We start from the raw sequence: 56,273 nt of genomic DNA, 5'->3' as shown, positions 1-56,273 counted from the left end.
GGCGTAACGCTCATCCCGATCGGCGTCTCGATATTGGGAACGAATCCAGCAGTCGGGTGCGGAATCCTGCTGAGGCGATCACGGTCGCGCACTTCCGGCGCATTGAATCCCTGCTCGACCGTGCGCAGATAGCCGACCGGAATATTGGCCTTCTTCATCTTCGCCATCCAGTTTTCGAGCCGGTCGGTGGCAAAGATGCCGGCAATGATCGCGCGCAGCTTCTCTCTGTTTGCGGTCCGGTTCTTGCGGTGCGCGAAATCGGGATGGGTGATGAGATCCGGCCGGTCGAACACTTCGGTGACGAGGCGCCGGTACAGCCGGTCGTTGGCGCAGGCCATGTAGAGCGGACCGTCGGCGGCCTGGTAGAGACCGACCGTTGGCGAACCGTTTGGCGAATTGCCGAAGCGACCAGGATTCTGGCCGCTGATCAGATAGGCCATGCCGTAAAATCCGGTCATCGCTACCGCCATATCGATCAGCGCGACCTCGACATGCTGGCCACGCCCGAGCCGGTCGCGTGCCAGCAATGCAAGCAGGATCGCATTGCAGGCCGACATGCCGGTTGCCATGTCGACGATCGGCGGACCTGTCCGTACGGGCTCGCCATCGGGAAAACCGTTCAGCGACATGAAGCCGCTTTCGGCCTGCGTGATCGGATCGAACCCCGGTCGCAGGGCAAACTCGCCCTTGCGGCCATAGGCCGAGATCGAGCAATAGATCAGTCGCGGATTGCTCGGCGCCACCGAAGCATAGTCGAGGCCGAACTTCTTCATCACGCCGCCGGAGAAATTCTCCACCACGACATCAGCCTTGGCGATGAGCTCGCGCACCACCTCGAGCGCTGCGGGATTGGTGAAGTCGAGCGCAATACCGCGCTTGTTGCGGTTGAGGCTGAGATAGGCCGCGCTCTCGCCGCCGATTTCCGCATGCTCATAGGCGCGCGTGTCGTCGCCACCGTCTGGATTTTCGATCTTGATGACCTCCGCGCCGAAGTCGGCAAGCGTCTGCGTACAGGCGGGACCGGCAACCACGCGGGTGAAATCGATAACCAGCAGACCATCGAGGGCGGTCGGTTCGCCCTTTGCGCGCGGCGCGCGCTCGGGCAATTGTGGTCCAGCGGTCATGGCTCAGCGCTTCCTCTTATTGTCAGTTATTGGGCAAACGCCCACCGTTGCCGGCAAAGGCGACGCCACCACTTTCTAGCGGAAGCACCAAGGTCAGGCCAAACCTGGATTTTGCAGAGCGGGATATCAGGCTGACATGGCTACCAGTTCAGACCGGCGATATTCCGCGGCAAGAAAGAGCATCAGGCCCGACCGAGCCTCACTGCTGCTTTTCCCAGAACTGCAACAGTCCCTGCGAAGCCGAGCCGCCGATCACGCAGGGGATGCCGATCGCGACCTGCCCGAGCGCCGCAGCCGAGACGCACCCAAGCGAAAGCGCACCGACGCCAACCTGGCCCCAGAAGTCCAGATTGCGCCGGCTATCGGAGCCTTTGGCCTTGAGTTCGTCGACCGCAGCAAGGGCATCCTTGCGCAGCGCCGCGATCTCCACCGTATCGGCCGCATCGACGACCTCCGCGAGCGGCGCCTTGATCGGCGGTTTCTGCCGCGCCAGTTCGTTACGCAGGAATTCACGCAGGCTGGCGTCGCGGATCGCATAGCTTGCCAGCGTATAGCGCGCCATGCTGCCGACCGTGAGCTTGTCAACGGTATCACGGCTCCTGCTCCACGGCAGCATTTCGATGATGCGCTGGATCGGAACATGGGAGCCGGTCGCAAAATAATATCCCCATAGCGTGTCAAGGAGATCCTGGTTGGAGGCAAAGGTCAGCTTTGTGTTCAGCTTCCTCTCCTCCTTGGAGAACGGATTGCGCGTAAACGCGACGCGCAGCTTGTCCATCATCCCGGGAGTCGCCTCCTCGAGTGGAATATTGTTGAGTGTCGGCAGCCTGCCCGAAAGGTAGCTGTCAATCATCACGCGGCGCCCTGGCATTCGCGCCGCGACCCTGCGCAGGATATTCCGCCAGTCAACCAGCCCGGAATAGGCGATTGCGCGCACGATCACCCATTCATCTTCCGGCGCGACGGGGAAGAAACTCGCAACCAGTTGCTCGGCCTTTTCCGGATTGGAGCCGATCGCACCGGCGATAAAGCCGAGATAGATGCCGGCATTTTCCGGCTCCTTGAAGCTTTGCGAATGGAAGAGAATGCGCACCGCGGCCGGCACATGGGCGTAGTCCGGCTTGGCGCGATAATTATAGATCCACTGCTGGACCACGGCGAGCGAGGCGCGCGGGTCGATGTCCGGCGTCTTCTCCGCATGCGCCGATTGCATCAGCAGCAGGGAGCTTACGACGAGAGCTGCGTAACGCATCCGGCACTCCTGGCGAGCGTTGATGTATCACCGCACCAACATCTCGGACTTTGTGCTGCAAAGCATGATGCGGCCATTACGACAATTCTGAGAACGGCCAGGTTAAATATGCGCGCTCAAATTATGGCGGGCGGCCAATTCCAGCCTGCAACTCACCCCAGATGCGACATCGTTTTGCCCGGCACCGGCAATTCGATATCGCCGGTCAATGGGAGACCGCAAGGGACGTGAAGCTCGAGCGCATCACGCTGTATCGGCAACCATCGAGGCTGCGCCTGATCGGCTCGGTGCTTGGCGCCGCCGCAGCCCTGTTGAACGCGGCCGCACCGCTTGCCGCCGAGGGCGTGCCGGCGCCAACAGCGACAATTATCATCGAAGGCAATCGCCGGGTCGAGGCCGATACCGTACGCTCCTACTTTCATCCAGGGCCGGACGGCCGGCTCGATGAAGCCGCGCGCGATGAAGCCTTGAAGGCGCTGGTCGCAACGGGCCTGTTCGAGAAAGTCTCGATCGAGCGTACCGGCGATGGTCTGACGGTGCGTGTAGCGGAAGCGCCAATCCTCGACCGTGTCGCCTTCGAGGGTAACAGGAAGATAAAGGATGCCGATCTCGCCGCCGCGATCGCGTCCAAGCCGCACGGCAGCCTGCAGCGCGCAACGGTACAGTCGGACGTCGGCCGTATCATCGAAGCTTACCGCCATGTCGGTCGCGACGACGTCCGCGTCGCGCCCGAGATCATCGACCGCGGCAACGGCCGCGTCGATCTCGTTTATGTGATCACGGAGGGTGCGAAAACGCCCGTACGCCAGATCAAGTTTGTCGGCAATCGGACATTCGGCGCACGCCAGCTCAACGCCGTGATCAAGACGTCGGCCACCAACATGCTCAGTTTTCTGACCGGCGGCGACGTCTACGATCCGGACCGCGTCGCGCAGGATCAGGAGCAGTTGCGTCTCTATTATCGCAGCAAGGGCTATGCGGATGCCGCCGTTCGCTCGGCAACGGCCGAATACGATCCAGCGGCCAAGGGATTTGCAGTCACTTTTGTGATCGATGAAGGCCCACTCTATCACTTCGGCGATGTCAGCATGGCCTGCAACATTCCCGGGCTCGATCCGCAAAAACTGCGCGGGGTCGCGCTCGCTCGCGCCGGCGCGGTGTTTGACGGCAACGCGCTGGACGAGAGCACCGAACTCCTTGCCGTCGAGATGGCCAAGCTCGGTTATCCCTTTGCGCGGGCGGTGACGCGCATCGCACGCGATGCCGCCGCACAGCGGATCGATGTCACGTTCGTGATCGACCAGGGGCCGCGCACCTATGTCGAGCGCATCGAGATCCACGGCAACACCCACACGCGCGACTATGTGATCCGACGCGAGTTCGACATCGCCGAGGACGATCCCTACAACAAGACGCTGATCGATCGCGCGGAGCGGCGATTGAAGAACTTGAACTACTTCAAGACCGTCAAGATCACCAATCGGCCCGGCTCAACGCCTGACCGCGTCGTGCTCGATGTCGAGACCGTGGAGCAGGCAACCGGCGAGTTCAACATCTCCGGCGGCTACTCGAGTACTGACGGCGCGCTGGTCGAGGTCAAGGTGGGCGAGCGCAATTTCTATGGGACCGGAAAGAACGTTCAGGCCTCTGCGAGCTATGGCCAATACGCCCGCGGCATCGACCTCGCGGCATCAGAGCCCTATTTCCTCGGCACCAAGGTGTCGGCGGGAATCGAACTGTTCGGCCGGCAGAGCGAGGTGAGCAGCTATCAGTCCTATGACAGCACGACCTATGGCTCGACCCTGCAATTGGGCACGCCGATCACCGAGCAGATCGGCGTGCAATGGCGTTACTCGATCTACAACCAGGACATCTCGCTCGGCCCGACCAGCTCCGGCTTGCCCCCTTCCCGCGCAGTCCAGCAGGCCGCCGCTAATGGGCCAGCCTGGGTCTCCGCCGTTGGTTCGACCTCGACCTACAGCACGCTCGACAACAACAAGAGCCCTACGAGCGGATTGAGGTCGCAACTGAGCCAGGATCTGGCCGGCCTCGGCGGTGACGTGAAGTTCCTGCGGACCAGCGAAGACGCGCGCTACTATCAATCACTCGCGGGCGACCTCGTCGGCATGGTCCGCGCTCAGGGCGGCTACGTCACCGGCTGGGGCGGTCAGCAGGTGCCGCTGATGAACAGCTTTTTCGGCGGCCCGACCATGGTCCGGGGCTTTGCCACCAACGGCTTCGGCCCACGTGATCTGACGCCCGGCACCACCATGGATAACGTCGGCGGCAGTGCCTATTGGGCGACGACGGCGGAACTACAGAGCGGAATTCCCGGCGTGCCGGACGAATACGGCCTCAAGGCATCGGCTTTCGTCGATGCCGGAAGTGTATTCCGTTATACCGGTCCGACCAGTGTGGGCGGCACCGCGCTGCAAGTTGGCAATAAAAACGTCGTGCGCTCCTCGGTCGGCATGGGCCTCACTTGGGCCTCCCCCTTCGGTGCCCTCACCGTTGACTATGCCTTGCCATTGACCAAAGCCGCCTATGACGTGGTGCAGCCGCTCCGCTTCAGCGCTGGAGGCTTTTGACGGGAACGGGATGCGGCGTCGCAAAGCCGTAGATTAGCGCCAGCCGGTCGAGACATTCCTTGAGGCGCCGCGCAAAGTAATCGTTCCAGCGCTGGGTTCGCAGTCCCCGCCGCTCGCCGACCTGCTCCATGGTCATGCCGAGGATCAGGACTTCGTGCACCAGTGCCGAACCGTCGGCGCCGAGTTCGCGCTCGACCCGGTTGAGCCGCGATACCGCCCTGCGCTGGGCCTCGGTGATCGGCTCGCGCTGCGTGCCGCCATCGACATATTCCCTGGTCGTGTCGACCGCGCGCGGCCCACGCTCGGCCTTCTCCCAATCACTCTGAAACGCGCGGCCACCTCGAAACTGGGTATCATCGATCTGACGGTGCGAATGCAGGCGTCCGAGCGGATCGTTGCGGACCGAGCGCAGCGCAACGACTTTGTCTCCAGGCTCGAGCGCAAGTGGATCGTCGACCTCAACGGTAGCGACTTCGGCGTTGTACGGCAAATCCTGGGCGCGGCGGTCATGTGCTCTTGCGGGATGATATGGTTTCTTGCGTTTGGCGCGCGGCATGGCTTAGCTCCTTCAGGGCAAAATTCAACCGGGACCATCTCGCCGGCGGCAAGACGGATCGCTAGCAAGATGGATGAGGTGGGAGACGCGTACGCCGCTATGCCGGCTCGCTTAGGTGCAGCGGCGCGGTGCTCTGTAGCGGCTCCGTCTCGAGCTCCGGATTGCGGCTCAAGTGGAAATGGGGCGTGCAATAGCTTGAGCCTGGCCGCCTCCGATGACCACAAAACGTGATGGGTTCGCCATCGCTGTCACCGCCATAGGGGTATCGGCAATCTCCGTATTCGAGCTCCACCAGCGAAAGGTGGCGCGGCGCGATCTCGACACAACGGAGCTCGACCTGCGGCGCCTTCTCGAACACGGGCATCGGCCAAGGGAATTCGATCGATCTTGGCTGGCGTTCCCGCGGCTCGCTCGACCTGTTCAACTGCGGCACTGGCGTCGGCCGCGGCGTCACCGGTGGCGAACCGTCCGGCGTCGACGGGCCGAGCCGCCTGGCCCGGCCGATCGCGGCGCTTCTCGTATAGTCGGTGTTGAATCTGGCGTTGATCGTCTTGGCAATCTTCGCAAAGCTCATGCCTTGGGCGAGATATTCCCGCAACGCGTCCGAATGTTCGGGCGCCCAGCCTGTCACTTCCATTGTTGATTCTTGTCCTTCCCTTCGGCGCCCGACGCCTCACCCGCCAATTTCTGATATTCCGAAATGAAAGTCAAGCTTGATTTCTGATTATCAGAATTGCTACGCTTTCTGGGGATTCGAAAGGATACGCCATGCTGGACGCCAGATTGATCGAGCGGGGCCTGCGGAAGCCAGGCAAGACCAAGGGTGGGCTCGCGCAGGCGATGGGTGTTCGCCCCGGCGCTGTTTCCGAAATCCTCTCCGGGATACGCCTGATCAAGGCGTCCGAGATTGCACCGATCATGGAATATCTCGAGCTCAACTCGGTGCCGGTCATGGGGCGTGTCGGTGCCGGCGCGTCGATCGAGCCGGAATATGAGCAGGTGCCGCCCGAGGGGCTCGGTGAAGTCGAGTTACCCTTCCCGATCGCAGAAGAAATCATCGCATTCGAAGTATCGGGCGATTCCATGCTGCCGAAATACGAGAATGGCGACATCATTGTCGTCTATCGCGAGCAGCGACATCCGCTCTCGAGCTTCTATGGGGAAGAGGCTGCCGTTCGCCTGAAGACCGGCGAGCGCTATCTGAAGACGATCGAGCGCGGAAAGTCGCCGACGGTGGTCAACCTCACGAGCTTCAACGCCAAGCCGATCAACGGGGTGAAGCTCGAATGGATCGGCGAAATTTGCGTGACCCTGCCGCGAGGCCAGATCGAGCGACTGCGCAGCAAGGCGGCCGCACGGTCCCGCAAAGCCGCCAAGACCCAGGGGCCTCGGACGCCGGAGAAATAGACGGCCCAATTTCTGATTTTCCGAAATTACACTTGACAAATTTCCGATTTTCGGAAATTATGTCGCCATCGACTCCTGTCGAGAGAGGTGGCCAATTTGGCCGACATGCAGTATTTCGTCGTGATGATCGATTACGGCCGGCGCGGCCGCGAGGCCGTCGTTGATCCCGAAATCACAAGGCGCGAGGTCATCGCGCGGGTTGTATCGGGCGAATACAGGAATATCAGCTTCATCCACGAAATCTCCGATTCGGTTGTCGAGGACGTGACGGCCGATATCCTCGCCGAGGCCACCCTCCCCGACGTCAGCGCGGCCGAAGCCGACCTGCAGGCGAGCACCTTCGACCATCGCCGCGATCTGCGCAAGCACGAGCAAGCATGATCGGCCCTTCACATGAATCGCGATGAATCACATTCCAATTTCGAAAACGTGATCGTCCGCGGCTTTAATTCGTCAGCTGCAGATCAAATATCTTCGGCCAAACGGCTATTCGGAGTAGCGGCGGGGTGCGATGGATTCGCGATTCGCTGCTCCGAATTTGTGAAGTCTTGCTCTCAATGAATCCATATGTGAAGGCTGAGATCGCGGCGCGCGACGGCGATCTACGCATATTCCTTCTGCTCGGCATCGCGACCTGGTCCCTGTTCCTGGATCATATTCCGCACAACGCCGTCAGTGCGTTGACCTTGCGGAACTTTGGATTCAGCGGGGCGACCGAGCTGTTTGTATTTGTGATCGGCTATGCCGCTGCGATCATGTACGGGAAGATCGTTGTGGAACGTGGCTTCGTCGTGGGAGCGACCCGTGTGCTCAAGCGGGTATGGCAGCTCTACGCAGCCTATGTGGTGCTGTTCGTCGTCTACGTCGACCTGATCGGATATGTCGCGGCCCAATCCGCCGCGCCCGATCTCTTCGCCGAATTCAACATCACCGACTTCATCGAGCACCCGATTCGCGTAATCGTCCGCGGGCTGCTGCTGCAGGCCAAACCGCTCAATCTGGACGTATTGCAGCTCTTCATCGTCCTCATGGCATTCCTTCCCGCCGTGCTGTTCGGCATGATGCGCTGGCCGCGCCTGACCATGCTTGGATCCATTGCGCTCTATCTGTTGGCGCGGCACTTCGACTGGAACCTGACCGCCTTTCCAGAGGGAGGCTGGTATCTCAATCCGTTCTGCTGGCAATTGCTGTTCGTGCTGGGCGCCTGGTTCGCGGTCGGCGGCGCAGGAGATGCACACCTGGTTCGCGCGATGCAGAAGCTTCCGGCCTTGCGCGTCACCGCGTTGACCTACCTGCTCGTCGCCCTGACGATCATGTCGGCCGGGAAATCACCTGCGCTGGCGGAAATGATACCCAGTTCGGTGCTCGATGCCTTTCCGCCCAACGACAAGGCGAACCTGGCTCCCTATCGGGTGCTGCACCTGCTCGCAATGGCGTTCTTTTTCACCATGCTGATACCTCGCGACTGGTACGGACTTCAATTGCAGGCGGTACAGCCCCTCATCAAATGCGGCGAGGAATGGCTGGCGGTGTTCTGCTCCGGCATCTTCCTTTCATTTGCCGGGCACCTGGTTCTGATTACAGGCCCCAAGTCGCTGGCGATGCAGGTGCTGGTCAGCGCCGCCGGCATTCTCGGCATGACCTGCGTCGCCTATTACGCGTCCTGGTCCAAGCGGCAGGACCACAAATCCGCGGTCGGCGTGCGATCCTGATGCAGCTTCATGGAGGCGTGCGGCGCTAGCGCTGCATCTGCATGATCTGGTCCATCGGCATCATGTTCTGATTGAGGTTCGCCATGATCCATAGCGAGCCGCCAATCACCAGGAAGACGATGAGCACGCCGAAGGCAAGCGCCATCACGTTGTTGGTGTTGTCGGGACCGGTCGTGAGGTGAAGGAAGAAGACCAGATGCACGCCCATCTGGGCGATCGCCAGCACGATAATGGCGACGGGAATGCTCGGCTGCCAGACCAGATCGGTGCCGGCAACGAAGAACGAGGTCGCCGTCAACAGGAGCGCAAGGCCAAGGCCGGTGACATAGCCGAGTACGCGCAGGCCAACGCCGCCCTCGCCTTCATCGCCCGGTGCCAGATCGATGCGGTGCTGTTCCGAAGCTTGATCGCTCATGGCTTGCTCCCGAGCAGATAGACCACCGAAAATACCGCGACCCAGATGATATCGAGCGCGTGCCAGAACAGCGCAAAGCACATGATGCGTCGCCCGATGTCGGCCCGAAAGCCCTTGGCGACCACCTGCGCCATCATCGTCAGCAGCCAGAGGATGCCGGCAGAGACATGCAGGCCATGGCAGCCGACCAGGCTGAAGAAGGCGGTCAGAAACGCGCTGCGCGTCGGCCCCGCACCGCGTGCGACCAAGTCCGCAAACTCGCGCCCCTCGAGGTACAGGAAGCCGAGGCCGAGAACGCAAGTCGCCGCCATGCCCACCTGGAACCAGAGCCTGTTTCGAATATCGGCCGCGATATTGGCGAGCCCGCAGGTGAAACTTGACAGCAGCAGGAGGACGGTCTCGATCGCGACTCTCCTGAGATCGAACAGTTCGGCTCCCTTCGGACCCCCTGCGGTCTGGTCAACCAGGACCGCATAGGTCGCGAAGAAGCACGAGAACATGACGATGTCGCTGAGCAGGAATATCCAGAAGCCGAAGCCTGTGACGATCCGCTTCGGTGCCGGTCCCGTGTGCGCGACCGCGGCATGCGCGATCCCGCGCAGACGGTGCGGATCGGCTTGAGCATATGCCAGCGTCGTGTCAGCCACGGCTCAGGCCCCCGCCAGGCTGGTCAGGGCGCGCCGCTCTTCGATATTGGCACGGTCGATGCGCGCCACCTCCTTCGCCGGGATGATGTATTCGTCATGGTCCCGCCATGCGAATGCGACGAAGGTGGCGAAGGCGCCGATCGCACCGGCCGCGACCATCCACCAGATGTTCCAGATCAACGCAAAGCCCATGATGGTCGCGAAGAAGGCGCACACGAAGCCGGTCGGGGAATTGCGCGGCATCTCGATATCCTTGTAGTCGAGCTCGCGCTTCTCGAGGCCCTGCTGCTTGGCATGCGCCTTCAATGACCAGTAGGCATCTTCGCCGGTCACATCAGGTGGAATCGCGAAATTGAACACCGGTGGTGGCGAAGCCGTTGCCCATTCCAGCGATCGCCCATCCCAGGGATCGCCGGTGCGGTCGCGCAGCTCTTCGCGATGCCGAATGCTGACGGTGAGCTGCATGATCTGGAAGATGATCCCGATCAGGATAATCACGGCGCCGGCCGCCGCGATCAGAAGCCACGGCCGCCATTCCGCGACGTCGTAGTGCTGCATTCGCCGCGTCATGCCGAGAAAGCCGAGCGCATAGAGCGGCATGAACGCAACGTAGAACCCGATCAGCCAGCACCAGAACGCCGCTTTGCCGAGCCCCTCATGCAGGCTGAAGCCGAACGCCTTCGGAAACCAGTAGGCATAGCCCGCGAAAGCGCCGAACAGCACGCCGCCGATGATCACATTGTGGAAATGCGCGACCAGGAACAGGCTGTTGTGAAGCAGGAAATCGGCCGGCGGCACGGCGACCAGCACGCCGGTGAGGCCACCGAGGATGAACGTCACCATGAAGCCGATCGCCCACAGCATCGGCGTGTCGAACCGCACCCGTCCACCATACATCGTGAACAGCCAGTTGTAGATCTTCACGCCGGTCGGCACCGCGATGATCATACTGGCGATCCCGAAGATCGCATTGACATAGGGACCGGCACCCATGGTGAAGAAATGGTGCAGCCACACCATGAAGGAGATGACGCAGATCGCCATGGTTGCGAGCACCATGGACCGATAGCCGAACAGCGGCTTGCCCGAAAACGTCGAGACCACCTCGGAGAAGATTCCGAACGCGGGCAGTACAAGGATGTAGACCTCGGGGTGACCCCACGCCCAGATCAGGTTCATGAACATCATCACGTTGCCGCCGGCCTCATTGGTGAAGAAATGGAAGCCGAAATAACGGTCGAGAATCAGCATCGCCAGCGTTGCTGTCAGGATCGGAAACGCCGCCACGATCAACAAACTCGAGGCGAGCGTGGTCCAGCAGAACATTGGCATCCGCAGATAGGTCATGCCCCTGGTGCGCAGCTTCAGCACCGTGGTAACGAGATTGATGCCGGCAACCAGCGTGCCGACGCCGGAGATCTGAAGCGCCCAGAGATAATAGTCGACGCCGACACCCGGCGAATAAGTGAGTCCCGACAGCGGCGGATAAGGCAGCCATCCGGTGCGCGCGAACTCGCCCACCACCAGCGAGATGTTGACCAGCAGCGCGCCTGTTGCGGTGAGCCAGAAGCCGACGGAATTCAAGGTCGGAAACGCCACGTCCCGCACGCCGAGCTGCAACGGCACCACCAGATTCATTAGCCCGATCACGAACGGCATCGCCACGAAGAAGATCATGATGGTGCCGTGCGCGGAGAATATCTGGTTGTAGTGCTCTGGCGGCAGATAGCCTTGCGACTGGAAGGCAACTGCCTGCTGCGATCGCATCATGATAGCGTCGGAGAAGCCGCGCAGCAGCATGACCATGGCGAGCAAGGTATACATCACACCGATCCGCTTGTGATCGACGCTGGTGATCCATTCGCGCCAGAGATATGGCAGGTGGCCGGCAAGGACGACCCAGGCGAGGACTCCGAGGATGACGAGTGCGACCACGCCCGAGGCGATCATCGGAATCGGCTGATCGATCGGAATGGCGGACCAGTTCAGCTTACCGAACATCTTGGCCTCCGATATGCGACTGCGCGCTTTCTGACGTCAGCTTCGGTCCCGGCCCCGGGGGGATCTCCTGGGTGACGATGGCGTTGAACAGCCGCGGATCCTCGAGCCGATAGGTCGATGTCACGGTCTCGACTGACTGCTGGGCGAGCTTTCCATAGCTCTCCGCATTCAAGACACGATTGGTCTGGGCGGTGCGTGCCACCCAATCAGGAAACTCGAGTTGCGGTACGACCTGAACGTCGAACATCATATTGGGAAAGCCATCCCCGCTGAAATGAGACGACAGGCCCTGAAGGGTACCCTGATTGTCGGCGCGCAGCTTCAACCGCGTCACCATCCCGTTCATCGTATAGATCATGCTGCCAAGCTGCGGGATGAAGAACGCGTTCATCACGCTGCCGGAGGTCAACTCAAGATCAAGGGGAGAGCCGACCGGGACCGTCAGCGTGTTGACCGTTGCGATGCCCTGGTCCGGATAGATGAAGAGCCACTTCCAATCGAGCGACACGACCTGGATGCGGACCGGCGCGCCGGTCCCATCGATGGGCCGGGCGGGATCGAGCTGATGCGATCCAATCCACGCCACCCCGCCAAGCAGGATGATCGTCAGCGTCGGGATCGACCACACCACGAGCTCGAGGCGGCCGGAATAAGCCCAATGGGGCTGATAGGTCGCCCGTGGATTGGACTCGCGAAACCAGAATGCAAAGGCACAGATTGCCGCGATCGTCGGCAGGACGATCGCCAGCATGATCCCGACCGAGTCGATCAGAATTGTCTTCTGGGCAGCGGCGATCGGACCTTGCGGATCGAAGATGTTCATCGCGAAGCCGTGACCGTGTTGTTGCTACAGCGGGGTCTTGGAACGACACTTCGGCGGACGAGATCGGCTTGGTCGGAATCAAGGCAACGGCGCCGGGGTCCCGACAGGAAGACTGATACACTGACTTTAGAGGTTCATCCCGGGATTGTCCGATCAAATTTCAACGGCCCCGCGGCGATCAGCGGGCTCGATCGTTCATTTTTGAAAAAAGGCGGCGCAGTTTGCGATCGCAGCATCTGGGCTCGTTCCGGGCATCCGCGTCACCCGCGCCCCACGAGCGTCCTCAATCTCCCGGAAATGCGCGTCTCAAGCGCCCCTCGCTTTGGCGCAGCATGGCCGGGTCCAGCTTTCCCTGTCGGGACGCGTCCAGCGCGCAGGCAAAGATGCGATAGAACTGCGCCCCGTCGAATGCAACCAGGAGCATGTCGACGCCGGCATTCAGCGCCTCGACGACGGCATCGCAGACACTGTGCTGGTAGATCGCTACCATCACCAGGTCATCCGTCATCACGATGCCCTGATAATTCCATTTGTTTCGAATGATCCCGTCGACGACGCGCTTTGAGTGCGAGGCTGCATGATCCGGATCGATCGCGGTGAGCGTCACATGGCCGACCATGAGCTGCGCTTTTGAGTTCGCCAGCACCTCCCGGAACGGACGCCAGTCGGACGCTTCCAATTCATCCACTGATGTGCTGAGCTGCGCGCTGAAGTGATGGGTATCGGCGCGGACGCGGCCCAGCCCGGGAAAATGCTTGACGGTTGCCCCGACGCCGAACGCCTCGAGGCCGTGAACATACGCCTGCGCGATCTCGCCGACGATGGCGGGATCGGCTGAGATCGGCCGACGGCCGATCAGCGTATTGAAATCAAATCGATTGCGTCCGGCCTCCGGCCGCAGGTCGAGCACCGGGGCAAAGTTGAGATTGACCCCGAGCGCCGCCAGTTCCTGCCCGTGAATACGCCCTAATTCTTCGGCCTTCGCCTTCCGTAGGTCCGGCGTCATTTCCGCCAATGTGGCCAGCGCCGGCAGCTTGGTCAGTGGCGGCGACAGATGCGAAACGATGCCACCTTCCTGGTCGGCCGCGACGATCAAGGGCGGCAGCCCTGCAGCGCGCCGCTTGTCCTGAAGGGCTGCGATCTCGGCTTTCAACGCCCCCGCCGACTTTCGCCGCAGATTGTGCTTGCTGACATAGATGCCGCCGATCAACCCCTTCTCCGCCAGCACTGTCACCGCTGAGACCGACGAATAGCCGACCATGAAGTGCGGCCCAAAGGCTGCGCACCTGCACAGTATCGACCTGCAACACCTCGCGCTTGCGCAGCTCGAACGTAAGATGCGCGCCCAGCATCAGAAGCGGCGGCAGGCACCACAACAGGACCAGCAATCTTCGCGAAAACCCTTGCCGCCAGGAGCCGCGAAGCAGCAGGACAACGACCACCACACCGCTCGTGACCACGAGCCCGATGTTTCCCGTTCCGCGCAGCACAGCGAGATAGGGCTCGTTCTTGTTGGCGGCGACAAGGGCGAGCACCAGCCCGGCGAACCAGAGCCCGATGATAACGGCACGATTTCGAAATTTCATGGTTGGCGACGCCGCGTGTGAAACAACAGACCCCGCCCCTATCAAATGCACACATGCCGCGCGAGCACTTAACCACGTCTGCACGGAAACTGCACAAAACTCCTGAAGTCGTGCAGACGACCATTTCGAGATTTGCACACCGATCATCCGCGAGACGCAGAAGGTAACGCTTGCCGGATTCAGGATCCTCGATCCGCAGGGCGTCGTGATCGCGGGTCGTCAGGAAGTCGGACAATCGCTCGCCCATATCGAGGAAATCGCCGCGGCGCTCCATGGCGAATATCGCGCCGCGCTGCGAATCCCCGTGCCGGACAAGCCCCCGCCGCCGATCTATTCCATCAGCCGCGGCGTCGGCGTGCACGTGTTTTCCGCGATGCCGGTGATCGTCAACAACCGCGTGGCCGGTGTGATCTATACGACCCGGACGCCCAGCAACATTTTCGACCATCTCTATCAGGAACGCGTCAAGTTCCTGCTTGCCGCCCTCGCCGTAATCCTAGCGACAATGGCGATCGGGCTGTTTTTCTCCCGCACCATCACCCAGCCCATGCACGAACTGATCGGCCGCGCCGCGCGCATCGGCAAAGGCGATCGCAGCGCATTCCGCCCGTTGCGGCACTACGGCACGCGCGAATTCGCACAGCTCTCGCACAGTTTCTTCGGCATGGCCGAACAGTTGGCGCGGCGTTCAGACTACATCGCGACGTTCTCGGCACATCTCACGCACGAGTTGAAGTCGCCGCTCACCTCGATCAAGGGCGCGGCGGAGCTGCTCTTGGATTCTCTGGACGACAAATCGGACGGCCTGACCCGTTCCGAGCAGAAGACCTTCGTGTCGAACATTCTCGGCGATACCGAGCGCCTCGAAGCGATGGCCCAGTGCTTGCGCGAACTGGCGCGCGCCGAAACCGTGCCGCAGAACGAGCGCACCAAACTCGCGTCCGTGATCAGTGATCTCAAGGGCCGGTTCCCGGCTTGCGTTGTCACGGCGGCCGGCAGTCTCGACCGGCCGATCGGGATGTCCGGCGAAAAGGCGCTGATCGTCCTCTCACACCTTGCCGACAACGCGGTACGGCACAACGCCAAGAATATACGGCTCGACGCCGTGGACGAGCATACGGCCGTCAGGCTGGTCGTGGTCAATGATGGTGATCCGATCTCGGAAGCCAACCGCGAACGGATCTTCGACGCCTTCTTCACCATCCGCCGCGATGCCGGCGGCACCGGGATGGGGCTTGCCATCGTGCGCGCCGTGATGACAAGTCACGGCGGCTCGATCCGACTGCTGCCGACCAGTGAAGGCGTGACCTTCGAGCTCAGGTTTCCCGCCGCTTGAACCTCACACCCGCTCGATGATGATCGCAGGCGCCATGCCGCCGGCGGCACACATCGTCACCAGACCACGCTTGAGGTCACGCCGCTCCAATTCATCCAGCACCGTGCCGATCAGGATCGAGCCGGTGGCGCCGATGGGATGACCGAGCGCGATGGCGCCGCCATTGACGTTGACCTTCTCGCGATCCAGCTTGAGATCGCGGATGAACTTCTCCGCGACCACGGCAAAGGCTTCGTTGATCTCGAACAGGTCGATATCGTCAAGCGTCAGCCCGGCCTTGGCCAGCACCTTGCGCGCCGCCGGCACTGGCGCGTTCAGCATCAGGGTCGGCGAGTCCCCCATATTGGCCATCGCGACCACGCGCGCCCGCGGCTTCAGGCCGTGCTTCCTGGCGTAGTCGGGCGAAGCCAGCAGGATCGCGGCAGAGCCATCGACCACGCCGGACGAATTTCCCGCGTGATGGACAAAATCGATATCGAGATCGGGATATTTTTCCAGGATCAGCTTGCGATAGGTCGTCCCCTTGTCGTCGAGCGCGTAGTCGGCGACCGCCGGGAAGGCAGGTTTCAGCGCCGCGAGCCCTTCGAGCGTGGTCTGCGGCCGCGGATATTCCTCCTTGTCGAGCGCGAGCGCGCCATCCTCGCGATAGACAGGAACCAGGCTCTTGTCGAAATGGCCGCCCTTGATTGCGGCCGCCGCCCGCTTCTGGCTCTCCAGCCCGAGCGCATCGACGTCCTGCCGCCTGATGCCCTCGAGCGTCGCCACGGCGTCGGCGCAAACGCCCTGGTGCGATTGCGGATGCCTTGCGCGCAGGCGGAGATTGCCGGCGTCCATCATGAATGGCCCCTCGCCGCGCCGTCCCTCCATCGACATCACCTCGGTGCCGCCGGCGATCACGAGATCCTCGGAGCCGGACATGATCGAAGCAGCTGCCATGTTGACGCTGGTAATGCCGGAACCGCAGAAGCGATCGAGCGTGACGCCGCTCGCCTTCACGTCATAACCGGCATCGAGCGCCGACATGCGGCCGAGATCGCCGCTCTGCGCGCCGCGCTGGGAACTGGTGCCCCAGATGATGTCGTCGACATCAGCGGTATCGATGCCGGTGCGATCGGCCAGCGCGCGCAGCACGGTGGCGCCGAGCTGCTGCGGATGGATGCCTGACAGCGCGCCCTTGCCCGCCTTGCCAATGCCTCGCGGCGTCCTGCATGCATCGATGATCAGCGCGTCAACCATGGTGTGTTCCTCAGACAGTATTACATCGGCGCATTTGCAGCCGATCACCCCGCAAAGTCAATTCGCTGTCGTAGGGTGGGTAAAGCGAAGCGTGCCCACCACTTGCGGTCGATGCCAGAAAGGTGGGCACGCTTCGCTTTACCCACCCCACGCTACCCCCGCCGCAGCGCTAGAATCTTCTCCGCGGCGCGCAGATGCGGCTTGTCTACCATCTTGCCATCCATCTTCACCACACCGGACGGATTTTCCGCGAACGCAGCGACGACGCGCTCCGACCACGCGATCTCCTCGTCCGTCGGCATGAAGGCAGCATTGACGACGTCGACATGCTTTGGATGGATCACCGCCTTTGCCAGGAAACCATCCTGCCGCGCCGTGATGCATTCCTCCCGGAGCGCATCCAGATTGTTGATGTCGGTCGCGATCGTATCGATGGCGACGACGCCGGCGGCAGCCGCGCTGATCAGGCAGAGATCGCGCGCCAGCCAAAACGGGCTGTGAAAACGACTACCGGTGCGGTTGCGCGAGGCCCCGAGCGAGGCGGCGAGATCTTCGGCGCCCCACATCATGCCCCATAGCCGTGGGCTCATATTCTCGAAGTCGAGCAGTTTCAGCACCGCCCGCGCCGTCTCGGTCGCAACCGGCACGATGCGTGTCGTGCCCTGGGCAATGCCGGATGCCGCCTCGAACGCGTCGAGGTAAAGCGCGAGCTTGTTGACGTCGGCGGCCCCTGCACATTTCGGCAGGACGATGCCGTCTGGCTTCCCCGGCATGACGGCTGCGAGATCGCCCAGCGTCATGTCGGTGTCGAGCGCGTTGACGCGGACATACATCTTCTGATCCGGATTGCCCGAATTCAGCATCTCGCGCGTGATGCCGCGCGCCGCCTCTTTCTGCTCCGGCGCAATGGAATCCTCGAGATCGAGGATCAGGGCATCCGCGGCCGTCTTCTTCGCGCTTTCGAATTTCCGGACGCTGTCGCCGGGAACAAACAGGAACGAACGCATCGCCTCACGCCTTCGGTTTGCAGAGCATCAGCCCGGTACGGCGGCAGCTCGCCACCACCTCGCCGCGCTGGTTGGTCATTGTGTGCTCGAATTCCACGAGCCCCTGGGTCGGCCGCGACTTGCTCGGGCGCTTCGAGACGATCTTGGTGTGCGCCCGCAGCGTATCGCCATGAAACACCGGCTTCGGAAACTTCACATCCGTCATGCCCAGATTGCCGACGGTGGTGCCGAGCGTCGTATCATAGACGCTCATGCCGATCATGATGCCGAGCGTATAAAGGCTGTTGAACAGCCGCTGGCCATATTCGGTCTTCTCGGCGAAATGGGCATCGAGATGCAACGGCTGCGGGTTCATGGTCAACAGACTGAACATCGTATTGTCCATCTCGGTCACGGTGCGGCTGAATTCATGATGGAATTCCCGCCCGACCTCGAACTCCTCGAAATATAGTCCTGCCATCAGCGTCCCCGATAGTTTGGCGTCCGCTTCTCGACGAACGCGTTCAACCCTTCCTGACAATCTTCCGTCGTCGCGACAAGCGCAAAACTCTCGGCCGCGTTCTCGATCGCGCGGCGGTAGTCCGCATCCACTGCGCGCATGAGGGCATCGCGGCCGATCTTCATCACGATGGGCGACTTGGCGGCGAGCTTTCGGGCGACCTCGCGGGCGCGATCGAGCGCGGTCCCCTTCGTCACGACTTCGCTCAAAAGGCCCATGCGAAACGCGGTTGCCGCATCGAAGGGCTCGCCGAGAAACAACGGCCCGAAGGCCTGGTGCTTTCCCACCAGCCGCGGCAAATGCACGAAGTGAAGCGCCGGTATCAGCCCGACATCGATCTCCGGATAGCCGAAGGTCGAGGCGTCGCCGGCAATGATCATGTCGCAGGATATGGCAATGGTCATGCCGCCAGCCCGCGCGGCACCATCGATCGCGGCAATCGTCGGCTTGCCCATTCGGTACTGGACATCGTTTAGGGCGAAGTAGAGCCGTTCGAGAAAGCCCTTGATCTCGATCGCCGGCTTGCCGCGCACGATGTCGAGATCGAGCCCGGCACAAAACACCTTGTGGGCACTGCCGATGATCACGGCGCGCACGGCCGCATCGTCCTTGGCCGTCTGCAATGCAGCCAGCAGCGCGTCGATCAAGGACAGGCTCAGCGCGTTGACCGGCGGGCGATCCAGCATGATCTCGGCGATACCGTCGGCAACCGAGTAGCGGACGAGTTTGTGGCTCATGATGCACCACCTCCATTTGGCCGCGACTGACGCACGGCACCGGCCGCGATCAACGCATCGATGACGGCACCGTCGACGCCAGCCTCTGTCAAAACCTCGACGCTGTCCTGTCCGATATCCGGCGCGGGACGCAGATCGTCCTCTGAACGACTTGCGATCCCCGGCGTCCGCGGCGTGTAGACCGGGCCGACGCCGGGCGTATCCTGGCAGACCGCGGCCTTGGTTGCCTCGACGTGAGCATTCCTCAGCCATTCGCCGGGATTGTGGATGCGCTCCGCGATGATATCGGCCGCATGCAGCCGCGTCAGCCACGCCTCGGCCGTTTGGGTCAGGAAGACTTCCCGTAGCTGCGGGATCAGCGTATCAGCCGAATCCGCACGCCGAGCGAAATCGGCAAAACGCGGATCAGTGGCGAGATCTTCGCGCCCGATCGCCGTGCAGAGCCGCCTGTACTGCGCTTCGTTCACCAGCGTCACCATCATCCAGCCGTCCTTGGCCTGGTAGGTGCCGGCCGGCACGTTGAGCGCGCGCGGTGCACCGCCTTCCAGAATGAACTCAGCAACCTTGTGCCCCAGCAGCGCCGCCGTCGACTGGCAGAGATTGACGTCGATCCAGCGTCCCGTGCCCACGGTCGCGCGCGCGAACAGCGTGGTGGCGATGGCCTGGAAGGCATAGACGCCGGTGACGACGTCGGAGATCGTCGTGCCGATCCGGTGCGGTGTACCGTCGGCGCCGACATTGACCGAGACCAGACCCGAAAACGCCTGCGCCACGGAATCCGATCCGGGACGCTTCGCGTAAGGTCCACTTTGCCCGAAGCCGCTGACCGCGAGATAGACCAGGCCGGGATTGTCGCGTGACAGCGATTCATACCCGAGCCCAAGCCGCGCGGCCACGCCGGGCCTGAAGCCTTCGATCAGGACGTCGGCGTCCCTTGCCAGCTTCTGAGCAATCGCGATCCCATCCTTCTGCTTCAGGTCGAGGCACAGGCTGCGCTTGCCGCGGTTGTAGACGGCGGACAGCGTGGTATGGTTGCCATAGGTCGTCCCGAGATAGCGCGACCAGTCACCCTCCGGCGGCTCGACCTTGATGACGTCGGCGCCATAGACCCCAAGCAGCATCGCGCAATAGGGCGACGCAATGCCCTGTCCGAAATCGAGCACCCGAAGGCCGCGATAGGGCGCCTCGTGCGTCGGCGCCAGCCTGCTTTCAACCGCCATTCATCCTCCCCATGGAGGCCGAAGGCTACAGCGCCAGATAGCGCTGCCGAATGTTGTCGTTGGCCTTCAGCTCTTCGATTGGAGATGTGTAGACGATTTGGCCCTTGTCGATAACCGTCGCGTGGCTTGCAAGGCCAAGGCAAAAATGCATGTTTTGCTCGGCGATCAACACCGTGGCGCCGGTTGCGCGAAGCTGCCGCAACAGTTCGCCGATTCGTTGCACGATGATCGGCGCCAATCCCTCGCTCGGCTCGTCCAAGAGCAGCAGCGCTGGGTTGCCCATCAGCGTCCGCGCGATGGCCAGCATCTGCTGCTCGCCGCCGGACAGCCGTCCCGCGATCCGGTAGCGCAATGGCTCGAGCAGCGGGAAAACGTCATAGATGCGCCGAATCGACCATTCGTCCTCGCCATTTGGCCCCTTCTTCTGGCCGATGACGAGATTGTCTTCGACCGTATGCTCCGGGAAGATCTGGCGGTCCTCCGGGACAAAACCCAATCCGGCGCGGGCGATGCGATGCGGCCGCATCCCGGAAACGGTCCTGCCGTTCAGGGTCACCTTGCCGCGACGCGCCGGCGCGAGCCCCATGATCGCCTTCATGGTAGTGGACTTGCCGGCGCCATTGCGCCCGAGCAGCGCCATGGTCTCGCCCTGCCGCACCGAGAGGCCGACGCCAAACAGGATCTGGCTCGTGCCGTAGTAGACGTCGAGGTCCTGGACCTGCACGACTGGCAAAGCGCTCATGTCACGGCCTCGGCATGGTCCTCGGTACCGAGATAAGCCTCGATCACCGCGTCGTTGCGCCTGATGGCATCAGGTGTGCCAGTCGCAAGGATGCGGCCGTAGCAGAGCACGACGATCCTGGGCGCGATCTTGAACACGATGTCCATGTCGTGCTCGATGAACACGACCGTGATCTTCTGCGTCTCCCAGAGCTCCCGGACCTTGTCGATCATCCGCCAGCGCTCTTCGGTGCCCATGCCGGCGGTCGGCTCGTCCAGCAGCAGCACCTTTGGGTCGAGCACCAACGCCAGCGCGATATCGAGCAGCTTCTGATCGCCATGCGACAGCGTCGCGGCGGTGCGGTGGCGCTTGTTGGCAAGGCCGAGCAATTCCATCGCGTGCTCCGCGCGGTCCCGCGTCTCGACGAGCGGGAAACGCCGGTGCAGCACGGTCGAGCGGCGCTGATCCGCGCAGACCGCGGCGAGCATGGTCTCCTGCACGGTGAGCGAAGGAAAGATGCTGGCGACCTGGAACGCCCGTCCGATGCCGTGCCGCACGATCTCGGGCGGCGACTTGCCGGCGAGATCGACGCCGTCGAGCATTACCTCGCCGGAATCCGGTCTGAGCGCGCCGGTGATCAGATTGAAGAAGGTGCTCTTGCCGGCACCGTTCGGACCGATCACGGCCGTCAGCGAGCCATCGGCAAAGTCGAGCGAAACGTTGTCCGTCGCTTTCACCCCGCCGAACGACTTTGAGAGCTCGCGAATATCAAGCATGCCTAGCCGCGCTCCCCTGGCCCGTCGCGCCGCTGCGCATACCACTCGAGCACATAATCCATCAGGCCCTTGCGCAGGCCGATGGCGAAGAACAGGATCACGACGCCGAGCACGATGCCATGATATTCCGTGTAGCGGGTGACGGTATCGTTGAGGATCAGCAGCAGCACCGTGCCGACCATCGGCCCCAGGAACGTGGTGACGCCGCCGAGCATGTTGATGAAGATGCCCTCGCCCGAAATCGTCCAGTAGGCGAATTCGGGATAGGCGCCGGAGACGAACAGCGCCATCACCATGCCGCCGGTGGACGCAAACAGCGCCGCCAGCACGAAGATGGTCAGCTTGGCGCGCCAGACATCGATGCCGATGAAGCTGGCGCGCCGCGCATTGTCGCGGATCATGCGCAGCGTATAGCCGAACGGCGATTGCGCGATCTGGCGCATCAGAAGCAGGCCGAGCACCAGCAGCGCGCAGCTTGTGATGTAGAGATGCACATGATTGGCAAGATCGATGCCGAAAAATACCGGCCGTGGGATGCCGCCGCGCAAGCCCTGGTCGCCGCCGGTCAACGACGCCCAGGTCAGGATCGTCGAGTGGATCAGCATCTGGAATGCCAGCGTGACGAACGCGAAGTAGATCTCCTTCAGCCGCACGCAGATCGCACCGATGATCGCAGCAAAAACGGCGGTGATCGCGAGCGTCGCCACAAAAGCCACCGGTATCGGCACGCCGGTGCGCTGCATCAGCAGGCCGAAGCCATAGGCGCCGAGACCGAAGAACATGCCGTGCCCGAACGAGATCATGCCGGTATAGCCGACGAGCAGATTGAGCGACGTCGCGAACAGGCCGAACGCTGAACAGCGGATCACGAAATCGAGCAGCGCCTTGCTGCCGAAGAAGAATGGCAGCGCCGCCAGCACCGCAAAGGCGACCAGCGCAATCAGAATGTCGCGATAACGCGAGCGGAACGAGCGCGTTTCGATGCGCGGCGCATTCAAGGTCTCCGACGCGCGATCAGCCTGCAGCTCGGTCATGCGACCTCCTTGCCGAACAGGCCGGTCGGCCGTGACACCAGGACGATCACCATGAACAGGTACATCAGGCCTTCGGTGAACAGGGGAAAGCCGAGCGAGCCGAACGAGCGGATCAGGCCGATGAGCAGCGCCCCGATCAGCGCGCCCAGGATCGAGCCCATGCCGCCGATCACGGTGACGATGAAGGATTCGATCAGCACTGAAAATCCCATTCCCGGCGTCAGCGAGCGCACCGGCGCCGCCAGTGCGCCGGCAAGCCCAGCGAGCATGCCGCCGAGCGCGAACACGCCGCCATAGAGCAGCCCGGTATTGATGCCGAGCGCCGACACCATGCCCGGATTGTGGGCGGCCGCGCGGATCACCTTGCCGATCCGGGTGCGGGCAAGCCCAAGGCCAAGCACCAAGGCGGCGGCCAATGCGACCCCGATCAGCAGCAGGTAATAGGGCGGCACGACGCCGCCGGCGATGAACAGCGGTCGCACCTGGAACGCCGACGGCATGCCCATCGACTTGAATTCAGGTCCCCAGATCATGCGCACGACGTCGTCGAAGATCAGCACGAAGGCGTAGCAGACCAGCAATTGCATCAGCACGTCGGCGCCATAGACGCGGCTCATGAACACGCGCTCGAAGATCAGGCCGAGGAGCGCCGTGCCCGCCGCGCCGCACAGCATCGCGAGCGCAAAGCTGTCCGTGAGCTGGTAGGCCGTCATCGCGAAATAGGCGCCGAACATATAGAAGGCGCCGTGGCTGAAATTGACCACCTTGAGCACGCCGAAGATCAGCGTCAGCCCGACGGCGACGAGAAACAGCAGCATACCGATAATGAGGCCGCTGGTGGTTTGCGTCACCAGGCAGGCCGGACTGGCGAGGCAGCCAGCGAGCGCGTCTATATCCAATGCAGTATTTCCATCTCAGCGCGCCGAAACCGTCGGCGCGCAACTCGCCAAACGTGACGTATGTGGAAGCGGCCCGCCCGCCTCCACTCACAGGCCGGTCAGGTGTAGCCCTTGCTCTTCTTCCACTCGGCTTCGAGCTCGAAGATGGTCTTCCAATCGCCGGCCTTCACCTCCGGCACATAAGGTTCCTGCGGGATCGTGGTGCCCCAGCCGATGGCGTAGCCGACCAGGGTGTTGTCCTCCGCGCGCATCGTCACGGTGCCGTCGGCGCCGAACGGGCATTTGATCGTCAACCCGCGCAGCGCTTCCGCGACCTTCTTGCCGTCAGTGGAGTTGGCTTTTTTCACCGCCTCGGTGAACAGCATCACCGCAGTCGCATTCTGCCACGACCAGTTGGTCGGGTACTCGTTGTACTTCGCCCGGTAGGCGTCGCCCCACGCGGCATTCTCCGGCGTCTTCGGGAATGTCTTGATGTAGCGGTTGCCGGAGTGAATGCCCTTCGGCAGGTTCTTCACCACCGTGAGCGCCGTGTAGTCGGCCATGTTGACGGCGAACACTTCCATCTGCGTGAACAGCGCGTAGATGTTGGCCTGGTCGATATAGGACGTCAGATCGCCGCCCCACAGGCACGTATACAGCGCCTGCGGCTTGGCCTGCAGGATCTTCGTCACCACTTCGGTGTAGTCAGGCTGGAACAGCTTTGGCCAGGACTCGCTGATGATCTCGACATCGGGCGCAAAGCGCTTGAGATAGAGCGCGAATTCGCCGGTGGTATCGCGGCCATAGGCATAGTCCGGCGAGCAGGTCGCCCATTTCTTCAGGCCCTTGGCTTTGGCGATCGCCGCCGCATAGCTGCCACCGACGATGGAATCGTGGATGCCTTGCCGGACGCAGCGGAACGCGTTCGGAATGTGCTGCTTCGGATCCGCGGTCAGCGAGGAGGCTTCCGAGCAGGTGTGGATGCAGAGCACGCCGAGGTCGCGCGCCACTTCGTGCACCGCGAATGATCCGGACGAGGCCTCGCCGTCGAACAGCATCTCGCAGCCGTCGGTGTTGACGAGTTCGCGCGCGACGCGGGCTGCTTCCTGCGGCTGGCCCTTGGAGTCGCGGATCACCATCTCGATCTGCCGGCCAGCCAGGCCGCCCGCGGCGTTGACCTTCTCGACCTCCAGCAGCACGGCATTGCGCGAGGACGTGCCGAGCTGCGCGACGCGACCCGACAAAATCGTCGGCATGCCGATCTTGATGGTCTTGGCCTGCGCGCGCGCCACCCATGGCGCAGCGATCGTCACCGCACCGGCGCCCATCAGCGCCAGAGTCGCACGGCGGCTGACGCCCGGTTGACGGGTTCTCTTCATTCTCCCCTCCCAGTCGGGTTGTCGTTCCCTATTCCCTTGCCGGAGATCATCTCGTCTCCGTGGACACAAGGATTTCAGAGCAAGGGGGGTGACGTCAAGCCAAAGATGAATTACGAGTCATAGTTCATCGGGGAAGGCAACGAGGCCGAAACGGCCCTTTGAGCGGCAGATGATCAACCTTTCGAGCTTCATCGCCTTTCATGCCAAGCGGACGCCGCATCGGTGTGCGCTGAAATATCGCGGCGTGGACATTTCCTACGGCAACTTCGACGAGCGCATCCGCCGGGCGGCCGGCTGGCTCGTCTCTCGCGGCATCGGCCCCGACGACGTCGTGGCGGTGCTGATGAAGAACAGCGCCGCCTTTCTCGAACTGGTGTTTGCCACCAGCCATATCGGCGCGGTGTTCCTGCCGATCAACTATCGCCTCTCCGCCGATGAGGTCGGCTACATCGTCGGCAATGCCGGCGCGCGCATCCTGATCGCGGATCAAGAGCTTGCCGCAACCGCGGCGGGCCATGCGCCAATCGTATTGCTGGATGAAGCCGCGCAATCGACTGCCACGCAGTTCGCCGGCGACATCGCGCCCGCGCCTATGCATGTCCGCCGACCACAGGACCTGATGCGGCTGATGTACACGTCAGGCACGACCGACCGCCCCAAGGGCGTGATGCTCAGTTACGAGAACATGTACTGGAAGTCGGCCGACCAGACGCTGGTGCTCGGCCTCAATGCGGATACGCGCCTGCTTGTCGTCGGCCCGCTCTATCACGTCGGCGCCCTCGATCTGCCTGGAATCGGTGTGCTGTGGCACGGCGGCATGCTCTCGGTCCATCGCGACTTCAAGCCCGAACAGGCGCTCGCTGCGATCGCAGCGGAGAAGCTGAACGCGGCGTGGCTCGCCCCTGTGATGACGACCGCGATCCTCGCTTGCCCCACCCGTGACCGTTACGATGTCTCAAGTCTCGCATGGGTGATCGGCGGCGGCGAGAAAACGCCGGAGCTGCGCATCCGCGCTTTCTCCGACTGTTTCAAGAATGCCCGCTACATCGACGCCTATGGTCTGACGGAAACCGTCGGCGGTGACACCTTCATGGAGCCGGGCCGCGAGATCGAGAAGATCGGCTCGACCGGACGCGCCATCGCCCATGTCGAGGTCGAGATCCGTGATGACCAGGGCAATCCTCTCCCCGCGGGCGAGAACGGCGAGATCTGGCTGCGCGGACCGAAGGTCACGAAAGGATATTGGCGGGATCCGGAGAAGACCGCAGCCGCCTTCTTCGGCGACTGGTTCCGCACCGGCGATGTCGGCTATCTCGACGAGGAGGGCTTCCTCTATCTCACCGACCGCAAGAAAGACCTGATCATTTCCGGCGGCGAGAACATCGCCTCCTCCGAGGTCGAGCGCGTCATCTATGAAATGCCTGAGGTTCGCGAGGTCGCCGTCATCGGCGCGCGCGATGAGCGCTGGGGCGAGAAGCCGGTCGCAATCATCGTGCTGGCGGAAGGCGCTGCGCTCGATCTGCCCGCCCTCACCGATTACTGCCGCACCCGGCTCGCCAGCTTCAAAGTGCCGAAACAACTGATCATCCGCGACAGCCTGCCGCGCAACCCTTCCGGCAAGGTGCTCAAGCGCGTGCTGCGCGCCGAACTGGAGACCGCTACATGACCCAAGCACCGCACGCTGCGCCCATCAAGATCCCCAAGCTGAACCGGGTCGAGCGCAACGCCTGGACCAAGCAAAAGATCTTCGACGCCGCGACCAAGGTGGTCGGCAAATATGGCTACGCCGAAGCCTCCGTTGCCCGCATCACCGAGGAAGCCGGCGTCGCGCAAGGCACCTTCTACAATCATTTCGAGAGCCGGCAGGAGCTGCTGGAGCAGCTCCTGCCGAAGATTGGACTGGACATGGTGCGCTTCATCCACGCACGCACCGGCACCGCCCACACCGCGCGGCAGGAGATCGAGCGCTTCACCGCCTTCTTCGATTTCATCCTGGAAGTGCCGGAGTTCCTGCGCATCCTCAACGAAGCCGAATTCTTTGCACCGATCGGCTACCAGAAGCATTTCGACAATATCTCGATCGCCTATGTGCGCATCCTCGGCCGCGCGCGGCAGGCCGGCGAGATCACCGATTTCAGCGACGAGGAGTTCGAGGCGATCGTGCAGATGCTGATGGGCGCGCGCGGCTATCTCAGCCGCCGCTATTCCTACACCGACGGCAAGGTCACCGCCCCGCCCGATCATGTGATCTCGGCCTATCGGAAGCTTGTGACCCGCGGCCTGTTCAACAAAGCAAGTCAGGAAAATGGTCATGAGCGCTGACGGCCTCGTTCTCGTCACCGGCGGCAGCCGCGGCATTGGCGCCGCCACCGCCACGCTGCTTGCCGACCAGGGCCAGCGCGTCGTCATCGTCGACATCGCGCCGGAACCGCTGGTCGGGACCGATGCGATCCTCTGGCCCGCCCCGTTCGATGTCGCGAGCGAAGCGACCGTCACCGCCGGCGTTGCCGACATCGAGGCCGCGCATGGGCCGATCACCGGCCTTGTCAATGCCGCCGGCGTGTTCGGCAAGATGCATCGGATCGAGCGGGTGCGGATGGAGCAATGGGACCGCGAGGTCAACATCGACCTGCGCGGCACGTTTCTGGTCGCCCGCAGCGTCGGCGTGCGGATGGCCGCGCGGCGAAACGGCGCCATTGTCAATGTCGCCTCAGTCGCCGGCATGACCTCGGGCCCGATCCACGCCTATACCGCGGCGAAGGCCGGCGTCATCCAGATCACACAGACGCTTGCCGCCGAATGGGGCCGGGTCGGCGTGCGCGTCAACGCGGTATCGCCGGGTTTCACCCGCACGGCGATGCTGGAAGCCGGCATCGCCTCGGGCGCGCTCGACAAGGAACTGCTTTCGCGGCCATCTGCCATGAACCGGCTGGTCGAGCCGTTCGAGGTGGCGCAGGCGATTGCCTGGCTGCTTTCCCCAAAGAGCAGCGGCGTCACCGGCATCAACCTGCCTGTCGATGCCGGCTTTATCGCGGGGTCAACATGGGCCGCCTATGGCGGATTGCCGGAAGCACCGGAAGCGTGAGGACAACAGCATGAACATCGAAATGCCGCGCAAGAAACTCGACCTGGCTTCCGCGATCGCTGAAGGCGACATCCGCGTGCTATTGATGGTGCTCGTGCACATGACCGGCGATGAGCGCTGGCTGGAACCACCGTACAAGCCCAAGCGTGACGTGCGCCTGATCCCCGATCCGGCTGCCGGCGTGCCGAAAGAGATTCAGGACGAAATCCGCGCCGCGGTCCTGAAGCTCTATGAGAACGGCGAGCCCAAGCCTGTTATCACTGATCCCGGCAACGAGCTGATGCTGAAGATGATGAGCGCGACGCTCGGCGAGCCCGTTGCGCCGGAATATGCGCCGCTGATGCGCGAGGAAATGGGTTTCATCCCGCGCGATGCGCGCTGGACCAAACGTCCATCGGACGAGAAGCTCGCCGAACAGCACGTCCTGATCGTCGGCGCCGGCGTCTGCGCGATTGCGCTCGGCGTCGCGCTGGACCGGCTCGGCATCCCCTATACCATCGTCGAGAAAGAGGACGAGATCGGCGGCACCTGGTACGTCAACCGCTATCCCGGTTGCGGCGTCGATACCCCGAACCACTCCTATTCCTTCTCGTTCGGCGAGCGGAACCAGTGGACGCGTTATTTCGCGCCGCGCCAGGAACTGCTCGACTATCTCTTGAAGGTGGTGCGCGAACACGGCATCCGACGCCATGTCCGTCTCAACACCGAGCTGATCGCCTCACGCTGGGACGACAACAAGCGGCGCTGGATCTCGACTCTCAAGACCGAGAAAGGAGAAGAAACTTTTGAATCGACCGCTCTCGTCAGCGCGATCGGCCAGCTCAACGACCCCGCCCCGGCTCACTTCAAGGGCGAGCAAGATTTCCAGGGCCTCGCCGTGCATTCGGCGCTGTGGTCCGACGATATCAATCTCGACGGCAAGCGCGTCGCCGTGATCGGCACCGGCGCCACCGCGATGCAGCTCGTGCCCGCCATCGCCGATCGCGTGTCGTCGGTCACGGTCTATCAGCGCACGGCGCAATGGGCACGCCCGGTCAAGGGTTACTCCGACCCGATCACCGAAGGCGCGCGATGGCTGCTCGCGCATTTGCCCTTCTATGTGCAGTGGTACCGCTTCAACATGTTCTGGCGCTATGGCGACGGCCTGCTGCCATTCCTGCGCAAGGATCCGAACTGGCCGCATCCGGCGCGCGCCGTCAACAAGGGCAACGACCGGCACCGGCAGGAGCTGACGGATTTCATCCTGTCCGAGCTCAAGGATCGCCCCGACCTGATCGAAAAATGCGTGCCGACCTATCCGCCCTATGGCAAGCGCATCCTGCTCGACAACAACTGGTTCAAGACGCTGACCAAGCCGAATGTCGAGCTGGTCACCGACCCGATCGATCATTTTGCGCGCGACGGCATCGTCACGGCAAACGGCAAGCAGCGTGCGCACGACATCATCGTCATCTCAACCGGCTTCAGGGTTTCGGAGATGGCGGCGCGGCTCAACATCACCGGGCGCGGCGGCAACAATCTCAGGGATGTCTGGGCCAACGATAACCCGACGGCCTATCTCGGTTTGACCGTGCCAAACTTCCCAAACTTGTTCCTGATGCTGGGCCCGAACTCAGGACCTGCGCATGGCGGCAGCGTGATTTTCCAGTCGGAATGCCAGAGCCGCTACATCTCGGCTTGTCTGGTCGAGATGATCGAGAAAGGCATTGCCGCCATCGATGTCAGTCAGGAAGCCCATGATCAATATGTCCGCAAGGTCGATGCCGAACATGAGCAGTTGATCTGGACCCATCCGGGCATGACGACCTATTATCGCAACAGCCGGGGCCGCGTGTTCTCGGCCATGCCCTGGCGCTTCGTCGACTATTGGGGGATGACTCATGATCCCGACCTGAGTCAGTATCGACAAACCAAACGTGCAGACGCCTGAGAGCCACCATGATCACGGAGGGGCTAAGGATGGAAAGGCCGCGCGTACGCATCTATACCGACTACAAGAGCCCTTACGCCTTCGTCGCCAACAAGCGCCTGTTCGAGCTCGAAGAGCAGCATGGCGTCGAGTTGGAATGGCTGCCCTATACGCTGCGGATCCCGGAATTCATGGGGACGGTGGAAGAGCGCACCCCGCATTTCTGGCGCAAGGTGCGTTACGCCTACATGGACGCGCGGCGTTTCGCCAACGCGCAGGGCCTGACGATGAAAGGGCCGCGGCGGATTTACGACGCCTTCTATTCCAGCGCCGGCATGCTGTTCGCCCAACGCCACGGCCTGTTCCGGCCGTACCACGACACGGTCTTTCGCCGCTTTTGGAACCATGATCTGGAGATCGACGAACTATCTGATATCGCGGGCGTGATCGCGACGATCGGCGGCTCGGCGAAAGAGTTCGAGGAATATGTTCGTGGGCCCGCGCGAGCGGAACATGATCGGATCGTCGAGGAAGCGGAGGCGCTCGGCGTGTTCGGCGTCCCGACCATGGTGTTCAATGGCGAGCTGTTCTGGGGTGGCGATCGCATCGACTTGCTGATCGAGCGCATCAAGGATCCGACCTCCATCGCGATAGCGCTTGGCAGCCGACATAGGAAATGATCCTGCGCTTCATGGTTCCCTCACCTCGGGGAACCGCGACTTCACTTGACAGCCTCCAATATCTGCCGCAGCATTTTGTTGATGCACCTGTCGGGGTGCTGGAGCTTGGCTCCCGGCCTTGCAGGGATTGCCGATCGATTATGTCGTCGGGCGGCAAGCAGAGGATACGGACAGATGTCCGTCGGGCCACTCTTGGAGAGGAGCATGACGCCACCGGGACAGTCCTGTGACCTTGCTCAGCGGCAAGGTCTCGGCGCAGTTGAGGCGAACAGCAGCTGCTAGCCGCATTGCGCCGTCGACAATCTGAACATATCCACCGGATGGGAGCGCAAAGGCCACGCGCTTTACGATCCAGAGTTATCCTGGTGTCTACCAGAATCCTTCGCTAAAACGAAGATGCAGGGCCCCGCGATGCTCCAATGCACCGGGGCCCATTAATTTGCAGGGTTGAGGCGTCGAGGTCTGCCATCCAGATCCGGAACCGAACTCCTCTTCGCGCGCTAATTTCGCTCGAACCGAGGGAGGTCATGATGAAACGCTATCTGCTTTGTCTCAATTTGGTTGCGTTGCTCGCGGCTGTCTGCCATGCCCCTGCCCTCGCCCAAAGCACGAGAACCGGTCCGGCATTTTATGTTGTGCTCAATTCGCTGACCAAGAGTTGCTCGGTCGTCGACAAGACGCCCAAGACGGATACCCCGAACATCACGGTCGCAAGCGACACGGTTTACAAGAGCCGGGCCGAGGCGGAGGAAGCGATCAAGACCTTGCCGTCCTGCTCGCGATAGCTGGTTCGCTAGATGAAACCGAAGGCGATCAGTTCGCAGCCAGATGCGCCCAGCACTCCGCGCGCTCCAGCAGCGGTGGATCCGATCAGGCGATAGCGTCCTTCGCTCATGACTGACTCGCTTCCTCGCGCAACGGCCGGAAGAACTCGCGCACCTCGCGCACGAACAACCCGGGCTGCTCAAGGGCGGCGAAGTGCCCGCCCTTTGGCATCTCGCTCCAATGACAGATGTTGGTGTAGCTCGCCTCCGTCCACTTTCGAACCGGCGTGACAATCTCCTTAGGAAAGACGGCGACGCCGGTCGGCACGATGACCTTGTGCGCGGTTCGCCGTTTCGATCCGAAGCTTTCCCAATAGAGCCGCGCCGAGGAAGCCGCGGTGGCGGGCACCCAATACAGCATGACGTTGTCGAGCAGTTCGTCGCGGGACAGGATGTTCTCGGGATGCCCGTCGCAGTCGGTCCAGGCCCAGAATTTCTCGAGGATCCACGCGGCCTGACCGCGCGGTGAATCCGTCAGCCCATAGCCGAGCGTTTGCGGGTGGGTCGACTGCTGCTTCGAATAGCCGGAATCCCAGTCGGCGTAGTATTTGATACCGTTCAGCGCCCGCACCTCTTCCGGCGTCGGCTGTCCCTCGACATTGGGCCGCGTCGCCATCGCTAGCGTGATGTGAATGCCGGCGCAACGCGCAGCGTCTTGCGCGCCCAGCGCGGTCGTGACGGCCGAACCCCAGTCACCACCTTGCGCGCCGTATCGCGCATAGCCAAGACGTTCCATCAGTACGGCCCAGGGCGCGGCAATGCGATCGACGCCCCAGCCGGTTGCACGCGGCTTGGCGGAGAAGCCGAAGCCCGGCAATGACGGACAGATCACATGAAACGCGTCGGCCGCACGGCCACCGTGCGCGGTCGGGTCGGTTAGCGGTTCGATCACCTTGTGGAATTCGACCACCGATCCCGGCCAGCCATGGGTGATGATCAGCGGCAACGCGTTCGCGTGCGGCGAGCGAACATGCAGGAAATGGATGCCAAGTCCGTCGATCTCTGTCGTGAATTGCGCGAAGCGATTGAGGCGCGCTTCGCGGCTGCGCCAGTCATATTCGTCGGCCCAGTAGCGGCAGACCTTCTGGATCCACTTCAGCGGAGCACCCTGGCTCCAGTCTTCGACCAGCTCGGCCTCGGGCCACCGCGTCCGGCCGAGCCTTGATTTGAGATCTTCGAGCACATCGTCACCGACCGCGATCCGATAGGGTTGTATCGCTGTGCTCATGGCCCGCTCCTCCAAACGACACGCTCAATATCGGAGAAAAAGCAGGCTATGCGCAAGCCGCATGGACAGGCCGCGGCCCTCCCCTCGGCGATTACGCTTCCGGATCCGGGCAGGCGATCTCGACGCGGCATCCCGCGCCCGGGTGGATCGTCAGCCGGAAGCCGTGCAGCTTGACGATCGCAGCCACCAGATTGAGGCCGAGGCCGACGCCAGGCGTGTTGCGCATCTTGTCGGACCGATAGAACCGCCGCAGCACAGCGTCGCGCTCCTCGGTCGTGATCCCGCTGCCGGTATCCGCAATGCGGATCACCGTTTCATTCCCGCTGCGCAGCAGCTCGATATCGACCTTGCCGCCTTCCGGCGTGAACTTGATGGCGTTGTCGACGAGATTGGTGACCGCCTCGATCAACAGGTCCCGGTCGCCGCGCACGTTGAGCTCGTGCTCGGCGTGGACCGTCAGCACGATATTCTTGTTCTCCGCGATCGGCTCGTAGATGTCGCAGACCTCCCGCAACATCTCATGCAGCCGCACGATGCCGAAGCCGGCCGACCGCCGGCTGTTCTCGATCTCGGCAAGCCGCAACAGCGCAGTGATGATCGTCAGCGACTGATCGATGCCTGCGATCGCCTTGTCCGCGACCGTCTGAAGCTGCTCCAGCGACGTTGCATGGGTGCGGCCGCGCTCGAGCGCGAGCCTTGCGCGCGTCAGCGGCGTCCTGAGATCGTGGGCGATATCGTTGCCGACGCCGGCAAGCGCGTTGATCATCGTTTCCATCTCGTCGAGCATGCCGTTGACGATGACTGCGAGCTTGGAGAACGGCTCGCTGCCATCGCGATAGGGCAGCCGTTCACGCAGATCGCCCGCGATAATGCGCTGGACGCGCTGGTTGACCTCCTCGACCTGCCGTTGCGCCCGCACGCTCAGCCACGCGCCGGCCAGAAGACAGATGATGAATGCCGGCAACAATCCGAACGCGAGCGCTTCGCCGACGACGTGGGAGATTTCCTTGGTCTCATCGACATTGCGTGCAATCGCCAGAACGTTGCCGTTTGGCATGCGCTTTGCGATCGCGCGAACTGAATGATTGTGATCCGGCTGGTCTACCCTCGCCGCGGTGACGCTCTGCGCCGGGGCGTCGATCTTGAGACCGGCCGGAAGACGCTCCATGTTGCCGGCCAACCTCCGCCCGTCCGAGCCAAACACCCCTGCAAACTGAACGCCGCGCGAATCCTGCCGCAGATGATCTTCGATCGCGTTGAGCTGGCGCTCCATCGGCAGTGTCGCCATGAAGGCGATCTGACGGCCGAGCATGCGGTCGGTCCGCTCGATCAGATAATTGTCGATCTTCACATAGATGAAACCGAACAGCGCGATCATGAAGACGGCAAGGACGCCGGCCACCGCAAGTGCCCAGCGAAAGCTGTTCGACCGAATGAATTGCCACTGGCCCATCGTGTTCAGATGTCTCTGCATGAGGTCAACGGCCATCGATCGGAGCGCGCAATATCTCAGGAGGCCGCACGGAGAATGAAGCCGGCACCGCGGACATTCTGGATCATCGGAGTCTCGTCCGGCCCGTCCACCTTGTGGCGCAGGCGGCCCATATGCACATCGACCAGGTTTGTCGCCGGGACGAACTTGTAGTTCCAGACTTCTTCAAGCAGCATGGCGCGCGTCAGCAACTGGTCGCTGCGTCGCATCATGTATTCGAGCAGGCGAAATTCGCGCGGCAACAGATCGATCACCCGATCGCCGCGCCTGGCACTGCGCTCGATCAGGTCGAGTTCGAGCTGCCCCACCCGCAGCAATGTCTCTCGCGATTCCACCGGCCGGCGCAGCAGCGCCTCTATCCGCGCGATCAGTTCCACGACGGCAAACGGTTTGGTGAGATAGTCATCGCCGCCCATGCGCAGGCCCCGCACACGGTCGTCCACCGCGCCGAGTGCACTTAGAACCAGCACCGGCGTGCGAACCTGCTCTTTCCGCAAGGTCTCGATCACGCTGAGCCCATCCATTCCCGGCAACAAGCGGTCGACAATCATGGCGTCAGGCCGCAAATTGCGAGCCTTGTCGAGGCCTTCTCGACCATTGGCCGACCATTCGACCTCGAACCCGCGTTCAGCGAGTTCGGCCGTAATCTCCTCGGCGGTCTCGCCGTCATCCTCGATCAAGAGCACCTTTGTCATCAATCCGTTCTCGACAACACCCTGCCGGAGGCCGGCCCGCACCGCTGGCAGCGCGCGTCCGCCCTCCGCTCAACCAACATAGGCTCGGCGGCGGAACCACGCTATTAAATTGCATTTTAGGGAGGGGTTTTGCTGCCGATCCGGGCGGACCGGCGGAGAGAGATCAGGAAACGGCCTGGGTCCTGAGGCTCACGCGGCTGCCGTCGGCCAAGTCGACCGACGGATTGAGGATCACCTTGTCGCCCGCTTTAACACCGCTGTTGATCTCCACTTGTTGGCCGAGGTCACGCACGACGTTGACCCTGTGCAGATGCGCCACCCCGTTCTCGACCACGGCGACCTGCAGGCCGCCTTGATTGAAGATGATTGCATCCGCAGACACTTTGAAGCTCGGCGTCTTGCGCGGGATGCGCAGTTCGATCGTGCAGTAGATGCCGGGCGTGAGCGCGCCGTCCGGATTCGGGATATCGACCTCGGTCAACAGCGTTCGCGAACCCGGCTGCAGCGCATCGGCGATCCGCGTCACCTTGCCGGGGAAGGTGCGGTCGGGCAGTTCCGGAACGTGCACGATGGCATCGATCCCCGCACGTACTCCGAACGCCGCATCCTGTGGAACAAACACCTGGGTGCGGATGACATTGCTCTGCATGATCGTGAACATGAACGTGCCGCTGGTCGCATCCGCCTGCACCAGGCTGCCGACGTCGATATTGCGCTGGGTGATCACGCCGTCGAAGGGTGCAACGACGTGCTGGTAGATCTTCTGCTGATGCAACACCTGCACCTGCGCTTCCTCGGCGACCACATTGGCCTGCGCGACCGAGACCGCGGCCTCTTGCGCCTTCAGCGTCTGGGAGTCGATCGTTCCCTGCTGCGCGGTGAGCCAGCCCTTCTCCACCAGCGGCTTGTCGCGGTCCCAGGTCACCTTGGCCAGTTCCCTGTTGGCCTGCGCCTGCTGCAGCGCAGACCTGAGCTGCCCGAGCGTCGCCTCAGCCTGTGCGATCTGATGGTCGAGTTCCGGCGCAACGATCTCCGCCAGCAATTGCCCTTCCTTGACATGGTCACCGATATCAACCTCGCGCCTGGCGATATAGCCGCTGGCGCGCGCGAAGATGTTGGCGGAGGCAAAAGCCGAGGTGGTTGCAGGCAGGTTCACGACGTCGATCCCATCGCTAGGCTCGACGGTCGCCACGCGAACGTCCGGGACGAGATCGTGGCGCTGTGCGGCCGTGGCCATGGTCTGGCGATATTGGGCGTAGTGATTCCATCCCCCGAACGCCAGTGCGGTCCCTCCGATCAGCCCCAGGGCGACGCCCACAGTCCGGCCAATCCACCGTCTCGAACGGCCATGCCGCACCGGCGCCGGATCGCTTTTGCGATCCCCGGGCGTCGGCTCGATTTTCAAAGGCCGATTGAAATTCATTCCAGCACCTCGTCGAATACCCCGTGATGTTTTTCGCCGTCATTGCCCTTGCGCAGCATGGCAAACAGATAGGGCACCACCAGCAACGTCGTCGGCGTCGCAAACAGCAAACCGCCGATCACCGCGCGCGCAAGCGCGGCATTCTGCTCTTCGCCAGCCGCTCCGATCGCCATCGGGATCATGCCCACGATCATTGCGGCCGCGGTCATCAGCACCGGTCGGATCCTGGTATGCCCGGCCTCGATCGCGGCCTCGAAGGCAGTCTTGCCGGCAAGCTGCTGCTCGCGGGCAAAAGTCACCAGCAGGATCGAGTTGGCCGATGCCACACCCACCGCCATGATCGCTCCCATCAGCGACGGCACGTTCAGGGTCGTGCCGGTCACGAACAGCATGGTCAGGATGCCACAGAGCGTCGCGGGCAAGGCCAGGATAACGACGAAGGGGTCGCCGAAGTTCTGATAGTTCACCACCATCAGCATGTAGACAAACACGGCGGCAAACAGCAGGCCGATGCCGAGATTGATGAACGAGCTGTTCATGCTGTCGATCTGGCCGATCACCTGGATCGAATTGCCTGGCTTCAGCTGCTTCTGCAGATCCCCGACAATATGGCTGATCTGGCTGGCGACGCTGCCGAGATCACGGCCTTGCGTGCTGGCATAGGTCTCGTAGACCGGCTGAATATTGGCCTGGTTGGCATTGGTCGGAACGCTGCCGCGCCTGAACGTGGCGACGTTGCTGAGCAGGCCAGGCACGGGTGTATCGGTCAGCGACGCCAGCGTCGTGGAAACCGGCGTGTTGCCGAGATCGCTGACGGACGAAATCCTGCTCTCGGGCGTCTGCACCGCGAAGTAGTATGGAATGCCGGATTTGGGATCGGTCCAGAAATTCGGCTGCACCTGCTCGGACGAGCTCAGGCTGACATTGAGATTGGTGGCGATCGTGTTGGCGTTCAGGCCGAGCTGGGCCGCGCGGGTGCGATCGATGTCGGCATAGAACGCTGGCGCGTTGACTTCCTGCTGTAGATGCGCATCCACCACGCCAGGGATATCGGCGATGCGCTGCCGCAGTTCCTGTGCGACCCGCAGATTATTGTCCTTGTCGTAGCCGACCGTACGGACATCGATCTGCGCCGGCAGTCCGAAATTGAGGATCTGCGTCACGATATCCGCCGCCTGAAAGTAGAACGTGTCCTCCGGAAAGGCCTTGGGCAGCTCCTCGCGCAGCTTGCGCACATAGTTCGCCGTCGGCGCGTGGCCTTCCTTGAGCGCCACAAGGATCACGCCGTCATTGACGCCGATGGTCGAGCCGTCGCTGAAGGCGAGGTTATACGGCCGTGCGGGCAGCCCGATATTGTCGACGATCAATTCGCGCTGATCGGCCGGGATGATTTCGCGGACCTTGTTCTCGACCTGCTGAAAGACGCGCTCCGTCGCCTCGATCCTGGTCCCGGCCGGCGCGCGGACGTGAAGCTGAATCTGTCCGCCATCAATCGCCGGGAAGAAGTCTCGGCCGACCATCGGAAACATCACGCCGCCCAGCAGCAGCACGAATCCCATGCCGATGGGAATGATAAAGCGGTGGTTCAAGAGTTCGGTGAGCCAACGCGAATAGGCATGGCGTATGGCCTCAAAACCGCGCTCGAACGCCGCATGGAAGCGCGCGAACAAGCCGGTCGCCGCCGCTCCTGGCGCGCCGTGATGTTCGCCCTTGAGCAGCAGTCCGATCACGATCGGCGTCAGGGTTCGCGACAGACCGTAGGAAGCCAGCATCGCGAACACGACGGCGAGACCGAGCGGCGTGAACAGGTACTTTGCCGGCCCATCCAGGATCACCACGGAGGTGAAGACGCAGCTGATCGCAAGCGTCGAGACGAGGGTCGGCACGGCAATGCCGGCGGCGCCGTGCAGCGTCGCCTGCGGCAGCGGCATCCCCTCCTCGGTAAGCAGCCGATGGGTGTTCTCGATCGTGACCGTCGAGTCGTCCACGAGAATGCCGACCGCGAGCGCCAATCCGCCGAGCGTCATCGTGTTCAAGGTTTCGCCGAGGAAATAAAGCACGATCAGCGAAGCCAGGATCGAAAGCGGGATCGAGATCATGACCACCACGGTCGAGCGCCATGATCCCAGGAACAGCAGGATCATCAGCGCGGTCAGCGCCGCCGCAATCGCGCCCTCGCGCAGCACGCCCGTGACCGACTCCTTGACGAACACCGACTGATCGAACAGTTCCTTGATCTGCATGCCCGGAGGCGCCGCGGCGCGCGCCGTCTGCAACGCCTGGTGCACGGCATTGACAACCGAGAGCGTGGAGGCATTGCCGTTCTTGATGATGCTGAGCAGCACCGAGCGCCGGCCGTTCTGCCGCACGACGTTCTGCTGCACCAGCCAGCCGTCATGTACCTGCCCGACATCCTTGACGAACACAGTCGCGCCGTTCACCACCTTGATCGGAATATTGTTGAGGTCGTCGATGCTCGGCGGCGTCGCATTGGTGCGGATGGCATATTGCGTCTTGCCGAACTTCGCAGTGCCCGCCGGCAATGTCAGGTTCTGGGTGTTGACGGCGTTCACCACGTCGAGCGGCGTCAATCCCTTGGCGAGCAGCTTTTCCGGATCGATATCGACCATGATCTGGCGGTACTTGCCGCCCGCCGGCGTCGGCAGCGTGATGCCGGGGATCGGCGCCAGTTGCTGGCGGATGCGATAGATGCCGTAGTCGTACAGCTGCTGTTCGCTCAGCGTGTCGGAGCTCAGGCTGATCTGCAGCACTGGAACGCTCGAGGCGTTGAACTGCACCACCACCGGCGGCTGGATCCCCGGCGGCATCAGCGCGCGGATCGAGTTGGTGGCGGAGACGATCTGGGCGATGGCGAGATCGAGATTGACGTCGGGTTGGAAGTAGATCTTCTGCACCGACAGCCCCGCCATCGTCTGGGCTTCGATGTTCTTGATGCCGTTGACGTTGGAACTGATCGAATACTGGCTGTAGGTGGTGACGCGCTGCTCCATCTCGGGCGTGCTCAGCCCGGTGTAGCTCCAGATCACCGTCACCACGGGGATGTTGATTTCTGGAAAGATGTCCGTCGGCATCTTGTAGCTGGCGACGGCACCCAGAAACAGGATCAGCGCAGCGACCACATAGAACGTATGTGGAAACCGCAGAGCGAAGCGAACGATACCCATAATCGGTCCTTAACCGCGCGCCGCTCTGCCGGTCCTCACACAAGCAAGCGGCGCGCCTATTTCAGATGCACCTGCACGACGTGACCGGGCTTGTCCGGAACGCCCTCTGTGATCACCAGATAACGTCGTTGAATTTTGTCTTCGCCATGCCTCGTGCGCCGGCGAGGCTCGAGAGCTGACATCCTCATTTGTTTCGTCCCTACTGCATATGCATCGTGTGGCTAGACATCGCGTCCGGTGATTGCATGGCAGGTATGGTATCCGGCTGCGGCGCAGGTGCAGTGCCCGGCTGTGTCGGCGCGGCAACCGACGGCGGCAACTCCTCGCCAACCGCGAGCCGCATCGCCGCAATCTCCTGCTGCTGGGTCACGACAATCTCCTGCGCGAGACGGCGAAGCTGCTCGTTATGGCCGTAGCGAAGGACAGCCTTCGCCATGTTGATCGCGCCTTGATGGTGCGGAACCATCATCGCGACGAAATCACGGTCGACATCGCCGGTCGGCTTGATCGTCATGTCCGCCATCATCTTGTTCATGGCGGCATCATTTTCTGAAAGGAAGGGCTGCTCGCCGGCATAGTCGGGGCGATCAGCCACATATTGAACCGGCATGGCCCCGCGAACGTGATACGCCCTGGTGGGATTCTGGGCCAACACGAACGACGTCGCCGCCACGCTGGCCGTCGTCGCGAGCGAGATCACGCGTTTGCGAACGAAAGAACGTGACAGCACGATCATACATGCCTCCAAGCGAAACCTGCCGCTACGTGGAGCGACCCACGGTCCGACCTCTTCCATTTCCGAATACCTCTAGTGGGTAGTCCGCCCGAACAAGCCCAAAGACGTCGCGTCGCCGACGCCATTCAAGTGGCGGTCGAACATCCCATTCTCAACTAAAAAACGATTTAGGGTTTCGACGCCGATTGGATGTCGGATCGCATCAACAAGCTGCTACGATCAGCCAACATTCGGTGATGGCGCGGATCGCAGCACTCAATATCCGGTGAGTTGGCGAGGACTTTTCTCCTCACGCGATGAAGCCGCGTCGAAAATCGCGCGAGCCAAATCTTAATCAGCTATGCGCAGAAGGCCGATCTGTTCATTCAATTGTGATTGCGGACGCTCGCGCACCCGTGATGACGAGCACACCTGTCTTCCTATGCGCCAGAACAGGCTAGCCGGACGATCGCACATCGCAGTGCTTGTTGTTTCAGGATATGCGCGGCAACAGATTGGTTGCGCTGATTTCGACGACGTCAGAGAAACGACGATGCCAGAGCCGGGCTCTCGGCAAGCGCATGCGCGGTATACTCCAGCGCGCTCCTGACCTGCGGCCGGTTGACGGGACCGCCGAGGCATATCCTGACCGCCTCGGGCGGCGATCCGTTGACGACGAATGCATCGCTTGCGACGACACCGATGCCGGTCGATCGCATATGCTCGACGAATGCCGAGCGTGTCCATGGCGCGGGCAGTGGGACCCAGATGTTGAAGCTGAGCAGATCCCCGCGATAAGAACCTTTCGGCAATATCTCCGCTGCCAGCCTCTGCCGCGCCGATGTCTCCGTGCGGATGAATCGCAGGATCGTGTCCGCGGTGCCGTCCTCGATCCAGCGCGTCACCAGCGACACTGTGAGCGGCGAAGCCATGACGGTTGCGGCACGAAGGGCCGAGGCGAACGGCCAGGCCGAACGCGTATCGGGGACCACGACATAGGCAGCGCGCAATCCGGCACCGATGCATTTCGCAAGGCCCGCAACGTGCCAGGTGAGATCGGGCGCAATCGCGGCAAACGGCGCGTGGCCGTGACCGTGTTCGGGGATGAAGCCGTAGGCGTCATCCTCGATAATCGGCAACTTGTGGCGTCGCGCGATCGCAACGATCTCGCGTCGTCGAGGGTCGGGAATCGTCAGCGTCGTCGGATTCTGTAGGGTCGGATTGAGATAGATCGCCTTCGGCTTCAGCTTCTTGCATGCGTCAGTCAAGGCCTGCGGTTCGACGCCGTCATCGTCCATCGGCAAGCCGACCAGCGTGATGCCGAGTTGCGCGGCGATAGCGCGTATGCCCGGATAGGTGATGGCCTCGCACAGCACGATCTCGCCGGGCTTTGCGAGGATCGAGAGAATGCCAAGCAGCGCCGGGTGCGCGCCAGGCGACACGAAGATACGGCTCTGCGCCGGCACCAGCGCGCGCCGGCCGAGCCAGCTCGACGCCGCATCCTTGTCGGCCTGGGTGCCGCCGAATCCCTGGTAGCGCAAAAGCGAGACGACATCGCGCATGACGTAGTCCGCCGCCGCCTGCATCCGCGCGATCAAGTCGGGATCATCAGGCTCGGGCGGCAGATTCATCGAGAGGTCGACCGGCCGCGGCGGAAAGGCCTGCACTGAGCGTCGCGGGCGCGGCTTGTCGCGGACGAAAGTTCCCTGCCCGACCTTCGATTCGATCAGCCCGCGCTTCTGCGCCTCGACATAACCGCGCGCTACCGTCGTGAAGTCGATGTCGAGCCGCTTGGCCAATTTGCGCTGCGGCGGCAATCGGTCGCCGATGACAAGCTTTCCGGCGGCGATATCATCGGCGATGGCGTCGGCAATCGCGAGATAGCGCGGCTTGTCACTGTTGGAGAGGTCGGGTCGCCAGTCGGTCATTTGCGAGATCTAGCCAGATGAGCTCAAAATTGACCGTATGTTGTTGCATGCTTTTTCGCAATTGGGTTCGTAGTACTGCCATTATTCCTGCGGGACTCGACGAGGACGCCTGCATAGCAATCGAGCGCGTTGCACACTGCTGCTAGGCAGCTTTTTCTAACGGCAGAGAAACAATCCCTACAGTCCCGTCAGATATCCAGTCAACATTGACTGCATATCTGACTGCATATTGACTGCGTTGATGATTAATCGAGCAAACAGGCGTTTGGCACATTGATTGCTAATCCTGAAATCGATCCGGGAGGCCGGACGAGAGCAGGAGGTGCGCAATGCCCGCAGTAACGATGCCCGCTCGCCAGAAAGGCGATTTTCTTGTCGATTATGAGGAGAAGGTTTTCGAGGACGTCAAAGCCAAGCCCGGCGAGAAGGCGCTGGTGACGTTCCACACAGTCGCGTTCGAAGGCTCGATCGGTCTCGTCAACATCCTTCAGGCGCTTCGGTTGAAGCGAAAGGGTTTTGACACCTCGATCCTCCTCTATGGTCCGGGCGTCACGCTCGGCATCCAGCGCGGCTTTCCGAAGATCGGCGACGAAGCGTTTCCAGGCGCCCAGAACTTCAACAACCAGCTCGCAAAATTCATGGACGAAGGCGGCAACGTCTACGCCTGCCGCTTCGCCTTGCAGGCCCTGTATGGCCATGGCGAGCCGTCGCTGATCCCGGGCATCCGGCCGATCAATCCGCTCGACGTGCTGGATCTGATCCTGATCCACCGCAACGACAACGCCTTCATGCTCCACACCTGGACGCTCTGACGCGGGGCGAGCGGACGAGGGAGGAGACCGTGACAGCGAAGCGCATCGTCAAGGCTGCAGCGATCCAGATCGCGCCCGATCTGGAGACGCCGAGCGGAACCGTCGATCGGATCCTGGCGGCCGTTGCGGAAGCGGCCGGCAAGGGCGTCCAGTTCGCCGTGTTCCCGGAGACGCTGGTTCCCTGGTATCCGTATTTTTCCTTCGTCCGCCCGCCGGTCCTGAGCGGCGCCGAGCATATCCAGCTCTACGACAACGCCGTCGTGGTGCCGGGCCCAGTGACCGACGCCGTCGCCCAAGCCGCCAAGCGCCATGCCATGGTGATCGTGCTCGGCGTCAACGAGCGCGATCACGGCTCGCTCTATAATGCGCAGCTCGTATTCGATGCCACCGGCGCGATCGTGCTGAAGCGCCGCAAGATCACACCCACCTTCCACGAACGCATGATCTGGGGCCAGGGCGATGGCGCCGGACTGAAGGTGGCCGATACGGCCGTCGGCCGCGTCGGCGCGCTCGCCTGCTGGGAGCACTACAATCCCCTCGCCCGCTACGCGCTGATGGCGCAGCACGAGGAAATTCACGCGGCGCAATTTCCGGGATCGCTGGTCGGACAGATCTTCGCCGACCAGATCGAGGTGACGATCCGCCACCATGCACTCGAAAGCGGTTGCTTCGTCGTCAACGCCACCGGCTGGCTCTCCGAGGAGCAGATCGCGAAGATCTCGCCGGACGAAGGCCTGCGCAAGGGCCTGCGCGGCGGCTGCATGACCGCGATCGTCTCGCCGGAAGGCAATCACCTCGTCCCGCCGCTCACCAGGGGCGAGGGAATTCTGATCGCCGATCTCGACATGGCTCTGATCACCAAGCGCAAGCGGATGATGGACTCGGTCGGCCATTATGCCCGCCCGGAGCTTTTGTCGCTCGTGCTCAACGACCAGCCGGCGCGTCCGATGCACGGCCTTCACCCCAATCGCCTCATGCCCAATCCGGGAGACGTATCCGATGACACAGCAGATGCCGCACGAGCGACTCAAGGCGATGCCGACCGAGCAGTTGATCAACGAGTTGCAGTCCTTCGGAGTACGCCTCGCTGATCCCAGGAACGGCGGCATCAGCCGCCGCGGCGGCGCCGGCCCCTCGGACCACACGCCATTCACCATCGATGGTTCCACGGTGATGGTGCCGGTCCATAATGCGCCGGCGTTCGAGAGCCCATACCTCGTCGAGCGGCCCGACGCCGCGGGCCGCAGCCGCATCTCGCGCGACGGCATCGTGCTGGCCGATGTCTCGTTCCCGCTGCGGCCGAAATTCTACGAGCTCTCTACCGCCGACGGCATTCCCTATTCCAAGATCGCGACGCTGCATGGGCGTGACGTGCTCGCAACCACGGTGCTGCAGACATGCATCCGCTACCAGAGCCGCACCAAGACCTGCCAGTTCTGCGCGATCGGGCAGTCGCTCGCGGCCGGACGCACGGTCGAACGCAAGACGCCGGCACAGCTTGCCGAAGTCGCCAAGGCCGCGGTCGAGCTCGATGGCGTGCGTCACATGGTGATGACCACGGGCACGCCGCGCACCTCCGATCGCGGTGCGGCGATCCTTGCCGAGAGCGCCGCGGCCGTCAAAGCCGCCGTCGACCTGCCGATCCAGGCGCAATGCGAGCCGCCGGATGATTTCGCCTGGTTTGGCCGCATGAAGGATGCCGGCGTCGATGCGCTCGGCATGCATCTGGAAGTCATCGGCGCCGACGTGCGGCAACGGATCATGCCGGGCAAGGCCCAGGTCTCCATCGACGACTATTTCGAAGCCTTCGCGGCGGCGGTGCCGGTGTTCGGCCGCGGCCAGGTCTCGACCTATATCCTCGCCGGGCTCGGCGACGAACCTGCCGAGATCCTTGCGACCTCCCGGCGCCTGATCGACATCGGCGTCTATCCCTTCGTCGTTCCGTTTGTACCGATTGCCGGCACGCCGCTGGAGAGTCATCCGACACCACCTCCTTCGTTCATGCACGACATCCTGCGCCCGCTTGCGGACATGCTGCGGGCCGGGGACTTGCGCGCCTCCGACATCAAGGCGGGCTGCGGCAAATGCGGCGCCTGCTCGGCGCTGTCGACCTATGAGCGGAGGGCCATCGCATGATCTTCGAATCCTTCAAGCCGTTCATTGCGCCGGAATTCCAAGTGAAGTTCGCGACCGAATCTTGGGAGAAGGCTGCGGCCGCTGCGCTCCGCCGTAGGGTGTTTTGCGAGGAACAGCACATCTTCGCCGATGATGATCGCGATGCGATCGATGACTTCGCCATTCCACTCGTGGCGGTGTCGCTGCTCGGCGTGGTCGAGGACGACGTTGTCGGCACTGTGCGTATTCACCCCGATGATCACGAACCCGATGTCTGGTGGGGATCGCGGCTGGCGGTTGCGAGGAGCTACCGCCGGCTGAGCGCGGTCGGCACCGGCCTGATCCGGCTTGCGGTATCGTCGGCGCACGCGCGCGGCTGCCGCCGTTTCCTCGCCAATGTCCAGAGCCAGAATGCGCTGCTGTTCCAGCACATGCACTGGCGCTCGCTCGGTGAGTTCGAGCTGCACGGCCGCCCGCATCACCGCATGGAGGCCGACCTCGATCACTATCCGCCATTCCGCACTCCTGAGACCGGCTTCCTCTCCCTGGCGAAACTGGCGGCCTGATCATGCTCTCCGGTGCCGCCATCGATGCTCTTGTGGAACGGCTGCGGCAGAGCCGCGGCATCGCCGCCAAGGCCGACATCGCCGCGGTGGCCGCCGCGCTCGAGCTGTCGGGCGATCAGGCGATCCCCGTGGGCGACGACTGCGCGGCAATTCCGGATGGTGACGGCCACCTCCTGTTCGCGATCGAAGGCTTCATGAACGAATTCGTCGCCGCCGATCCCTGGTTCGCCGGCTGGTGCGGCGCGATGGTCAACATCTCCGATGTCGCGGCGATGGGCGGACGGCCCACCGCGATCGTCAATGCGATCTGGTCCGATGGCCCGGATAACGCATCGCCGATCCTCGCCGGCCTGAAGGCGGCGGCGAAGGCGTTCGGGGTCCCCATCATCGGCGGCCACACCAATATTCGCAGTAGCCAGAGCCAATTCGCGGTCGCGATCCTCGGCCGTGCCAAGCGGCTGCTGACCAGCTTCGATGCGAAGCCAGGCGACAAGCTCGTTGCCGCGATCGATCTTCGCGGCCGCTACCGCGAGCCGTTCGCGAACTGGGAAGCGGCAACCGATGCGCCGCCGGAACGGCTGCGCGGCGACATCGAGATCCTGCCGTCGGTTGCCGAGTCCGGGCTCGCGTGCGCCGCCAAGGACATCAGCCAGGGCGGCATCGTCGGCACCGCCGCGATGCTCGCCGAGTGCTCGCAGGTGGCGCTCGCCATCGATCTCGACGCGATCCCGATTCCGGACGGCGTTCCGCTGGAACGCTGGCTGCAGACCTTTCCGAGCTTCGGTTATCTCTTGTCGGTCAAGCCGGAACATCTCGACGAAACGCTCGCGCGCTTTCGCCAGCGCGGCATCGCCGCCGCGTCCGTTGGCGACGTGATGGCCGGAACCACGGTCGACATTCGCGCCGGCTCCGACCGCGCGACGGTGTGGGATTTCGCGCAGCAGTCGTTGATCGGCTGCGGCCCCGCCAGGCGTCCGATCCAGCGGAGCGTCGCATGAGCGCTTCGTCCGCGCGGCTCCGCATCGCGATCCTGACCCACTCGACCAACCCGCGTGGCGGCGTGGTGCACGCGCTCGAGCTCGCGGACGCCTTGACGAGGCTCGGCCATGCCGCCATCGTGCATGCGCCCGATCGCACCGGCAAGGGCTTCTTCCGTTCCAGTCTCGCGCCGACCATATCGGTGCCGGCGTCGGCTGTGTCTGACGATCTCGCGTCGATGGTGGAAACGCGCATCGCTGACTATGTGCGGCATTTCGAGAATGCCGCGCATCGGCAATTCGATGTCTTCCATGCCCAGGACGGCATCTCCGGCAATGCGCTGGCGACGCTGAAGCAGCGCGGGCTGATCCAGGGTTACGTCCGCACCGTGCATCATGTCGATGATTTCAGCGACGCGCGGCTGCGCCAGCTCGACCAGCGCTCGATCGTTCTCGCCGATCAGCTCTTTGTCGTCAGCCGGATGTGGCAGGAGCGGCTTCGCATCGAATTGGCCTGTAGCTCGACGCTGGTCGGCAACGGCGTCGACACCGGCCGCTATTCGTCTGCCCCCAATCCCATCGATAGCGCACTCCGCGCCCGTCTCGGGCTTCGCGAGGGACCAGTGCTGCTGGCGATTGGCGGCATCGAGCAACGCAAGAACACCCATGCCATCCTCGATGCCTTCAGCCAGATGCATGCCATCCACCGCTCCGCCCAGCTCGTGATCGCGGGCGGAGCGTCGCTGCTCGACCATGGCGCCTACCAGCGGCAGTTCCGGCTGCGGCTGCAGGTTGCGGGGCTGCCCGCAGGTGCGGTGATCGAGACCGGGCCGTTTGCCGATACTGAGATGCCATCGCTCTATCGGCTTTCGGACGCTCTGGTCTTCCCGTCGCTGCGCGAGGGCTTTGGCCTCGTCGTACTCGAAGCGATGGCGAGCGGCGTCCCCGTGATCGTCTCGCATATCCCGCCCTTCACCGAATATCTCGGCGCGGACGACGTTGCCTGGTGCGATCCGCATCAGGCGGGCTCGATTGCGAATGCCATCATCAGCGCGCTGTCCGAGCCGCTTCGCTGCCGCCTCGCCGCGAACGGACGTAACGTCGCCGAACGTCACGATTGGAGCCGCACCGCTGAGGCGCACCTTCCAGCCTATCGCCGCATGAGCGAGGTGCATTATGCCTGAAACGCGTTTCCATGTGCGCTGGCCGGATGAAAGCATCGAGGTCTGCTATTCGCCTTCGCTGGTGATCAAGGACCATCTCGCCGTCGGCGCGACCTACCCGCTCGCCGATTTCCAGGAGCGCAGCCGCATCGCGCTGACGATCGCAGCGGAGCGCGTCCGCGAGAAATACGGCTTCCTCTGCACCCGTGCGCTCGGTCAGCTCGCCCGTATCGAGGAAACGGCTCACCGGTTCGAGGCCATGCCAGGGGCCTCCGTCGCCATCGTTTCGTTCGAACAATAACAGGAGCTCATGATGTCTGATCTCGACTCTCACTACCCGGTCGTCGTGATCGGCGGCGGACAGGCCGGCCTTGCGATGAGCGCGCAGCTCAGCCGGCACGATATCGACCATGTGGTGCTGGAGAAGAACAGCATCGCCCATTCCTGGAAGACGCAGCGCTGGGACGCGTTCTGCCTGGTGACGCCGAACTGGCAGTGCCAGCTCCCCGGCTTTCCCTATGCCGGCAGCGATCCGCACGGCTTCATGCTGCGCGACGAGATCGTCGCCTATATCGAGGACTTTGCCAGGCACATCGAGGCTCCGGTCCGTGAAGGCGTCGCGGTCGTCAGGCTGAGGCAGGCAGATGGAAGATTCCTGCTCGATACGACCGCGGGCGAAGTCACCGCAGACAGCATCGTGCTCGCGGTAAGCGGCTATCACATCCCGAAGATTCCCGACTTCGCAGAGCGGCTGGGCCCGGCCATCACGCAGATCCATTCTTCCGCCTATCGCAATCCGGACCAGTTGCCACCGGGCGAGGTCTTCGTGGTCGGCAGCGGCCAGTCCGGCTGCCAGATCGCCGAGGACCTGCATCTGGCCGGCCGCAAGGTTCATCTCGCGGTCGGCAGTGCGCCGCGCTGCCCCCGCTTCTACCGCGGCCGCGACGCCGTCGACTGGCTCGATGATCTCGGCCAATACGATCTGCCGGTGGATCAGCATCCGCTGCGTGAAAAGGTTCGCAGGAATGCCAACCACTATCTCACCGGCCGCGATGGCGGCCGCGACATCGATCTGCGCAAGTTTGCGCTCGAAGGCATGAAGCTCTACGGGCGCCTGCAGGACGCGCGTGGCACCACGTTGCGGCTCGGCGACGATCTAAAGACCAACCTCGACAATGCTGATCGAGTCTACAACGGCATCTGCAGCCTGATCGACGACCACATTGCGAGAGGCGGGATCGATGCGCCGCTGACGCCGCACTATGCGCCGGTGTGGTCGCCCGCCGAGACCCCGACGGAGCTCGACCTTGCGGCAGCCGGCATCACCAGCATCATCTGGACCACCGGCTTTCGTTCGGACTGGTCGTGGGTGGATTTGCCGATGTTCGACGGCGCAGGTTATCCCACGCACAAGCGCGGTATCACCTCGGTTGATGGCGCCTATGTGATCGGATTGCCCTGGCTTTACACTTGGGGTTCAGGCCGGTTCGTCGGCATCGGTCGCGACACGGAGTTCGTGGCTGATCACATCGTGGTCCGGCAGAACGCGGTGCAGGAGAATGCAGCCTGCGGGGACGGACGCATTCTTGCGCTTGATGCGGCGGGTTAGGCGCATTGCGTGTTCCGATTCAAATTTCAAACAACGAACCGTAGGATGGGTAGAGCGAAGCGAAACCCATCGCGACGGTGCAAGCCGCGCGAATGATGGGTTTCGCTGCGCTCTACCCATCCTACGTCTGATTCAAACAGTGTGAGGATGTGAGTTCGCATTCTCGCGGCGCGTTGCGTCCGAGCTTTCGTTTCGTTTTACCCTCCTCGAATCAGAGGGCGCAGGGAAAGCCGGGTGCTGGTTGCACCCGTGGGTCCCGTGCAACAAAAAGCACGCGGGAAAGACCACAGGTTCAACCGAAGCATTCCGGCTTTCCCTGCGCGAGGGAGTCAAGTGGCCTGAAAAGCCGAGATCAATCAAAGGCGTGCAGTGAACGTGTTCACATTCGTGTCGCGATTCCGTTTGATGAGCTGCGGCGAGGACATATTGAGTTTAGGCCGGCGACCATGACGAGCTATCCGCAGAAAATCACCTTCGGCGAGCTGCGCGAATCCGGCGTCCGTGAGGTGCTGGTCTATTGCCGGGACCACCGATGCAGCCATTCGGTCGAGATCAGCGCCGACCGCTGGCCCCGATCACGTCAGGCTATCGGACATCGAACCGGGCTTCGTCTGCACCGCCTGCGGCAAGCGCGGCGCAGATGTGCGGCCGAAGTTTTCATAGGCCAGAGTGGAGACCGGTTGAGAAGCGCGCGCTTGTGCGTCAAATCTGTCCACGCCATCGCGCGCGATTCGGCAATGAGAAGAGATCGCGGAAATTTTCGCGATCCCTCATCACCTGGGGGAGGACTTGATGACGATCAAGAAGGAAGACGTACACGCCGCTCTGGCGCGTCTCGCCGAATGCTTTCCGCAAACTTTCGTGCTCGATAAATACCTACCGCACCGGCCGCTGAAGGTCGGGATCCACCCTGACATCCTGGCCCGCTGCCCCGCCCTTACCCGCCGCGAGTTAGCCCCGTCTCTGCGCGCCTACACCAGACGCATCATGTATCTGCAAGGCCTTGTCCCGGGTGCGGTCCGCGTTGATCTCGACGGCAATCCCGCCGGCGAGGTGAGCGCCACCGACGCGGAGCATGCCGCTGCCACGCTCGCCGAGATACTGGCAGCGCGTGAAACCAGGCCGGCCGCGGCGGTCGCGGCCAAGCGTGCGGTACGGATCCCAAGGCATCCAGCGGTCCCAGAGCCTCCGGCCGCAACACCTCCAGCAGGAAGGGCGCTGAAGGACAAGCCCGTGCTACGCCTGCCAGCGTTCCGTCAACAGTGCGGATGAATTTCCGGTTGCTGACATGCTGGTCATTGCCGCGACTACCGATGCAGCCATTCGGTCGAGATCAGCTCCGACCGTCGGCCCGATCACGTCAGACTACCGCCGTGAAGGCACGCATGGCTTCCGGTCAACGTTCCGCGATTGGGCTGGCGACATGACAAACTTTCCGCGCGAGGTTATTTCGACGAGAATGCGTTGCGGCGGGCGATCAATGGGCGGATGACCAAGGAGCAGGCGCTGGTGAAGGCGCAGGCACATCTCGGCTAATTTTTCTGTGGGTTGGCCATCATGGCCTACGCGACTGGTCGCGACTCAGGCGACTGACCTCTTTGGCGAAAACCAAAGGAGGATCGCGAAGTGACCAAGACCCGGCCCGCCGACGTTCCGCTCCCGCCCCCGGAGCAAACCATCCTGACCCGGCTGGAGGCCTGCAAGGTTGCCCGCATCGGGCTGAGCACCTTTGACCGTGCCGTCAGCAGCAAGCGTCTCCACGTCTCCCGCATCGGCCGCAACATCAAGGTCAGGCGCGAAGAGCTGGACCGCTTTATCGACGCCCATGATCCCATCGCCGACAAACTCCGGACCGTGATCCGGAAGACCGGTGACGGCCAGTGCGAATACATCGATCCCAACATCACCGACGCCAGCGTTGCCAAGCAGCTCGATGTCATACAAGAAAAGAATGAGCAGGAACCCCAGCACGAACCGCGCCGCATGCTCACCGTCACCCAAGTGCTCGACATCGTCCCGGTGCGCCGCACCACGCTTTTTAAGATGGAGCGCGACGGCACCTTCCCGGCCAGCCACTACGCCAGCCCCAACCGTCGCTTCTGGTTCGCCGACGAGGTCGCCCAGTGGCAAGCCGCTCTGCCCCAGAACGATCGAATTAACCGCAGGACGGCAATCCGGTGAGCCGGCGCCTCGCCACCATCAAGGAGGCGTGCGCCTACGCCAAGATGGGCCAGACGAAACTCTATGCGAAGATCAATGCGGGGATCGTCATCGCCTACAAGCACGGCCGCAAGACGCTGGTCGATCTCGACAGCGTCGATGCCATGCACGCCCGCGAGCTGGTGCCGTGGAAGCCTCGGGCGCAGGTTTGACCTCCGGAAATTTTGCCGGGGGATGTTGCGACTTTTTCCGCGGCGTTGTGCGAGCAAGCCCTTGGCGCACGTCATCGAAGACGAAACGGAAGCGGCTTATCGGCGGTCGGATGCTTGGCGAAGCGGCGGTTGCTAATGGACGAATGGGCTGAATACTGCGTGTCGGGTTAATGGCGGGCGTATGAGCTGTGTTCGGCGCCTTGTGTCTTTCGTCCCGAACAACTATAGGGGCATGCTCATTCGAATCGCCCGGTCCATCAATGCGCTTAGTTCCTTTGTGGAGCAGCCTTCGCCTGCTCGGAAACTCTCCGGCAGCGCGCCTAAGCATCCTGATCCCGCTGGTCGGTTACTTCATCATTTTCAGCGACTCCTTCTCGCATTCGAGTCTCGCCAAGTTGATTACGGAGCTTGAAGGAACGAAGCCCAAAGACCTCGGCGTTAGTATTTCACCCCGACTCTTCCAGATGTATTTCGGATTGTGCTTTATAGCGTTTGCCAACGCGCTGTACGCATGCGTTTGTCCGGCTGTCGTGAAGCAACACTCATCGGCTGGACAATACATAGCGTCCGAAGGCGACCACCTTGGAGAGTTTGCGCTGCGCGGTATGGAAATAGCTCTCGCCCAATCCAATCAGGACTTTGACAGTTTTCGCCATCAGATTGAAAACCGCATATCAAAGGATTACTCGGTTCAAGAGGCTGGCCAAGAGGTCAAGATCGCGACTCTGGCCTTGCACTATGACACTGCGAACCAACGATACCCGGTTACCCGACTACTCATCTCACTCCTCTATGGCGCTGGTTTGATGATCCTGCTGATGCCGGCCGCCAAAGTCTTCTGGAGGGTGTCCCTCGTGCTCTATACGCTAGTAGCCGAACACGGATTCAGCGCCATATGGTAGACTGTCACTCTGAGCACGAGTAGCATTCAGCAAGGCCACGCAAAACGCGCTGAAACATTATGGGCAAGCATTACATCCGCTTTGACGAGATCGAGGATGTCCTAACATCGGTCGACTTAATCGCGTTGACTGCACCGCTGACCAAAGCCAGTCCTTCCTATTGGAAGTGGCTCATCATTGGCGCGCAAAACGGATTTCAAGGTGCAATGGTTTGTCTCCTGTCGGGTACAAATGGCATCGGCGTGTTAGACAAAAAGACCGCGAAGAAGGTGCTCGCTTGGCACGAAAATCGTTCCGGGCATTACCCTACCGAGCGATTGGCCGAATTTGACGAACTGCTAGAACGTTGCAGGAATCGTCCAGACGGAACGCCCCTTGTGCTCTCAGACTCTGAGCTGCAAGATATCAAGAAGCTGCACAGCATGCTTCGAAACAATTTCGCGCATTTCCGACCTATGGGTTGGTCGATTGAACGCGCCGGACTGCCGCGCATTCTGAATGTCGCTCTCGGCGGTATCGAGCAAATTATGCTCGGAGACGAATTGTCCCATAAGTTAAGCGGCAATCGCAAACGGCGTCTTAGAAAAGGTATAGAGATTGCACGCAGGGCTATGCTTTAGAAGATTGCCGCGACCTTGTAACCTCAAATTTTGCCGCGCAGAAACTCAGCCGCCTTTTTGACTGCGCCGAGTAGGTCGGAATCGCTTTCGTTCCACACTTCAACACCGCCTGTCGAGTCTCCCACGCGCGACAACCCAGCCTGCGCAATACCGGTCCCAGCGGGCGGCCGCGTGAACACAGAGGTAATGTGTAGCGGCCGTTCGCCGTCCGACTCCGTATGTTTAAAGGCATGTCCACACGGTCGATCGTCGCGAAGGCGGGGCATTCCCCTCTAAATTGGATTCCGCAGATTTCGCGGTTTGCGCTTGATGTAATCGATGCAGTGGAAGGTTGCGACACACGCCAAGAAAGCGTGTCGCCGCGACGTTGGATGCGCGTGGAAATCAGCGATGGTGGGATCGACGATTTCTCTCATATAAGATTCGGCATCGGCAGCTATGCTTGCCATCGCTTTAGGCCTTTCCGCTTGACTGAATCGAAACACGATGAAAACAATCTATAGTTTAGTCAACTCAGGACCAGCTGCCGAAAGCCTCGCCTACTGCCAGCATACCGCTTCAGAGCTTTTCCACCTGGTGGATAAAACGGAAACCATAATAATCCGCGGAGACAGCATTGCTACCGCCAAGCAGTAGTACGCCGCGCCTTCAATATTTGCAGGGAATACTTGATAAGGAGCAGGCCCATCTTGCTTTTACCGATTGGCCTAAGCTCACCCCAGCAGATCATCAGGACATTGGGCGCCTGATTATGTTCTACAACTTCATAGAACTGAACTTGCGGCGCATGGTTGAGGCTTGGGAGAGCGCGGGACTATTCGCGCCAGACGCAATAAAAGGCCACTCGCGAAATCTGCATATCGGGGCGGTAGAAAAAGCGGTCCAACAAATGTTGCCCTGGCCGGCCGAGCAAATGCAGGCGTTGAAACGCTTGGCTGAAATCCGACTGTTGCGGAACCTAGTGGCACACTTCGCGGGGCGGCGCTTCCCGAACGATGATGCCTTCGTTTTTTTTGCGAAAAGCGAGCGTGATTTCAGGCGGCAGTTCGGCCGCCAAGCAAATCCGAATGATTGGATGACTGCTATACTGGACGGCGCGGTTTTGGCGGGGGCAGTTGAAGAGGTTGACCACTGTCAGCTCTGGCTAGCGAACCAAGTATCCATCATTTCAAAGCAAGCTCACGAAATCGAGCAGAAGCGGAAGGCCGGTACATTGATTTAGCAAGCCCTTATTCGAATCAGGTGGGGCAACCGCGCGCCCGGATCGGCTACCTGACCTGCTCAGATGGCGGCAGCATCATGATCAAGGACGAGCATGACAACAATCGGCGTAACGATCCCGAACGCAACTGGGGACTTCCGAAATAGGTTGCGTCGGGAAGCCAGGGGACGCTTGGCATGCATGAGCCGTGCGGTCGGACCTCGGCCGCGATCCGTTTTGCCGCTTTCCGTCTCGCCTTCGACAGATCGTGACCGGCCTGCATGTTGACCCACATCTCCGCCGGGGTTCCGAAGTAGCGGGCGAGCCGCAGCGCGGTGTCAGCGGAGACGGCGCGCTGACCGCTGACGATTCCGGTGATGCGGTTGGCCGGCACACGCAACGCCAGCGCCAGCGCATTGGGGGACAGACGCTGAGATGAGAATGCTCACTCCAGTGGCTGGACCGGCGGCTCGGTGGAAGGAGTGGTAGCGGGTTGTGCGGGCGCCGCCGCTTGGGGGGCTGCCTGAACCGGCGGCGCGGTGGAAGCAATGGTAGCGGTCCGTGCGGGCGCCGCCGCTTGAGGGGCTGCCTGATCTTGGGGCGCAGGTCGAGTGGAGCCGGGTTGACTCTCGCCGGTGGGAACACGTTGCTCACGACGTGCGACGCTGCGGGGCTGGCGCGGCGTACTTGATCGGTTCGGGCCCCATGAATGCCGCGAGCGATAATAAGGCGTGCCGAACACGCCCTGGACCGCGCCCACGGCGCCGCCGACCCCAGCGCCGACCGCGCCCCCGACGATGCCGCCGATAGGGCCCGCCACCCGGCTGCCTTCATAGGCTCCTTGCTGCGCGCCGCGCACGATGCCCTGGGCGTGACTGGCGCGTGGCAGCAAGAGCGATGTAAGCAGGATGACAGCCGTCACGAAGATGAACGCGAGCGCCAGGGAGGGCGGCGGCATCGCGCTCTGAGCCTTGGCTTTCTGCATTTTGATCCCTTAAATTTAAATTTGTCACCAGGGGCTCGGGAATTTGAACCGGCGATGCGGCCAAATGGTTGCGCCTCTGTGGCCAATTCGAGAAGGGATTGGGCGGGGTGCATCGGGCGAGGTGGTGTGCTCGATCGCCCGCAGCACGGCGTGCCGTGCAATATCAGGGTCGCAGCAACTGTCGGCCTCGGGCCAGCCGGTGGAATGGAAGCGCCGACCGCTGGGGGGATGACCCGCGGCTCTTCGCACATACGAATCAAAAAAGGTCGTGAATAAATTTCGCGGGTCTCGCATCACCTCTGGAGGGCTGGACGATGGTCGCGAAGGAAGACCTGCACGCCGCCTTGACGTGCCTCGCCGAACGGTTCCCGCAAACGTTTGTGCTGGAAAGGTACCAGCCGCATCGGCCGCTGAAGGTCGGGATCGCCGCCGATCTCGTGGCGCGCTGCCCGGAGCTTGACCGGAACAGGCTGGGTATGGTGCTGGGCGCCTACATCCGGCGCGTGATGTATCGGAAGGGTTGGTTGCGAGCGCGGCCCGAATCGATCTCGACGGCAATCCGGTCGGCGAAGTGAGCGCCGCAGACGCGGAGCACGCGGCGGCGAAGCTCGCCGAGTCCCTGGCGTCGCGTCAGGCCAAGCAAGCCGCAGCCAAGGCGGCCAGGCGGGCGGAACGGATCGCAAAGCAGCCGGCAATACCGGCGGCCGCGCCGCCTCGGGCCGCAACGCCTCCAGCCGCAAGGACGCTGAAGGACAAGCCCGTGCTGCGCCTGCCAGGTCTCCCTCCGGTGAGGGCCGCCTTGTCGGGTTAAGACGAGTGCTGTGTAACAGCCCTTATGGACAGCAATAAGTTC

52 protein-coding genes and 3 pseudogenes (1 of these 55 running past the window's edge) are annotated in these 56,273 nt (G+C 62.4%); 27 read left to right on the top strand and 28 right to left on the bottom strand.

Going from position 1 to position 56,273, the window contains the following annotated elements:
• Positions 1–1,124 carry the 5' portion of a CaiB/BaiF CoA transferase family protein gene (locus ACZXDY_RS21650; RefSeq protein ID WP_464346880.1) on the bottom strand. The gene continues 130 nt to the left of window position 1, outside the view, so only the first 1,124 of its 1,254 coding nucleotides appear in the window; the start codon lies at positions 1,122–1,124; its stop codon lies off the left edge, out of view.
• A 199-nt stretch (positions 1,125–1,323) separates the two neighbouring features.
• Entirely contained in the window at positions 1,324–2,376 is a 1,053-nt protein-coding gene (locus ACZXDY_RS21645) for a hypothetical protein (RefSeq protein WP_028164884.1), read from the bottom strand.
• A 161-nt stretch (positions 2,377–2,537) separates the two neighbouring features.
• On the opposite strand from ACZXDY_RS21645, the gene bamA reads away from it, so the two are divergent.
• A complete protein-coding gene (bamA, locus tag ACZXDY_RS21640) occupies positions 2,538–4,964 on the top strand; it encodes an outer membrane protein assembly factor BamA (protein WP_464346879.1) in 2,427 nt (808 codons plus the stop codon).
• Here the strand turns inward: bamA and ACZXDY_RS21635 are convergent.
• Together ACZXDY_RS21635 and ACZXDY_RS21630 are read right to left on the bottom strand one after the other, a co-directional pair.
• On the bottom strand, positions 4,945–5,520 hold the full coding sequence (locus tag ACZXDY_RS21635) for a DUF6456 domain-containing protein (protein WP_028164883.1): 576 nt from the start codon (positions 5,518–5,520) through the stop codon (positions 4,945–4,947). The two genes, bamA and ACZXDY_RS21635, sit on opposite strands and share 20 nt — an antisense overlap.
• Positions 5,521–5,617: 97 nt before the next feature.
• Positions 5,618–6,157, bottom strand: a complete 540-nt coding sequence (locus ACZXDY_RS21630) for a GcrA family cell cycle regulator (protein WP_035690500.1) — start codon at positions 6,155–6,157, stop codon at positions 5,618–5,620.
• A 131-nt stretch (positions 6,158–6,288) separates the two neighbouring features.
• Here ACZXDY_RS21630 and ACZXDY_RS21625 point away from each other — a divergent pair, with 131 nt between their 5' ends.
• The 3 genes from ACZXDY_RS21625 (at position 6,289) to ACZXDY_RS21615 (ending at position 8,639) form a co-directional block, all read left to right on the top strand.
• A complete protein-coding gene (locus tag ACZXDY_RS21625; RefSeq protein ID WP_130223634.1) occupies positions 6,289–6,927 on the top strand; it encodes a S24 family peptidase in 639 nt (212 codons plus the stop codon).
• Positions 6,928–7,032: 105 nt separating this feature from the next.
• On the top strand, positions 7,033–7,308 hold the full coding sequence (locus ACZXDY_RS21620) for a hypothetical protein (protein WP_464346896.1): 276 nt from the start codon (positions 7,033–7,035) through the stop codon (positions 7,306–7,308).
• Positions 7,309–7,484: 176 nt separating this feature from the next.
• Positions 7,485–8,639: an OpgC domain-containing protein gene (locus ACZXDY_RS21615; RefSeq protein ID WP_464346878.1), complete on the top strand. Its 1,155-nt coding sequence runs from the start codon at positions 7,485–7,487 to the stop codon at positions 8,637–8,639.
• A 25-nt stretch (positions 8,640–8,664) separates the two neighbouring features.
• On the opposite strand, the gene cyoD is transcribed toward ACZXDY_RS21615, so the two are convergent.
• From cyoD to ACZXDY_RS21590, 5 genes are all read right to left on the bottom strand, one after another.
• Entirely contained in the window at positions 8,665–9,054 is a 390-nt protein-coding gene (gene cyoD / locus ACZXDY_RS21610; protein ID WP_130223638.1) for a cytochrome o ubiquinol oxidase subunit IV, read from the bottom strand.
• Positions 9,051–9,701 carry a cytochrome (ubi)quinol oxidase subunit III gene (locus ACZXDY_RS21605; RefSeq protein WP_464346877.1) on the bottom strand — a complete coding sequence of 217 codons (651 nt, stop codon included), beginning with the start codon at positions 9,699–9,701 and terminating at the stop codon, positions 9,051–9,053. Before ACZXDY_RS21605 ends, cyoD begins: the two co-directional genes overlap by 4 nt.
• A gap of 3 nt (positions 9,702–9,704) precedes the next feature.
• A complete protein-coding gene (cyoB, locus tag ACZXDY_RS21600; RefSeq protein WP_464346876.1) occupies positions 9,705–11,702 on the bottom strand; it encodes a cytochrome o ubiquinol oxidase subunit I in 1,998 nt (665 codons plus the stop codon).
• Positions 11,692–12,525: a cytochrome ubiquinol oxidase subunit II gene (locus tag ACZXDY_RS21595; protein ID WP_464346875.1), complete on the bottom strand. Its 834-nt coding sequence runs from the start codon at positions 12,523–12,525 to the stop codon at positions 11,692–11,694. Before ACZXDY_RS21595 ends, cyoB begins: the two co-directional genes overlap by 11 nt.
• A 283-nt stretch (positions 12,526–12,808) precedes the next feature.
• Positions 12,809–13,786, bottom strand: a complete 978-nt coding sequence (locus tag ACZXDY_RS21590) for a glycoside hydrolase family 3 N-terminal domain-containing protein (RefSeq protein WP_464346874.1) — start codon at positions 13,784–13,786, stop codon at positions 12,809–12,811.
• Between ACZXDY_RS21590 and ACZXDY_RS21585 the strand changes: the two genes are divergently transcribed.
• Positions 13,785–14,132, top strand: coding sequence for a hypothetical protein (locus ACZXDY_RS21585; protein ID WP_464346873.1), 348 nt, complete (start codon positions 13,785–13,787; stop codon positions 14,130–14,132). The two genes, ACZXDY_RS21590 and ACZXDY_RS21585, sit on opposite strands and share 2 nt — an antisense overlap.
• Positions 14,133–14,247: 115 nt before the next feature.
• Positions 14,248–15,447: pseudogene (locus ACZXDY_RS21580) on the top strand (HAMP domain-containing sensor histidine kinase); the annotation flags it as partial.
• A 3-nt stretch (positions 15,448–15,450) separates the two neighbouring features.
• Here ACZXDY_RS21580 and ACZXDY_RS21575 read toward each other — a convergent pair.
• The 10 genes from ACZXDY_RS21575 to ACZXDY_RS21530 all read right to left on the bottom strand — a co-directional run bounded on the left by ACZXDY_RS21575 (position 15,451) and on the right by ACZXDY_RS21530 (position 24,934).
• Positions 15,451–16,683 carry an acetyl-CoA C-acetyltransferase gene (locus ACZXDY_RS21575; protein ID WP_464346872.1) on the bottom strand — a complete coding sequence of 411 codons (1,233 nt, stop codon included), beginning with the start codon at positions 16,681–16,683 and terminating at the stop codon, positions 15,451–15,453.
• Between the two features lie 152 nt (positions 16,684–16,835).
• The gene (locus ACZXDY_RS21570; protein ID WP_464346871.1) at positions 16,836–17,690 is read right to left on the bottom strand and encodes an HpcH/HpaI aldolase/citrate lyase family protein; all 855 of its coding nucleotides are present in this window, start codon (positions 17,688–17,690) and stop codon (positions 16,836–16,838) included.
• A gap of 4 nt (positions 17,691–17,694) precedes the next feature.
• Entirely contained in the window at positions 17,695–18,150 is a 456-nt protein-coding gene (locus ACZXDY_RS21565) for a MaoC family dehydratase (RefSeq protein WP_028164873.1), read from the bottom strand.
• A complete protein-coding gene (locus tag ACZXDY_RS21560) occupies positions 18,150–18,926 on the bottom strand; it encodes an enoyl-CoA hydratase/isomerase family protein (RefSeq protein WP_464346870.1) in 777 nt (258 codons plus the stop codon). Before ACZXDY_RS21560 ends, ACZXDY_RS21565 begins: the two co-directional genes overlap by 1 nt.
• A complete protein-coding gene (locus ACZXDY_RS21555; RefSeq protein ID WP_464346869.1) occupies positions 18,923–20,146 on the bottom strand; it encodes a CaiB/BaiF CoA transferase family protein in 1,224 nt (407 codons plus the stop codon). The genes ACZXDY_RS21560 and ACZXDY_RS21555 overlap by 4 nt, the downstream gene beginning before the upstream one ends.
• A gap of 25 nt (positions 20,147–20,171) precedes the next feature.
• A complete protein-coding gene (locus ACZXDY_RS21550; RefSeq protein WP_464346868.1) occupies positions 20,172–20,888 on the bottom strand; it encodes an ABC transporter ATP-binding protein in 717 nt (238 codons plus the stop codon).
• Positions 20,885–21,643 (bottom strand): ABC transporter ATP-binding protein, encoded by a 759-nt coding sequence (locus ACZXDY_RS21545; RefSeq protein ID WP_028164869.1) that lies wholly within the window; start codon positions 21,641–21,643, stop codon positions 20,885–20,887. The genes ACZXDY_RS21550 and ACZXDY_RS21545 overlap by 4 nt, the downstream gene beginning before the upstream one ends.
• 2 nt (positions 21,644–21,645) lie before the next feature.
• The gene (locus ACZXDY_RS21540) at positions 21,646–22,677 is read right to left on the bottom strand and encodes a branched-chain amino acid ABC transporter permease (RefSeq protein ID WP_464346867.1); all 1,032 of its coding nucleotides are present in this window, start codon (positions 22,675–22,677) and stop codon (positions 21,646–21,648) included.
• Entirely contained in the window at positions 22,674–23,576 is a 903-nt protein-coding gene (locus tag ACZXDY_RS21535) for a branched-chain amino acid ABC transporter permease (protein ID WP_464346866.1), read from the bottom strand. The genes ACZXDY_RS21540 and ACZXDY_RS21535 overlap by 4 nt, the downstream gene beginning before the upstream one ends.
• A 98-nt stretch (positions 23,577–23,674) precedes the next feature.
• Positions 23,675–24,934 carry an ABC transporter substrate-binding protein gene (locus ACZXDY_RS21530; RefSeq protein WP_464346865.1) on the bottom strand — a complete coding sequence of 420 codons (1,260 nt, stop codon included), beginning with the start codon at positions 24,932–24,934 and terminating at the stop codon, positions 23,675–23,677.
• Positions 24,935–25,103: 169 nt separating this feature from the next.
• Here ACZXDY_RS21530 and ACZXDY_RS21525 point away from each other — a divergent pair, with 169 nt between their 5' ends.
• The 6 genes from ACZXDY_RS21525 to ACZXDY_RS21500 all read left to right on the top strand — a co-directional run bounded on the left by ACZXDY_RS21525 (position 25,104) and on the right by ACZXDY_RS21500 (position 31,393).
• A complete protein-coding gene (locus ACZXDY_RS21525; protein WP_464346864.1) occupies positions 25,104–26,600 on the top strand; it encodes an AMP-binding protein in 1,497 nt (498 codons plus the stop codon).
• Positions 26,597–27,256: a TetR/AcrR family transcriptional regulator gene (locus ACZXDY_RS21520; protein ID WP_464346863.1), complete on the top strand. Its 660-nt coding sequence runs from the start codon at positions 26,597–26,599 to the stop codon at positions 27,254–27,256. The genes ACZXDY_RS21525 and ACZXDY_RS21520 overlap by 4 nt, the downstream gene beginning before the upstream one ends.
• A complete protein-coding gene (locus ACZXDY_RS21515) occupies positions 27,246–28,019 on the top strand; it encodes an SDR family NAD(P)-dependent oxidoreductase (RefSeq protein WP_456643174.1) in 774 nt (257 codons plus the stop codon). The genes ACZXDY_RS21520 and ACZXDY_RS21515 overlap by 11 nt, the downstream gene beginning before the upstream one ends.
• Positions 28,020–28,029: 10 nt before the next feature.
• A complete protein-coding gene (locus ACZXDY_RS21510) occupies positions 28,030–29,949 on the top strand; it encodes a flavin-containing monooxygenase (RefSeq protein ID WP_464346862.1) in 1,920 nt (639 codons plus the stop codon).
• Between the two features lie 29 nt (positions 29,950–29,978).
• Positions 29,979–30,608: a DsbA family protein gene (locus ACZXDY_RS21505; RefSeq protein ID WP_464346861.1), complete on the top strand. Its 630-nt coding sequence runs from the start codon at positions 29,979–29,981 to the stop codon at positions 30,606–30,608.
• Positions 30,609–31,138: 530 nt separating this feature from the next.
• Positions 31,139–31,393 carry a hypothetical protein gene (locus ACZXDY_RS21500; RefSeq protein ID WP_155255254.1) on the top strand — a complete coding sequence of 85 codons (255 nt, stop codon included), beginning with the start codon at positions 31,139–31,141 and terminating at the stop codon, positions 31,391–31,393.
• Between the two features lie 106 nt (positions 31,394–31,499).
• Here ACZXDY_RS21500 and ACZXDY_RS21495 read toward each other — a convergent pair whose 3' ends face one another.
• The 7 genes from ACZXDY_RS21495 to ACZXDY_RS21465 form a co-directional block, all read right to left on the bottom strand.
• The gene (locus tag ACZXDY_RS21495; protein ID WP_464346860.1) at positions 31,500–32,660 is read right to left on the bottom strand and encodes an epoxide hydrolase family protein; all 1,161 of its coding nucleotides are present in this window, start codon (positions 32,658–32,660) and stop codon (positions 31,500–31,502) included.
• A gap of 91 nt (positions 32,661–32,751) precedes the next feature.
• Positions 32,752–34,134 carry a sensor histidine kinase gene (locus ACZXDY_RS21490; protein ID WP_464346859.1) on the bottom strand — a complete coding sequence of 461 codons (1,383 nt, stop codon included), beginning with the start codon at positions 34,132–34,134 and terminating at the stop codon, positions 32,752–32,754.
• Positions 34,135–34,169: 35 nt separating this feature from the next.
• On the bottom strand, positions 34,170–34,847 hold the full coding sequence (locus ACZXDY_RS21485; RefSeq protein WP_028164860.1) for a response regulator transcription factor: 678 nt from the start codon (positions 34,845–34,847) through the stop codon (positions 34,170–34,172).
• A 163-nt stretch (positions 34,848–35,010) separates the two neighbouring features.
• Positions 35,011–36,165 (bottom strand): efflux RND transporter periplasmic adaptor subunit, encoded by a 1,155-nt coding sequence (locus tag ACZXDY_RS21480; RefSeq protein ID WP_464346858.1) that lies wholly within the window; start codon positions 36,163–36,165, stop codon positions 35,011–35,013.
• A gap of 101 nt (positions 36,166–36,266) precedes the next feature.
• On the bottom strand, positions 36,267–39,455 hold the full coding sequence (locus ACZXDY_RS21475; protein ID WP_464346857.1) for an efflux RND transporter permease subunit: 3,189 nt from the start codon (positions 39,453–39,455) through the stop codon (positions 36,267–36,269).
• 199 nt (positions 39,456–39,654) lie between these two features.
• The gene (locus ACZXDY_RS21470) at positions 39,655–40,065 is read right to left on the bottom strand and encodes a DUF305 domain-containing protein (protein WP_464346895.1); all 411 of its coding nucleotides are present in this window, start codon (positions 40,063–40,065) and stop codon (positions 39,655–39,657) included.
• A gap of 644 nt (positions 40,066–40,709) precedes the next feature.
• Positions 40,710–42,098, bottom strand: a complete 1,389-nt coding sequence (locus tag ACZXDY_RS21465) for an aminotransferase-like domain-containing protein (protein ID WP_130223701.1) — start codon at positions 42,096–42,098, stop codon at positions 40,710–40,712.
• A 329-nt stretch (positions 42,099–42,427) separates the two neighbouring features.
• Here ACZXDY_RS21465 and ACZXDY_RS21460 point away from each other — a divergent pair, with 329 nt between their 5' ends.
• The 14 genes from ACZXDY_RS21460 to ACZXDY_RS21395 all read left to right on the top strand — a co-directional run bounded on the left by ACZXDY_RS21460 (position 42,428) and on the right by ACZXDY_RS21395 (position 54,456).
• Entirely contained in the window at positions 42,428–42,910 is a 483-nt protein-coding gene (locus tag ACZXDY_RS21460) for an MSMEG_0572/Sll0783 family nitrogen starvation response protein (protein ID WP_028164856.1), read from the top strand.
• A 29-nt stretch (positions 42,911–42,939) separates the two neighbouring features.
• Positions 42,940–44,001, top strand: a complete 1,062-nt coding sequence (locus ACZXDY_RS21455; protein ID WP_464346856.1) for a Nit6803 family nitrilase — start codon at positions 42,940–42,942, stop codon at positions 43,999–44,001.
• Complete coding sequence (locus ACZXDY_RS21450; protein ID WP_245287340.1) at positions 43,910–45,046, top strand: MSMEG_0568 family radical SAM protein; 1,137 nt, start codon at positions 43,910–43,912, stop codon at positions 45,044–45,046. Before ACZXDY_RS21455 ends, ACZXDY_RS21450 begins: the two co-directional genes overlap by 92 nt.
• The gene (locus ACZXDY_RS21445) at positions 45,043–45,591 is read left to right on the top strand and encodes an MSMEG_0567/Sll0786 family nitrogen starvation N-acetyltransferase (RefSeq protein WP_464346855.1); all 549 of its coding nucleotides are present in this window, start codon (positions 45,043–45,045) and stop codon (positions 45,589–45,591) included. The genes ACZXDY_RS21450 and ACZXDY_RS21445 overlap by 4 nt, the downstream gene beginning before the upstream one ends.
• A gap of 2 nt (positions 45,592–45,593) precedes the next feature.
• Positions 45,594–46,589 carry a sll0787 family AIR synthase-like protein gene (locus ACZXDY_RS21440; protein WP_464346854.1) on the top strand — a complete coding sequence of 332 codons (996 nt, stop codon included), beginning with the start codon at positions 45,594–45,596 and terminating at the stop codon, positions 46,587–46,589.
• The gene (locus ACZXDY_RS21435; protein WP_464346853.1) at positions 46,586–47,752 is read left to right on the top strand and encodes an MSMEG_0565 family glycosyltransferase; all 1,167 of its coding nucleotides are present in this window, start codon (positions 46,586–46,588) and stop codon (positions 47,750–47,752) included. Before ACZXDY_RS21440 ends, ACZXDY_RS21435 begins: the two co-directional genes overlap by 4 nt.
• Positions 47,745–48,032: an MSMEG_0570 family nitrogen starvation response protein gene (locus ACZXDY_RS21430; protein WP_464346852.1), complete on the top strand. Its 288-nt coding sequence runs from the start codon at positions 47,745–47,747 to the stop codon at positions 48,030–48,032. The genes ACZXDY_RS21435 and ACZXDY_RS21430 overlap by 8 nt, the downstream gene beginning before the upstream one ends.
• A 9-nt stretch (positions 48,033–48,041) precedes the next feature.
• Positions 48,042–49,340: an MSMEG_0569 family flavin-dependent oxidoreductase gene (locus ACZXDY_RS21425; RefSeq protein ID WP_464346851.1), complete on the top strand. Its 1,299-nt coding sequence runs from the start codon at positions 48,042–48,044 to the stop codon at positions 49,338–49,340.
• A gap of 792 nt (positions 49,341–50,132) precedes the next feature.
• Positions 50,133–50,612, top strand: coding sequence for a ProQ/FINO family protein (locus ACZXDY_RS21420; protein WP_464346850.1), 480 nt, complete (start codon positions 50,133–50,135; stop codon positions 50,610–50,612).
• Between the two features lie 354 nt (positions 50,613–50,966).
• A complete protein-coding gene (locus tag ACZXDY_RS21415; RefSeq protein WP_464346849.1) occupies positions 50,967–51,521 on the top strand; it encodes a hypothetical protein in 555 nt (184 codons plus the stop codon).
• Positions 51,518–51,712, top strand: a complete 195-nt coding sequence (locus tag ACZXDY_RS21410; protein ID WP_464346848.1) for a helix-turn-helix domain-containing protein — start codon at positions 51,518–51,520, stop codon at positions 51,710–51,712. Before ACZXDY_RS21415 ends, ACZXDY_RS21410 begins: the two co-directional genes overlap by 4 nt.
• A 260-nt stretch (positions 51,713–51,972) precedes the next feature.
• Complete coding sequence (locus ACZXDY_RS21405; protein WP_464346847.1) at positions 51,973–52,614, top strand: hypothetical protein; 642 nt, start codon at positions 51,973–51,975, stop codon at positions 52,612–52,614.
• A 59-nt stretch (positions 52,615–52,673) separates the two neighbouring features.
• Positions 52,674–53,234 carry a hypothetical protein gene (locus ACZXDY_RS21400; protein ID WP_464346846.1) on the top strand — a complete coding sequence of 187 codons (561 nt, stop codon included), beginning with the start codon at positions 52,674–52,676 and terminating at the stop codon, positions 53,232–53,234.
• A gap of 616 nt (positions 53,235–53,850) precedes the next feature.
• Positions 53,851–54,456, top strand: a complete 606-nt coding sequence (locus ACZXDY_RS21395) for a hypothetical protein (protein WP_464346845.1) — start codon at positions 53,851–53,853, stop codon at positions 54,454–54,456.
• A gap of 46 nt (positions 54,457–54,502) precedes the next feature.
• On the opposite strand, the gene ACZXDY_RS21390 is transcribed toward ACZXDY_RS21395, so the two are convergent.
• Together ACZXDY_RS21390 and ACZXDY_RS21385 are read right to left on the bottom strand one after the other, a co-directional pair.
• Positions 54,503–54,862 carry a HigA family addiction module antitoxin gene (locus ACZXDY_RS21390; protein ID WP_464346894.1) on the bottom strand — a complete coding sequence of 120 codons (360 nt, stop codon included), beginning with the start codon at positions 54,860–54,862 and terminating at the stop codon, positions 54,503–54,505.
• 291 nt (positions 54,863–55,153) lie between these two features.
• Positions 55,154–55,393 (bottom strand): annotated as a pseudogene (locus ACZXDY_RS21385) (hypothetical protein); the annotation flags it as partial.
• A gap of 341 nt (positions 55,394–55,734) precedes the next feature.
• Here ACZXDY_RS21385 and ACZXDY_RS21380 point away from each other — a divergent pair.
• A pseudogene (locus ACZXDY_RS21380) lies at positions 55,735–56,231 on the top strand (ProQ/FINO family protein).
• Positions 56,232–56,273 lie beyond the last annotated feature (42 nt).

Source organism: Bradyrhizobium sp. LeoB3, assembly GCF_055456055.1.
The sequence above is the reverse complement of the archived record's forward strand: the minus strand, read 5'-3'. Positions and strand labels throughout refer to the sequence as shown.

Coding starts and splice junctions, on each gene's coding strand:
- ACZXDY_RS21555 (WP_464346869.1), bottom strand. CDS start 20,146: ATGGCGGTTGAAAGCAGGCTGGCGCCGACGCACGAGGCGCCCTATCGC.
- ACZXDY_RS21425 (WP_464346851.1), top strand. CDS start 48,042: ATGATGTCTGATCTCGACTCTCACTACCCGGTCGTCGTGATCGGCGGC.
- ACZXDY_RS21435 (WP_464346853.1), top strand. CDS start 46,586: ATGAGCGCTTCGTCCGCGCGGCTCCGCATCGCGATCCTGACCCACTCG.
- ACZXDY_RS21460 (WP_028164856.1), top strand. CDS start 42,428: ATGCCCGCAGTAACGATGCCCGCTCGCCAGAAAGGCGATTTTCTTGTC.
- ACZXDY_RS21450 (WP_245287340.1), top strand. CDS start 43,910: ATGACACAGCAGATGCCGCACGAGCGACTCAAGGCGATGCCGACCGAG.
- ACZXDY_RS21540 (WP_464346867.1), bottom strand. CDS start 22,677: ATGACCGAGCTGCAGGCTGATCGCGCGTCGGAGACCTTGAATGCGCCG.
- ACZXDY_RS21635 (WP_028164883.1), bottom strand. CDS start 5,520: ATGCCGCGCGCCAAACGCAAGAAACCATATCATCCCGCAAGAGCACAT.
- ACZXDY_RS21630 (WP_035690500.1), bottom strand. CDS start 6,157: ATGGAAGTGACAGGCTGGGCGCCCGAACATTCGGACGCGTTGCGGGAA.
- ACZXDY_RS21445 (WP_464346855.1), top strand. CDS start 45,043: ATGATCTTCGAATCCTTCAAGCCGTTCATTGCGCCGGAATTCCAAGTG.
- ACZXDY_RS21525 (WP_464346864.1), top strand. CDS start 25,104: ATGATCAACCTTTCGAGCTTCATCGCCTTTCATGCCAAGCGGACGCCG.
- ACZXDY_RS21545 (WP_028164869.1), bottom strand. CDS start 21,643: ATGCTTGATATTCGCGAGCTCTCAAAGTCGTTCGGCGGGGTGAAAGCG.
- ACZXDY_RS21505 (WP_464346861.1), top strand. CDS start 29,979: ATGGAAAGGCCGCGCGTACGCATCTATACCGACTACAAGAGCCCTTAC.
- ACZXDY_RS21615 (WP_464346878.1), top strand. CDS start 7,485: ATGAATCCATATGTGAAGGCTGAGATCGCGGCGCGCGACGGCGATCTA.
- ACZXDY_RS21510 (WP_464346862.1), top strand. CDS start 28,030: ATGAACATCGAAATGCCGCGCAAGAAACTCGACCTGGCTTCCGCGATC.
- ACZXDY_RS21625 (WP_130223634.1), top strand. CDS start 6,289: ATGCTGGACGCCAGATTGATCGAGCGGGGCCTGCGGAAGCCAGGCAAG.
- ACZXDY_RS21575 (WP_464346872.1), bottom strand. CDS start 16,683: ATGGTTGACGCGCTGATCATCGATGCATGCAGGACGCCGCGAGGCATT.
- ACZXDY_RS21645 (WP_028164884.1), bottom strand. CDS start 2,376: ATGCGTTACGCAGCTCTCGTCGTAAGCTCCCTGCTGCTGATGCAATCG.
- ACZXDY_RS21485 (WP_028164860.1), bottom strand. CDS start 34,847: ATGACAAAGGTGCTCTTGATCGAGGATGACGGCGAGACCGCCGAGGAG.
- cyoD (WP_130223638.1), bottom strand. CDS start 9,054: ATGAGCGATCAAGCTTCGGAACAGCACCGCATCGATCTGGCACCGGGC.
- ACZXDY_RS21565 (WP_028164873.1), bottom strand. CDS start 18,150: ATGGCAGGACTATATTTCGAGGAGTTCGAGGTCGGGCGGGAATTCCAT.
- ACZXDY_RS21590 (WP_464346874.1), bottom strand. CDS start 13,786: ATGGTCGGCTATTCGTCGGTCTCAGCGGTGACAGTGCTGGCGGAGAAG.
- ACZXDY_RS21420 (WP_464346850.1), top strand. CDS start 50,133: ATGACGATCAAGAAGGAAGACGTACACGCCGCTCTGGCGCGTCTCGCC.
- cyoB (WP_464346876.1), bottom strand. CDS start 11,702: ATGTTCGGTAAGCTGAACTGGTCCGCCATTCCGATCGATCAGCCGATT.
- ACZXDY_RS21585 (WP_464346873.1), top strand. CDS start 13,785: ATGAAGTGCGGCCCAAAGGCTGCGCACCTGCACAGTATCGACCTGCAA.
- ACZXDY_RS21620 (WP_464346896.1), top strand. CDS start 7,033: ATGCAGTATTTCGTCGTGATGATCGATTACGGCCGGCGCGGCCGCGAG.
- ACZXDY_RS21570 (WP_464346871.1), bottom strand. CDS start 17,690: ATGCGTTCGTTCCTGTTTGTTCCCGGCGACAGCGTCCGGAAATTCGAA.
- ACZXDY_RS21515 (WP_456643174.1), top strand. CDS start 27,246: ATGAGCGCTGACGGCCTCGTTCTCGTCACCGGCGGCAGCCGCGGCATT.
- ACZXDY_RS21465 (WP_130223701.1), bottom strand. CDS start 42,098: ATGACCGACTGGCGACCCGACCTCTCCAACAGTGACAAGCCGCGCTAT.
- ACZXDY_RS21520 (WP_464346863.1), top strand. CDS start 26,597: ATGACCCAAGCACCGCACGCTGCGCCCATCAAGATCCCCAAGCTGAAC.
- ACZXDY_RS21550 (WP_464346868.1), bottom strand. CDS start 20,888: ATGAGCGCTTTGCCAGTCGTGCAGGTCCAGGACCTCGACGTCTACTAC.
- ACZXDY_RS21490 (WP_464346859.1), bottom strand. CDS start 34,134: ATGCAGAGACATCTGAACACGATGGGCCAGTGGCAATTCATTCGGTCG.
- ACZXDY_RS21470 (WP_464346895.1), bottom strand. CDS start 40,065: ATGCCGGTTCAATATGTGGCTGATCGCCCCGACTATGCCGGCGAGCAG.
- ACZXDY_RS21495 (WP_464346860.1), bottom strand. CDS start 32,660: ATGAGCACAGCGATACAACCCTATCGGATCGCGGTCGGTGACGATGTG.
- ACZXDY_RS21595 (WP_464346875.1), bottom strand. CDS start 12,525: ATGAACATCTTCGATCCGCAAGGTCCGATCGCCGCTGCCCAGAAGACA.
- ACZXDY_RS21400 (WP_464346846.1), top strand. CDS start 52,674: ATGGGCAAGCATTACATCCGCTTTGACGAGATCGAGGATGTCCTAACA.
- ACZXDY_RS21500 (WP_155255254.1), top strand. CDS start 31,139: ATGAAACGCTATCTGCTTTGTCTCAATTTGGTTGCGTTGCTCGCGGCT.
- ACZXDY_RS21530 (WP_464346865.1), bottom strand. CDS start 24,934: ATGAAGAGAACCCGTCAACCGGGCGTCAGCCGCCGTGCGACTCTGGCG.
- ACZXDY_RS21405 (WP_464346847.1), top strand. CDS start 51,973: ATGCGCTTAGTTCCTTTGTGGAGCAGCCTTCGCCTGCTCGGAAACTCT.
- ACZXDY_RS21475 (WP_464346857.1), bottom strand. CDS start 39,455: ATGGGTATCGTTCGCTTCGCTCTGCGGTTTCCACATACGTTCTATGTG.
- ACZXDY_RS21430 (WP_464346852.1), top strand. CDS start 47,745: ATGCCTGAAACGCGTTTCCATGTGCGCTGGCCGGATGAAAGCATCGAG.
- ACZXDY_RS21560 (WP_464346870.1), bottom strand. CDS start 18,926: ATGAGCCACAAACTCGTCCGCTACTCGGTTGCCGACGGTATCGCCGAG.
- bamA (WP_464346879.1), top strand. CDS start 2,538: ATGCGACATCGTTTTGCCCGGCACCGGCAATTCGATATCGCCGGTCAA.
- ACZXDY_RS21440 (WP_464346854.1), top strand. CDS start 45,594: ATGCTCTCCGGTGCCGCCATCGATGCTCTTGTGGAACGGCTGCGGCAG.